Source organism: Microvirga sp. TS319 (genome assembly GCF_041276405.1).
GTDB lineage: Bacteria > Pseudomonadota > Alphaproteobacteria > Rhizobiales > Beijerinckiaceae > Microvirga.
In genome coordinates, this window is sequence record NZ_JBGGGT010000002.1 from 3,381,329 (window position 1) to 3,438,203 (window position 56,875).

Here is a 56,875-nt window from a genome sequence, read left to right on the forward strand (position 1 = left end):
GCCACATAGCCCCATGGCGGGGCCTGGCATGGAATGCCGAGGGGCGACGTGAAGGCATAGAGCTTCACGGCGAAAGGCGCGCCGAAATTCTCGTTGAGCGCCGGCAGGCTTCCTTCGGGGCGCTGGCTGCCCTGGACGTAGAGCGTCTTGTCGTTCTGGCGCGGAACGAGCCGCGACACGAACGCGAGATAGGTCGGCGTCGTGAAGGCGATCTGACGCTGCGGATCGACCGCGACGCTGCCCCAGTTGAAGACGCCGAAGTTGCCCGGATAGATCAGCGAGCCCTGGAGCGAGGGCGGCGTGTAGCGGCCCTCGTAGCGCAGCTTCTTGAACGCGATGCGGCAAGCGAGCTGATCGAACAGCGTCGCGCCCCACATGTCGCTCTCCTTCAGCGGCGGCGGATCGTAGGACAGGGCCGAGACCGGCTGCGTCGGCGCCGTTCTGTCGCCCTGCGCGGCGCCTTGCGGCGCAGGCTTTTCGGTGACGGGAAGCACGGGCTGTCCTGTACGCCGGTCGAGCACGTAGAGCTCGCCCTGCTTCGTCGGTTGCACGAGCGCGGGAACGTTCTGCCCGCCGATCGTCAGGTCGATGAGACTCGGCTGCGAGGGCACGTCGTAATCCCACAGGTCGTGATGCACGGTCTGGAAGACCCAGCGCAGCTGCCCGGTCGCGATGTCGAGCGCCACCACCGACGACGAGAAGCGCTCCACGTTCTCGCTGCGGTTGCCGCCCCATTGGTCGGGCGGCTGGTTGCCGAGCGGCACGTAGATCAGGCCGAGATCCTCGTCGACGCTGGAGATGGACCAGCTGTTCGGAGAGTTCGGCACATAGGTCTCGTCGGGCGCGATCGGCGTGGTGACGTCGGGCTTGCCCGAATCCCAGTTCCACACGAGAGCCCCGGTGTTGACGTCGAAGGCGCGGATGACGCCGGACTGCTCGGCGGTCGACACGTTGTCGAGAACCGTGCCGCCGACGACGATGACGCCCCGCGCCACCACGGGCGGCGACGTGGAATAATAGGCGCCCGGATTCACGTTCGGCATGTTGCGCCAGAGATTGATCTGCCCCGTCCCTCCGCCGAAGCTCGCGCAGACGGCGCCGGTGTCGGGATTGATGGCGATCAGACGGCCGTCGGCGGTCGGCATGAAGAGCTTCGCGTTGCATTCCGGCACCGTCTGTGCGCCTGCGGCCGCGGCGACCGGCAGATCGGGCACGGGCTTCGCCTGCCCGTCCTGCGGGGCCGCAGGCGCGGCCGCCGTCGCGCCGTCGCCGGGATAGTAGGATAGCCCGCGGCAGGTGAGATGCTGAAGCGCAAGCTCCCCGCGCACCTTCGGCTCGTAGCGCCAGATCTGCTGTCCGGTCGTCGCGTCGAGAGCGATGACGTCCTGATGCGGCGTGCACAGGAAAAGCCTGTTGCCGATCTTGAGAGGCGTCGCCTGAAATGTCGTCTCCTCGGGATCGCCCGGACGGCCGCGGATATCGCCCGTGCGATAGGTCCAGGCGACCTTGAGATTGGAGACGTTGGCGGGGGTGATCTGGTTCAGGGGTGAGTAGCGCTGCCCGTATCCGGTGCGCCCATAGGCGTGCCATTCGCCGGCCGGCACGCCGAGCGCATCGGGAGGAACCTGGGCGCGCGCATCGGGAGCGGCGCCTTCGATCGTGCGGTGATCGACGAACCAGGAGGCGACCGCGACCACGAGGGAGAGGCCGAGAATTGCGCTCAGCGGCAATCCCGCGCCGCGAAAGGCCGGCACCCGCGCCGGGATGGCGCGTTCGATCCCGTACGGCTCGGTCCTGAGGGCGCGCCTCACCCACGGCGTCAGCAGGAAGAGGCCGACCAGAAAGACCAGGCCGCCGCGCGCGCCGAGGGGCCACCAGTCGAGTCCGACCTCCCACAAGGCCCAGAGCAGCGTGCCCGCGACGACGATCGCATAGACCCAAAGAGCCGAAGGCCGCGCGATGACGAGGAGATAGGCCGTCACCAGAAAGCCGAGGCCCGCGAGACAATAGTACCAGGAGCCGCCGAGGCTGATCAGCCAGATGCCGCCCGCTCCCAGCGCCAATCCCATCAGCGCGATGACGATGCCTGTTCCGAGAAGAACAGGGCTCCACGACAACTTGTTCATGAGGTCCTCTGACAGGCCGATCGGGCACCCGCTAAAGCATCGGACGCAAAAGTGGGGCCCGGTTTTGCGCGAAAGGATGCTCGAAACCACAAAGGGCAAGGCATCGGACGTGAGATCGAGCACGCGTCCGATGCCTTAACGCCGGCTCCTAGGAATTGTTCACACATGGCCGAGCTTTTCCGGCCAAGTCACCGTCGCCGAGCCGAATTCCGGCCTCTCTCGACACAGCGATGCTCCCTGTGCCAGCCTGCCTGGCCGAAAATCTCCTGGAGGAAGCCATGGCCTATAAGCCCGCCGACAACCGTTACGACGAGATGATCTACAATCGCTGCGGACGAAGCGGCTTGAAGCTGCCGGCGATCTCGCTGGGGCTGTGGCACAATTTCGGAGAGGACAAATCGGCCGCGACCGCGCGGGAGATCTGCCGGACCGCCTTCGACCTGGGCATCACGCATTTCGACCTCGCCAACAATTACGGACCCCCTCCCGGCTCGGCCGAGACGCTGTTCGGAGAAATCCTGCGCAGCGAGTTCCACGGATTGCGCGACGAACTCGTGATCTCCACCAAGGCAGGCTACCGCATGTGGCCGGGCCCTTACGGCGAATGGGGCAGCCGCAAATATCTTCTCTCCAGCCTCGACCAGAGCCTCAGGCGCATGGGGCTCGACTATGTCGACATCTTCTATTCGCACCGCTTCGATCCGGAGACGCCGCTGGAGGAAACCATGATGGCGCTCGACTCCGCCGTGCGGCAGGGAAAGGCGCTCTATGTCGGCCTGTCTTCCTACAACGCGCAGCGCACTCGCGAAGCATTGGCCATTCTCCGCGAGCTCAAGACGCCCTGCATCATCCATCAGCCGAGCTATTCCATGCTCAACCGCTGGATCGAGGAGGACGGCCTTCTCGATGCGCTCGACGATCTCGGCATGGGCTCCATCGTGTTCTCGCCGCTGGCGCAAGGCATGCTGACCACGAAATATCTCGACGGCATTCCCGACAGCAGCAGAGCCGCGGCCGGCAAGTCGCTCAGGACGAGTTTTCTGAACGATGAGAACCTGTCGCGGATCCGCAGCCTCAACGACATCGCCGCGCGGCGCGGGCAAACGCTCGCGCAGATGGCCTTGGCCTGGGTCCTCCGCGGCGGACGCGTCACCTCCGCGCTGATCGGCGCGAGCCGCCCCGAACAGGTGGAGGATTGCGTCGGAGCGCTCAGGAATCCCACATTCACCCCGGATGAGCTTGCGGAGATCGACCGCTACGCCATGGAGGGCGGCCTCAATATCTGGGCGGCATCGTCGGAACGCACCGGCCCGGCGCGCTGAAGGCGTCCCCGTTCCGCAACGACTTGCGCCGCCGGGCGCTGTGCAGTGGATCGGCAGAGCGCCCATTCTTTCCTCATGGAATGAACGGGGACGCGGCATCTCCGCTCCTCGACTGCGTTGACGCCTCCGGCCTGCGCAGTACCATCGGGATGTCGCTGCGAGCTCTCGCACGCGGCCCACGCCCTGGACGCGGGATCAGCCTCTCGCAGCCAGGGCGCCCATTCTTGAACGTGTCATCGTGCCGTCACCTGATGCCGTTAGCGGTTTTCGCGTGGGGGCACACGGGATGGGCTTCACGGATGAACTGAGGCTCATCCCGCCTCCACGGCCCTGCGACGATCAAAGAGAGCGACAGAGGATGAAACCCGACGAACCGACCTCCTGCCCCAAATGGTTCCCGTTCCTTCTGATGGGGATGGGCTTCGTAGGGATCTTTGCACGTCAGGTCCTGATCTAAGCTGCTTAGACTTTTCCGGGAAACAGCGCTTGTTTTTGGCTTCGCCCCATTTGCGGACGGCGGGCCGGAGCCGCTTCGTCGAAACCGGCGCTACAGCGTCGGATGTGACATCGGACCGACATCCGATGCAGTCAGCCTCTGTTTTTGAGCATCTTTTCACGCAAAACCGGTTTCCACTTTGGCGTTCGATGCTCGAGGTTTCTGAGCAGTACCTCAAGTCAACGTCAGCGCTCCACGGCCCCCGTCGGTTATCAAAGGGCCGCGCCCTCCTCTCGTGTCATCCTCGCGCAGGTGGAGGCCCATATCCGCCGACGCCTCAGGAAAGAACACAGCGGCAACCGCTCGCTTCATTCTGTGCCGCCCCATCTGTTGGACGAATGTCCTATGGAATTACCCGAAAGGGGGATTGGAAAATAGTTAACGCAACATTAAGACGAGGCGTGGCGTTAACCATTCCAGCAGGTCGGGCCTATGGGCACTCGCAGCCGTATCGACAATCGCCGACAGGCCCGGCGCTTTCGCACGCAGCATCTCGCCAAGATCGTGCTAGGGCCCGATTCCATGATTTCCTGCCGGATCGAAGATATCTCGACCGGCGGCGCGAGAATTGCCCTCGATCAGAACACGGAACTGCCTGACGACTTCGAGATCTTCATCGCCGCCCACGACCTCCAGGTCCACCGGGCGCGCTTGTGCTGGCGCCACAGCGACTCCCTCGGCGTCCATTTCGTGCGCTCGACGGACCGGGCGGACGGTCGTCTGCAGCACATCGCCCATGCCCCCGGCTCGTTTCAGGACGAGTTCGACAGGGTGCGTGTCGAGGTGGAGCGCGATCCCGCGAGGCCGGCAAAGGTGCTGCACGGCGTCGCCTAGAGCAGCGCATCGTCGGACGCGGGAAACGGCTAGCGCCGCCCGAACAATCGCTCGATGTCGCTGAGCTTCAGCTCCACGTAGGTGGGCCGCCCGTGGTTGCACTGGCCGGAAAGCGGCGTGGCCTCCATCTCGCGGAGCAACGCGTTCATCTCTTCGGGCCGCATGCGCCGTCCCGCCCTAATGGAGCCGTGGCAGGACATGCGCGAGAGCACCCCGTCGAGCCGCTCCTCGAGCGGATTGGCGGCCCCTTGTCCCCATTCCGCGAGCGCATCCGCCACGTCCTGCACGAGCGCCTTGATCCGCCCACCCGCGAGGGCCGATGGCACTTCGCGCACGAGCAAGGCCCCGTGTCCGAATGGCTCGACGGCAAGGCCGAGGCCTTCCAGCATGGGGGCCTCCGCGAGCACCCGATCCGCATCGACCGGATCGAGTTCGACAACCTCGGGGATCAGCAGCAACTGGCGCGCGATGCCCGAGGATGCCCGCTCGCGCTTCAGGCGCTCGTAGACGAGGCGCTCATGCGCGGCATGCTGATCGACGATGACGATGCCGTCCTGCGTCTGCGCGACGATGTAGGTGCCGTGCACCTGCGCGCGCGCGGCGCCGAGGGGAGACGCCTCCGTCTCCGGCTCGATGTCGGTGAGCGTCGCGCGGCTGTCGGCAGAGGGAGCCGCGAGATCGGGTAGGCTCGCCTGCGTCTCCGCGAGCCCGGGAGCGGACGCAAATGCGTGCGGAGCGGGGTCGAGCGGCGCCTGCCAATGGGCGAAGCCGCTCGACGGGCGAATGACGGAAGGCCGGTGATGGCCATAGGCCGGGCGCGACGACAGCACGCCCTGCGGACGCAGGCTCTCCAGCGTGCGCGCGCCGACGGTCGAGGACGCGCGCATGGAAAAGCGCGTGATCGCCTCCTTGATGGCCGCCACCACGAAGCCGCGCACGAAGGCGGGGTCGCGAAAACGCACTTCGGTTTTGGCCGGATGCACATTCACGTCCACCGCGCGCGGATCGAGATCGATCATCATGGCGAGAACCGGATGGCGGTCGGAGGCCATCACGTCGGCATAGGCGCCCCGCACGGCGCCGAGCAGGAGCTTGTCGCGCACGGGCCGCCCGTTCACGACGAAATGAACCGCGGTGGAGGTGCCGCGATGATAGGTCGGAAGGCTCGCGAAACCCGTGAGCCGCACGCCCTCGCGCTCGACGCCGATCGTCATGGCGTTCTCGTTGAAGTCGGAGCCGAGAACGCGGGAAAGGCGGCGCAGGAACCCATGCTCGCCGGGTTCCTCCGGCGGATAGGTGAAGGACGTGATGTGCTCCCCGGACAGGGTGAAGCGCACGGTCGGATGCGCGATGGCGAGGCGCTTGACGATCTCCGCGACGGCCTGCGCCTCGGAGCGGTCGCTCTTCAGGAACTTGAGGCGCGCGGGCGTGGCGGCGAACAGATCCGTCACCTCGACGCGCGTGCCCTTGGGGGCCGGCGCGGGCCGCACGGGATGCTTCACGCCGCCCTCGACCACGATCATGGAACCGGTCTCCGCCTCCTTCGTGCGCGTCGTGATGGATAAGCGGGCCACCGCGCCGATGGACGGCAGAGCCTCGCCCCGGAAGCCCAGCGTGTTGATGGAAAACAGATCGCCGTCCGGCAGCTTGGAGGTGGCATGGCGCTCGACGGCGAGTTCGAGATCCCCCGGCGTCATGCCCTGCCCGTCGTCGACGATGCGGATCAGGCGGCGGCCACCGGCCTCGACGGCGATCTCGATGGAGCCCGCGCCCGCATCGACGGCGTTCTCGACGAGCTCCTTCACGGCGGCCGCAGGACGCTCGACAACCTCGCCCGCGGCGATGCGGTCGACGAGAATGGGATCGAGGCGGCGGACGAGCATGAGGCCCTTCACGTTCGAGGGAATCGGAAAAGACAAAGATAGGGGGCGAGGATTTCCAACGCCAGCAGCCGCGACGTTATTCCCCTGACGATTGAACGGTTCGGACGCGCCATCCTGTGCCGCCACGGCCGCCCCGCCCCTCGACATCGCCTCCCATCGTCATGGCCGCATCCGGTGCGGCCATCCACGTCTTGGAGGTCATGCGGTCAGAAGCGTCGATGCCCGGCAAGGCCGGGCATGAGGCCTTCACCCCTGCGCCAGGTACTGCTTGGCGAGGATCTTGCCCTCCTCCACCGCCGGCTGGTCGAACGGATCGACGCCAAGCGCATAGCCGGTGAGGATCGTCTCCAGCATGGAATGCATCAGCAGTTCGCCCACGGTGCGCTCGTCGAGCTTCTCGATGTGGATGCGCCGTGTCGGGCGGCCGTTCCGGGCGAGCGTATCGGCGGTTGCGCGGCCCTGGGCGGCCACCAGATCGCCGATGCGTTTGCCCCCGAAGCCCGCCTCTCCGGCGCGCTTGGCGAGCTTCTCGTCCATGAGCGGGCCCTTGCCGGCCACGTCCGTGGTCATGATGGTGAAGAGCTTGTCGTTGGGACCGGCGAGATAGAGCTGGAGCTGGCTGTGCTGATCCACCGGACCGATGGCGGCCACCGGCTGCGTGCCGTTGCCGTCCTTGCCGATGCTCTCGGCCCAGAGCTGCACCCACCAGCGGGTGAAGCGCTCCAGGCGATCCGCATAGGCCATGGTGACGGCGATGCCTTTGCCCTCTTGAGCGGCAGCCACGTTGAGCGCGGCGCCGAGGGCCGCCGGCGCATCCTTGGCGGCACTACCGTTGCGGAAGGGTTCATAGGCGTCGGCAGCGCCCTGGCGAATCGCCGCGATGTCGAGGCCGAGGACGGCTGCGGGCAGAAGGCCCACATTGGTGAGCACGGAATAGCGCCCGCCGATGCCCGTATGATGTTCCAGGAAACGCACGCCCTCCGGCTCAAGGAGGTCGCGCAGAGCGTTCCTGCCGCCGTCCTTTCGCGGCTCGGAGAGGCCCAGGATCACATCCTTGGGCATGGCCTTCAGGCCCGCCTTGTCGAGGGCGGACAGGACCGCGATGGTCTGCATCAGGGTCTCGCCCGTGCCGCCCGACTTCGAGATCGCCACGAAGCGCGTCGACGACAAAGGCAGCTTGTGCAGCACGTGGTCGAAGGTGATTGGGTCGAGATTGTCGAGGAAGTGAACCCGCGGACTTTCCGTGAAACGCCCGGCTCCCGGCACCGCGTAGTCCTTCAGCTGAGCGAGGGTCTGCCCACCCAGGCTCGAACCGCCGGTGCCGAGGAACACCACGTCCGTCGCGTCCAGGCGCAGCCGGGCGGCCGCCTCCTTGATGGAGGCGAGATCGTCCGTCGCGCGCGGCATATGGAGCAGGGGCAGGCGGCCCGACGCATCGTCCTCCGACAGCCGCTCCATGGCCTTGCCAACGGTCGCGAGGGCCGCCTCGAGCGCCCCCTGCGAAAGACCGCCCTCCCCGATGGTGGATGCCAGGGCGAGATCAATCGATTGCTGCAGGGCCATGCGGGTACTCTCCGACTCGTTTCATAGGAAAGCGAAACTTTAGGGCCGGACAGGGTGGTCGGCTAGAGGCTTGTCCCCTCGGACGGCAAAAGCGGGCGCTCGCTCGATCCGTCCGGGCTCCATGGAGGGAGAGCCCGACGTATTCATTTGCAGTATAACATTTCGCCTACGCCAAGGTCCACGGCACACTCAGAAAGAGAGCCGATGGCCCGCTAGAGCATCGGACGTGAGTTCGACGTCGCGTCCGACGCTGTAGGACAGGCAGGTCTAAAGCCCCGTCGGGCGTCCCGCGATGACGGTCAGCATCCTGCCGTCGCCGAAGATGCGGTCGGCCGCCTTGCGGATATCGGCCTGCGTGACCGCGGCCACTAATGGGTTGCGACGCCCGATATAGTCGATCCCGAGGTCCTCGAACGCGATCTGCGCGAGGGTATGGGCGATCTTCGTCGAGGTGTCGAAACCGAGAGCATAGGAGCCGATGAGGTAATCCTTCGCCTTCTGCAACTCCTCGTCGGAGGGACCTTCCTCCTTGAGACGCGCCATTTCGCTCCCGATCACATCGAGGCATTCCACCACGCGCTCGTTCTTGGTGGCGGTATAGCCCCAGGTCATGGTGGCGGCGCGATAACTGACGAGCGAGGTGCCGACGCTGTAGGCGAGGCCGCGCTTCTCGCGCACCTCCTGGAAAAGGCGCGACGTGAAGGAACCGCCGCCGAAGATGTGGTTCAGCACGTAGGCGGGGATGAATCCTGGATCGCGCCACGCGATGCCGGGCGTGCCGAACCGGATGACGGATTGCGGCACGTCGATGTCGACGAGGATGCGCGAGCCGACCTTCTGGAGGGATGCCGTCTCGATGACGGAGAGCGGCTTCGCCTCGGGCAGCGCACCGAAGACGTTGTCGAGCAGCGCCGAGAGATTGTCGGCCGAAATGGCGCCGACGACGGCGATCTTCACGCGGCCGCGCGCGATCATGGCGCGATGCATCGCCATGAGGTCGTCCCGCGTAATCGCCGCCACGCTCTCGGGCGTGCCCGAGGTGGGGCGCCCATAAGGATGGCCCGCAAAACCCTCCTCGAAGAAGCGGCGTGTCGCCATGACGCCCGGATCATTCTGCTGGTAGCGCAGGCCCGCGATGGTCTGAGCGCGCACGCGCTCGATGGCGTCCTGGTCGAAGCGCGGTTCGACGAGGGCGAGCCGCAAAAGCTCGAAGGCTTCGTCCGCATGCTTCACGAGCGTCTTCAGCGAGCCGCCGATCGCGTCGTTGCCCGCGTTGAAGGACAGCTCGATCGCACGCGCGGCGAGGCGCTCCTGAAAGGCGTCGGAATCGTACTCGCCCGCGCCCTCGTCGAGCAGGCGCGCCAGCATTTGCGCCACACCCGGCTTGTCGGCCGGATCATGCGCGGAGCCGCCTTCGAAAATGAAGGAGACGGCAATCAGCGGGACCACGTCTGATTCGACGTGCCAGGCCTCGACGCCGGCCGCGGAGGTCAGGGCCTTCACGGTCGTGGGGGACGAGGACAGGGTTTCAATGGAAGCGGTCATCTTTCCCTCGAATCTCAGGCAGGCGGTCAGGATGCCGACTTCTGCAGATAGCCCGTCACGGAGCGGCGGGCGACGAGATAGCGCTCGGCGGCGGAAGCGAGATCCTCCTTGAGCACGGTTTCGATTTCCACGGGCCAGCGGCGCACGTCCTCGATCGTCTCTCCGATGGCGAGAGCCGAACCGTAGATGCGTGCGAGCGATGACTGGCTGTCAGTGGAATAGATCGTCTCGGCCACGAGACGGGTCTTGGCGCGCTCGATGGAATCGGAATCGAGCGCCTCGGCGGGAATGGTCTTCAGCACCGCGTCCACCGCCTCTTCGAGCGCGGACAGGGAGACGCCTTCGGCCGGAACCGCGTAGACGCAGAAGCGCGTGTCCTCCATGGCGGAGGACATGTACCACGCGCCGGCATTCACCGCGACGCCGCGCTCCATCACGAGCTTGCGGTAGAGATAGGATGTGGGGCCGCCGCCGATCACCTCGGCGAGAAGCTCGAGCGCATAGCAGTCGCGATGCGTCGCCGTGCGGCAGGACGGCACGAGGTACAGCCGCTGCAGCGTCGGCTGCTCGACCTTCGGATCGGCCACCGTGATATGGCGCGCCGCCACCGGCTCGGGCTCGCGCGGGCGCACGCGCACCGGGCGCTTGCCCTGCGGGCCGATACGGCCGTAGGTGGCATCCGCGAGACGACGGACCTCGTCGGCCGTGACGTCGCCAGCTACGACCAGAATGGCGTTCTCGGGCGTATAGAAGCGCTTGTAGTAATCAAGCGCATGCTCCCGGTTGAGCGTCTCGATCTCGTGCATCCAGCCGATGATCGGAATGCCGTAAGGGTGGTGCACGAAGAGTGAAGCGGCCATCGCCTCGGACAGCTGCGCGGACGGATCGGTCTCCACGCGCATGCGGCGCTCTTCCAGCACCACGTCGCGCTCGGGGCCGATCACTGATTCCTCGAGCAGCAGATTGGTCATGCGGTCCGATTCGAACTCCATCATGACCTTCAGGTTCTCGCGCGCGACGCGCTGGAAATACGCAGTGTAGTCGAACGACGTGAAGGCGTTCTCCTGGCCGCCGAGGCCGGACACCACTTTCGAGAACTCACCCGCCGGGTGTTTCTCCGTGCCCTTGAACATCAGGTGCTCAAGGAAATGCGCGATGCCCGATTGCCCGATCGGATCATCGGCCGAACCGTTGCGATACCACACCATATGCGTCGCGACGGGCGCGCGATGATCGGGAATCACCACGACATCGAGGCCGTTGTCCAGGGTGAAGGAGGACAGATTCGGGCCGCTGCCTTCCGTGCGCCCGAAGGACGAGGCGTCGGCTCTGAGGATGGGCTTGGAGGCAGTCTTCATAATGGTTCAACCTTGGAAGCATCAAAACGTTTCGTAGGGTGATTCCTACGGGATAGTCTAATCGGGGACGCAAGCAAGCGAGGCAGGACACCTTTCGGTGCGACATGGTTTTGCGCCTGCGGACCTCAAGCAGGCTTGGCTTTGCGAGGTCCCTAGAACGTTTTCAGGCGAAGCGGGTGAAACCCGTTCGCCTGAAAATGAAGGAAAAGATGCGGTGCGGTACTACCTGCGCTGCTGCTGTTGCTGGATGAAAGCCTGCGCGCTGTCGGGGTCCCCCGTTGGCTTCGGATCGGCGGATGCCTTGAGAGGCGCACCGGGCGCGGCCTTCAGGAGATTGGCCGGCGGATCGCTCAGATAACGGCGCTCCAGGCCGTCTCCTTGGAGCTCCGCCTTCTGGTTCGTTCCGAACGCGCGCAACTCGTCCGGCGTCATGCGGCTGTTTTCCTTGCCCCAGCCTCCGGAAGGCTGCGGAAGGGAGTCGCGGCTGTTGGGATTGCGGCCGGCGCGGATCTCTTCGATGGACAGCCGCTTGCCTTCGCTGAGCTTGTAGAGCTCGGATTCCGTGTAGGGCGTCTTGGCTTCCTTCGCGGCCTTGCGGCGGGCCGCCACGTCCGGGTCCTTCGGCCAGTTGGCGTTGGTGGCCTCGGCGCCGTGCGACGCCACCGGAGGCGGGAGATCCATCTTGGGCGGCAGCACCAGAGGCGCGCGCTCATTGTAGATGATAGGATCTTTCTCCTTGGGAATGATGCCGATGCTGCCGAGCAGGCTCTTCACGGCCTCGCCCTCCTGCGCCAAAGCGGAGGATGCGGCCACCAGGAGCGCCAGCGCCCCCGCGAAGCCAAAAATTCTCATTCCCTTCATGGCACACCCACCATTGTGTCTCGTTATGTCTGGAACGCCTGATCGCTCTTTTGGGCGAACATATGGCAGCTTGACAGACAGACGGGGTTACCGGCCCCGTCGCCCTTCCAGAACGAAGGAGTCATAAAGCAATCCAATGACACCCGCAACGATGGCCGCATCGGCCACGTTGAAAACGTACCAGGACCAGTCCCCGACATGGAACTGGATGAAATCGAACACGGCTCCGTACCACAGCCGGTCGATGACGTTGCCGATCGCCCCGCCCACGATCAGCCCGAGGGACGCCGCCAGGAGCTTCGCCCTGGTGCGTCGGATCCAGACGGACAAGCCGATGGCGGCCAGAATCGAGACGATGATCAGGACCCAGCGCCCGAGATCCCCGTCCTGCTGGAAGAGACCGTAGGAGATGCCGCGATTCCAGACCACGATCAGCTTGAGGAACGGGGTCAGCACGATGGGCTCGTTGATCGGCAGATCGAGAACCCGATAGGCGTAGATCTTCGTGGCCTGATCGAGGATCAGGGTGATCAAGGCCAATGAAAATCCCAGGATCGGCGCCACTGAAAGCCCGTTCCGGGCCGTGCGGCCGCCGCCCCTGGAGACGCGGGGTTTGGCCGCCGCGCGGGAGCGCTGCGCCGCCGAGGAGGGAGCGCTCGAAGCCGGCGCCTGGGAGTTTTCGTCGTTGATCATTCGGCAGCCGCCTTCAGCCGGTCCCACTCACGAAGGGCTTCCGCATCCCGTGGCGTCACGTCCGGGTAATCCGGATCGCTGCCCACCTCGGGCGTGACTTTCCAGGAGCGGGCGCATTTGCGGCCTTGGGCGAGTTCCGGCACCACGGCCACGCCCTTTACGTCCTCGAGCCGGAACGCCTCCGCGGGCCCCTCGCCCTGCACCACCTGGATGGCCGAGGTGATGCAGATCTCGGCCATGTCGAGTCCCTGCACGGCCTCGAAGAGGCCCTGGTCGGCGATGATCACGAGGGGAGCCGCCTCCAGGCTCGCGCCGATGCGCTTCTGCGCGCGCTCGATCTCCAGCGCGCCGGTGACGACGCGGCGCACGCGGCGCACCTTCGCCCAGCGCTCTGCCAGCGCGTCGTTGCGCCATTCGGGCTGCACCTGCGGGAACGTCTCCAGATGCACGGATTCCGCATTCGGGAAGCGCGCGAGCCACGCCTCCTCGGCCGTGAAGGCGAGGATCGGCGCGATCCAGGCCACCACGCAGCGGAAGGTCTGGTCGATCACGGTCAGCGCGCTCTTGCGCGCGACGCTCGAGATGGGATCGCAGTAGAGCGTGTCCTTGCGAACGTCGAAGTAGAACGCCGACAGGTCCGTGGTCATGAACGAGTTGAGGAGGGCCACGACGCGCTTGTAGTCGTAGTTCGCGTAGGCCTCGCGCATCTCGCCATCGAGCTCCACGAGACGATGCAGCACGAAGCGCTCCAGCTCCGGCATCGCGCCGAACGCGACCTTGTCCGCTTCGCGGAAATGGGCGAGCGAACCCAGCATCCAGCGGATCGTATTGCGCAGCTTGCGGTACGTTTCCGCCGTCGTCTTGATGATCTCGGGCCCGATGCGCTGGTCGTCCCAGTAATCGACCGAAGCCGTCCACAGGCGCAGGATGTCGGCGCCGTATTCCTTGATAATCGCCTGCGGGGCGACCGTGTTGCCCAGAGATTTGGACATCTTGCGGCCCTGCTCGTCGAGCGTGAAGCCGTGCGTCACCACGATGTCGTAAGGCGCGCGGCCGCGCGTGCCGCAGCTCTCGAGCAGCGACGAGTGAAACCAGCCGCGATGCTGATCCGACCCTTCGAGATACATGACGCGGTCGGGGCCCCCGTCGACCTTGCGACGAACCTGCAGGTCCGGGCGCTTCTCCAGCGCGAAGGCGTGCGTGCAGCCGGAATCGAACCACACGTCGAGAATGTCGTTCACCTTCTCGAATTCGTTCAGATCGTAGCCGCCCGCTTTCAGGAATCGCGAACCGTCATCCGCATACCACGCATCCGCGCCTTCCTTCTCGAAGGCCTCGGCGATGGCCTCGTTCACACGCTCGTCCTTCAGGATCTCGTTGGTGCCCTTCTTTACGAAGACCGCGATCGGAACGCCCCAGGCGCGCTGGCGCGACACCACCCAGTCGGGACGGTTGGCGATCATGCCCGTGATGCGGTTCTCGCCCGATTCCGGCACCCATTGCACGCTCTCGATGCCGTTGAGCGCGCGCTGGCGAAGGGTATCGCCGTGAGCGTCGAGCGGCTTGTCCATCGAGATGAACCATTGCGGCGTATTGCGGAAGATGAGCGGACCCTTGGAGCGCCACGAATGCGGATACTGATGCTTCAGGCGGCCGCGCGCGATCAGCGCGCCGACTTCCACGAGTTTCCTGATCACCGCTTCGTTCGCGCCCGCGTCCTTGCCCTTGTCGTCGTAGATGCGCTCGCCGGCAAAGAACGGCACGTCGGGGAAATAGGACGAGTCGGGCGCTACCGTGTGCGGCACCTCTTTCGTGCCGCAGGCGGCGAACACGTCGCGATGCTTCACATACGTGTTGTAGTCGTCCGCGCCGTGGCCCGGGGCGGTGTGCACGAAGCCCGTGCCCGCATCGTCGGTGACGTAATCGGCTGGCAGCACCGGTACCGCGAAGTCCCAGTAGCCGTTTGCGCCCTCCAGGCCTCGGAACGGATGCGCGCAGCGCTCGATCATCACCGGCAGCACGTCCTTGATGCGCTCGTAGCCGGCGACGCGCGCGGCCTTGAACACGTCGGCCGCGAGCTTGTCGGCCACGATCAGGCGGTCGCCGACCCGCGCCCAGTTGTCCTCGGCGGCTTCCGTCACCGTGTAGAGGCCGTAGGCGATGGTCTCGCCATAGGCGATGGCGCGGTTCGCCGGGATCGTCCAGGGCGTGGTGGTCCAGATCACGACCGATGCGCCCTCGAGATCGGCGTCGAGCGTATTGGTGACCTTGAACTTCACCCAGATCGTGGTCGAGGTCTTCTCGTGATATTCCACCTCGGCCTCGGCGAGAGCGGTCCTCTCGACCGAGGACCACATGACCGGCTTCGAGCCGCGATAGAGCTGGTCGCTCGTCGCGAACTTGATGATCTCGCGGGCGATCTGCGCTTCCGCGTCGTAGGACATGGTGAGGTAGGGATGCGCCCAGTCGCCGCCGACGCCGAGGCGCTTGAACTCCTCGCGCTGGACATCGATCCACTTCTCCGCGAAGGCGCGGCATTCGCGGCGGAACTCGACGATCGGCACCTCGTCCTTGTTCTTGCCCTTGGCCCGGTATTCCTCCTCGATCTTCCACTCGATGGGAAGGCCGTGGCAGTCCCAGCCCGGCACATAGTTGGAGTCGAAGCCGAGCATTCCCTGCGAGCGGACGATCAGGTCCTTCAGGATCTTGTTGAGGGCGTGGCCGATATGGATGTTGCCGTTGGCATAGGGAGGCCCGTCGTGCAGCACGAAGCGCGTCCGGCCCTTCTGGACCTCGCGCAGGCGCTCGTAGAGCTTCATCTCGTTCCAGCGCTCCAGGAGGATCGGCTCGCGCTGGGGCAGCCCTGCCCGCATCGGAAACTCGGTCTGAGGCAGGAAAAGGGTTTCGGAATAGTCGCGAGCGGCGCTCTCAGGTCTGTCGGTCATGACGGTCAATCGATCCAAGCGGCCCCTGATCCCGGGGCTCATTCAGGCTGTATGTGAGGCGAACGGCAAAGATCCCGGACCTTCGCGGATTACGCGAGGGCCGGGCCGATAATTCGCGAGGGCCGGACAAGGGCCGGGGCTTGAGCCTGAAAATCCATGGGCATGGGAGCCTTTTAGCAGCGCCGGGGAGGATAATAAAGCGTGGTGATTTGCGCCTGCGCTCCCTATCTTAGGGGCCAGAGCATCGGACACGGGAAGTGGAATCCACTTTTGGGATCAATCCGCTGCTCTCTCCTAGAAGAGCGCATCGTTGCGAGCGCAAAACCGGGTCCACTTTTCCGCACGATGCGCTAGATCGACACCAAGCCCACCAGGTTAGGATTGACCCATGGCAGACATGACCACCACGCGAGGCAGGCGCTCCGACGCGGGCTTCGACCTGACGCCCCCCTCGTCCGACGAATTGCGCAGGCTCGTGGACGATCTCGACGACGAAGAGCGCCGCGTTCTCCTTGACCACGGCACGGAACGTCCCTTCTGCGGCATCTTCAACGAGGCCAAGGAGAAGGGCACCTATTGCTGCCGCCTCTGCGGGCTGCCGCTCTTCAAGTCAGGCACGAAATTCGAATCCGGAACCGGCTGGCCGAGCTTCTTCAATCCCATCGACCGGAGCCACATCGCCTTCGTGCGCGACACGAGCTACGGCATGGTCCGCACGGAAATCCGCTGCGCCCGCTGCGAAGGCCATCTCGGCCACGTCTTCCCGGACGGCCCGCCCCCGACCGGCGAGCGCTATTGCATGAATTCGGTCTCGCTGCGCTTCGTAGCGGAAGGCGATCCGCTGCCGGACGAACTCGGCCGGGGCGCTCCCGAGGGGGACGTGCTCGCCTAACCGATCATCGACGGGGCCGGGTCGTCCTTCAAGATCCGCCTGGCCGCGTCCGAATCCCGGTCCATCTGCGCGATTAGCGCCTCGATCGTTTCGAAGCGCTCCTCGCCGCGGATCCAACCGACGAACTCCACGTCGAACGTCCGGCCGTAGAGATCACCTTCGAAATCGAAGAGGTGCGTTTCCAGCAGGGGCGCGCCGTTGTCGAAGGTGGGGCGCCGGCCGAAGCTGGCGACTCCGTCGACCGGCCGGCCCTCCACCGACGCCCGCACGGCATAGATGCCGTGGCGCAACCGGCAATCGTCGGGAAGACGCATGTTGGCCGTCGGATAGCCGAGTTCCCTGCCCCGCTTGTCTCCGTGCCGGACCTGGGCGCGGACGAACCAGCGGTAGCCCAGGAGCGCGTTGGCCCGTGCGATGTCGCCCGCCTCCAGGGCTGCGCGGATCGCGCTGGAGGAGACGGGCTCCGTCCCTTCCACGACGGCGGGGGCGATGAAGCAATCAAGGCCCCGGTTCCGGCACAGGTCGTTCATCCGCTCCGGAGTTCCCTCGCGTCCGCGCCCGAAATGGAAATCGTGGCCGATGACGACGCCGGAGAGGCCGAGATCCCGGGCCAGAAGGTCGACGAACTCCTCCGGACCGAGGGCGGCGAGCCTCTGGTCGAAGCGGAGCACGAAAGCCCCGGCCAGGCCGAGGCGCGCGAAGATCTCAAGCTTGACCGGTTCCGGAGTCAGCCGGAACAGCGGCCTGTCCGGCTGGAAGAAGAGGCGTGGATGCGGCTCGAAGGTGACGGCCGCCGCCGGACGGCCGGAGCGCAGGGCCATTTCGAGCAGGTGCCGATGCCCGCGATGCACGCCGTCGAAATTACCGATCGCCGCCACGGCCCCCTTGAGCGTCCCGGGCACGGGGTCCCCGTCGCGGCAGACCGCGAAGGAGGACGGGACCGGTGTGAGAGCTTTATCGGAGGGCATGAAGCGGGTCTCTACCTCAACCGGCTGCAGCGTCAAGGATCCTCTCAGGCTTCCCAGGACAGCACATCCGTGATGGCGGTCGGCATGACGGGCTGACGGTCGGCCCAATCCTGCACATGGTCGGAGACGAGATCGCCCTTGTGAAGGCCGAGCTCCTCCGCGTGGATGCCGCGCGCCACCATCAGGGAATCGATGCCGAACCCGGACGCTCCGGCGATATCCGTCCGGATGGCGTCGCCCACGGCCAGGATGCGCGCCTTCGGAATGGAATGGTGGCCCAATCCCGACGCCACGGCGAGCGCCCGCTCATAGACCGGCGCGTGCGGCTTTCCGGCATAGAACACCGCCCCGCCCATCTCCTCGTAGGCGAGCGCGATCGTGCCGGCGCAGGGCAGGATCATATGGCCGCGCTCCACGATGAGATCGGGATTGGCGCAGACCATGAGAAGATCGCGGCGGCGCATGGCTTCGAGGCGCTCGCGGTAGTTCTCGACGGTCTCGCGCTCGTCGTCGTCGAAACCGGTGCAGACCACGTACTCCGCCTCAGAGATGGAGCCGAAACGCACGTTGAGACCGTCGTAGATCGGCATGTCCCGGGGCGGGCCAATGTGATGCACGATCTTGTCGATCCGCTCTTCGATGGCAAGCCGCGTCAGGTCGCCCGAGGTGACGATGGCGTCATAGGCCGTGCGCGGAACCTTGAAGCCGTCGAGCTGCGTGCCGACCGAATAGCCCGGGCGCGGAGCGTTGGAGACGAGAACGACGCGTCCGCCCTTGGCGCGGAAGCGCGTGAGCGCATCGCCCGCGGCCTCATAGGCCTTTACGCCATTGTGCAGCACGCCCCAGACGTCACACAGGATGAGGTCGTAATTCTCGGCGAGAGATTTCAGGCCCTCGACGAGAGCGGGACGGGAAGAGACGGTCATGGGATCTCGCTGGTAAGGAAACCGGGCGGGTAGGCCCTTGCGGCTCTCAAGTCAACCGGTTCGGCTCATCCGGCACGCTGCAGGCGGGACTGGGGTCCCTCCGGGGAAGCCTGGCGGGCGGCAGCCGCGGCCAGCACCTCGGCCCTGACCGCCCGCGGCGGGGAAAACGCGAAGCCCTGCGCCAGCGGCACGCCGAGATCGGCCAGAACCGGCACCATCTCCTCGTCCTCCACGTGCTCGGCCACCAGCTTGATGCCCTCGCGGCGCAAGGCCGAAGCGAAATCGCGCACGCCGAGTTCCGGCCCCAGGCGATGGCTCTCGTCGCGCCCGGCGGCCGCCAGCAGCTCCGCCGGCAGCTTCAGGAAGCGTACGCCCAGATCGGCGAGATCCCGGGCGTCGAAGCGGAGATCGGTCGCCGTGTCGAGGGAAAGAGGAACGCCCTTGGACCGCAGGGCGGCCAGAGCCTCCCGCCGGTCGGCATCGAGATCGCGCCAGCATTCCTGCGGGAATTCGAGGACGACCCGGCCCAGGACCTCGTGCGCGGTGTCCAGGATCCCCATCAGAGACCAGAGGAAGCCCGGCTCCCGCACGGCATGGGGCGTCAGGTTCATGCAGATGATCGCCTCGCTGCCCTTGGCGAGGAGGTGGTGGGCCACCGCCATCGCGCGGCTCAGGACCCTGCGGTCGAATTCGGGCGCGCGGCCCATGCGCTCGAGGACGCCGAGAAACTCCGACGGCCCGAGAAGCGTCCCGTCCGCAAGGCGCAGGCGCGCCAGGGCCTCGTAGAAGCGGATCCTGCGCTGGGGAAGCCCCACGATGGGCTGCAGGTGCAGCTCGATTCCATCCGCCTCGAAGGCCTGCATGATCTGCCGCATCCGGCGGATCTCTTCCTCCGGCTTGCGGGGCATGGGCTGCGGAACCGGCTGCGGAACCGGCCGATCCGCCGCGGCGGCATGAGGAGCGGTCTGGGGCAGCAGGACGGGAGCCACCCTCTCCGGACGGCCCTCTTCCCAGCTCTCCTGCCGGCCCTCCTGTCGGTCGCCCTCGAATGTCGGAGCGGCCTTCAGGTGGCCCTTCAGCTCGGCGACGTCCCGATGCTGGGTCGCGACGTTCTTTGCCAGCTCGCGCACCACGCCCCCGAGCAGGCCCACGGTCCCGGTCACTTCCGCCATGGTCGTGCGCAGGGCGGGTGTCGCCCCAGGGGCGGATTTCACGAGTCCTTCGAGCTTGGCGAGCCGGGCGCTCACATAAGCAAGGTCGTCCCGCGCAAGCCGGGCGGCGGCGAAAGCCTCGTCGGCCCTTTTCCAGGCCAGGACGAAGCCCGCGGAAGCCGCGATGCCGAGGAACGTCACCAGCGGCAGGATCGCAGCCGCTGGCAGGAACCCGACGGCCGCTCCCGCCATGGCAAGACTTGCGAGCCCGAGAGCGAACGATTTCGCTCGCTGCTCCTTATCGATATGGACCTTCTCGGTCACCATGGGTGCCCCCGCTCCCCTGGTTCGGCGAAAATCGGCGAATCAGCAATGCCGCGATGGTGGACGAAAAGAGTCCCAGGCCACAAGCGCTGCATTCCAACAATAGACAACAACTTTGCCACGCTTCCGCTTCCGGGCGCGTGGCGCGAGAAGGAGACCCCGATGGAAGAACCCCGCAAGGACCTTCTGATGCAGGTCGACGGCATGACCTGTCAGGGCTGCGTCAACGCGGTCACCAAGGCGATCCAGCGCCTCGATCCCGGCGCCCAGGTCGATGTGGACCTGGACCACGGCCGCGTTCATGTCGTCACCCATGCGCAAAGCATCGACGTCGCCCGCGCTCTCGATGCCGCGGGCTACGAAGCCCATGGCATGACAGGCTGACGCGGGGCTTGCCCTTGCGGAGCGCTCTGCCCGCAGTTCCTTGGCGGCTATCGAAAACGGCTCTTAGGCTTCGCCGCGACAGTCGTTCTTGAGGGCGACGATGACCGCTCAGGCGTCGCGAGCCGCCAACGACATGTCATCCCCGAATGATCGTGATCCGGCCATGACGTTTTGTGGAGCATGGTTTCTTGATCAAGCCTTGCTCCCCGCCTTCACCATTCGATAGAACAATGTTTCAAAATCGAATGGTGGCCTCCATGCCCGTCGGCATCAAAAGGCGAATGTTCTCGAATTCCGACCTCGGACTTCTGGCTCTCGCACTCTATTGTCTCTTCGCCGCGGGCTTTTTCCTGATCGGCACGGGCGCAATCTGGCTTCGTTCATGGGGACCGGCGAAGTTTCAGACCTTTGCCGTTCCCGCCGGATCCATGACCCCTGCCCTCAATCCGGGGGACTATGTCCTGGGAGCCATGCATGCTTGGCAAACACCCAGACTGAAGCGGGGCGATCTCGTCTTCTTCCGCTTTCACATCGAGGCCGCCCATCCCGTCATCTGGATCAAGCGCGTTGTCGGCCTGCCGGGCGATCGGGTGCAGATGGCCTGGGGTCGCCTCTCCATCAATGGCACAATGGTCCCGCGCGAGCAGGTGAACGACGATGTGATCGACGATGCCGACGGTCGGCGCATCGAGGTGCGTCAATATGAAGAAACTCTTCCTGAGGGGAACAGCTATCGGATCATCGAGCGTGCCGGGGGCGGGACTTCTTACGGCACAACGAAAGCCGTTGACGTGCCTGAGGGCGAGGTCTTTGTGATGGGGGACAACCGGAACAATTCATCGGACAGCCGCGCCTTCGGCACCGTTCCGATAACCAATGTGATCGGGCACCCGATCCTGATTTACTGGTCGCAGGATCCGGGCCGGATCGGCTCCGTGCCGCGCTAGCGCATCATGCGGAGAAGTGGCCCCGGTTTTCGCTGACGCGGCCCTCCGGGTCCGCACAATCGATGCGCTCATCTAAGAAGGGATCATCGGAGGGATTCCCAAAAGGAGCAAATCCACTTTTCACGTCCGAGGTTCTAACCGCATCTACCCTTGCCCCTCTTGCCCGCACGGGTTAGGACGCAAGCACGTTTTTCCTCGATAACGGCTGTTGTTTGCACCCATGTCCAAGGCCGACAAGATCAAGGCCCGCGCGCCGCGCGGCTTTGCCGACCGCACCCCCGCCGATTTGTCCGCCACCGAGCGCATGCTCGCGGCGATCCGCGATTCTTATGAGCTTTACGGCTTCGAGGGCGTCGAGACGCCCTTCGTCGAGTACACGGACGCGCTGGGCAAGTTCCTCCCCGACCAGGACCGCCCGAACGAGGGCGTGTTCTCGTTCCAGGACGACGACGAGCAGTGGCTGTCGCTGCGCTACGACCTGACGGCGCCGCTCGCCCGCTACGTGGCCGAGAACTTCGACGCGCTCCCCAAGCCCTACCGCAGCTACCGCGTGGGCTGGGTCTTCCGTAACGAGAAGCCCGGGCCGGGCCGCTTCCGCCAGTTCATGCAGTTCGACGCGGATACGGTGGGCTCGGCCTCCGTCGCGGCGGATGCCGAGATCTGCATGATGGCCGCCGATACGCTGGAAAGGCTCGGGCTGAAGCGCGGCGATTACCTGATCAAGGTCAACAACCGCAAGGTTCTCGACGGCGTCCTCGAGGCCATCGGTCTCGGCGGCGAGACACAAGCCGGCCAGCGCCTCACCGTGCTGCGCGCCATCGACAAGCTCGACCGCCTCGGGCCCGAGGGCGTGAGCCAGCTTCTGGGCGCGGGCCGCAAGGACGAGAGCGGCGACTTCACCAAGGGGGCCCAGCTGTCCCCCGACGCCATCGAGCGCGTTCTCGCCTTCACGTCGGCCAAGGGCGAGAGCAACGCCGCGACGGTCGAGAACCTGCGCCAGGTCGTGGGCTCTTCGGCCAGAGGCCTCGAAGGCGCCGACGAGCTTGCCGAGATCGCAGCCCTCGTGGCCGCCTCCGGCTACGAGGACCGCGTGATCATCGATCCCTCCGTCGTGCGCGGCCTCGAATACTACACCGGCCCCGTCTACGAGGCGGAGCTGACCTTCCAGGTGCAGGACGAGGACGGGCGCCCGGTTCGGTTCGGCTCCGTCGGCGGCGGCGGGCGCTACGACGGCCTCGTCGGCCGTTTCCGCTCCGAGCCGGTTCCGGCGACGGGCTTCTCCATCGGCGTCTCGCGCCTGCTCTCGGCGCTCCAGATGATCAGGAGCCCCATCGTTTCCGGCGCCGACAGGCCCGGCCCGGTGGTGGTGCTCGTCATGGACAAGGATCAGATCGCCGCCTACCAGCGCATGGTCTCCGCCCTGCGCCGGGCGGGCATCCGCTCCGAGCTCTATCTCGGCTCGTCTGGCATGAAGGCGCAGATGAAATACGCCGACCGCCGCCAGAGCCCCTGCGTCATCATCCAGGGCTCCAACGAGCGCGACCGCGGCGAGGTGGAGATCAAGGACCTGATCGAGGGCGCCAAGGCGGCCCAGGCCATCGCCTCCAATGCGGAGTGGAAATCGGCCCGCCCCGCTCAGTTCTCCGTGGCGGAAGACAAGTTGGTGGACGCCGTCCGCGAGGTTCTGGGCCGGCATTTCGGGTAAGGCCCGGCCTGCCGGGAACTCCCACGCTTTCCTTGGGGTTGTCTTCTGAAGCTTGACTATCAGGAGACACCTATGGCGAAGGCCAAGAGCAAAGAGAAGAAGAGCGGCGACAAGAAGAGCACCGGCACGAAGCTGGCCAAGAAGGCCCGGAAGTCGGGCCTGATGGATCTGATCAACTCGGATCTCGGCCGTGAGATCCTGGCGGATGCGTTGATCGCGGCCGCAGGCGCGGCCGCCGCCGCCCTCACGAAAACCCGTACCGCCAAGAAGGCCGGCGCCGCCGCGGCCAGTGCGGGCTCTCACGGCGCGGACCTGACCCAGACCGCCGCCGGCGCCGTAGCCGGGGTCGTCACGGAGGCCGCCCGCCAGTTCCTGCCGGCCCGCATCACCGGCGCAGCGGAGGAAGACGACGCGCACGCCAAGACCGAGGGCGATGGCAGGAAGGTGAAATACGTCCACCGTTCCAGCGATCACAGCAAGCGCAAGACGTCGAAGGCCAAGGGCGATACGCCCCACAAGGAGTGATCGCCCGCTCACACGGTTCCGAACGACGCTCTCCCTCGTCATTCCCGGGCTTGCCCGGGGATCCATGTCTCTGAGGCGCCGAGCTTCTCAAGGCGTGGATGGCCGGATCAGGTCCGGCCATGACGAGAAAGGCCATGACGTCATGGCCATGACGGCCCACCCGATCTCCTCCGTTCACCCTTCCCACTGAAAACGGTCGCGTTCCCGGCCAAGCGTTGCTAGAGCATCGGTCTCAAAAGTGGATCTGCACTTTTGGGATTGCACCCGATGCTCCCTTCTTGGAAGGAGCGCATCGTTCCTGCGAAAAACCGGGTCCACTTTTTCGCACGATGCGCTAGAGAGCATGCCGGACAGAAGGATTAGGCGAAGCCAGTGACGGAGACCGATGCCATTGTCGCGCTGATCGCGCTTTTCGAGCGCGAGGGCTATGCGCGGGTCGAACCGCCGGTTCTGCAGCCTGCAGACGTGTTCATCGATCTTTCGGGCGAGGACATCCGGCGGCGCATGTTCGTGACGCAGGATGCCTCTGGCGCGGAGCTGTGTCTCAGGCCCGAATACACCATTCCGGTCTGCCTCCAGCATCTTTCCCATCGGGGAGCCCAGCCCTCGGGCTACGCCTATGGCGGCCCCGTCTTCCGAATGCGGCCGGGCGAAAGCGGCGAGTTCCTCCAGGCGGGCCTCGAATCCATCGGCCGGGCCGATGCCGCCGCGGCCGATGCGGAGATCCTCGGGCTCGCCCTGGAAGGCCTGGCCCTGTTCGGAGCCCCGGCCCCGGCCGTGAAGATCGGCGACATGGGGCTGCTCCATGCTCTCATCGACGCCCTCGGCGTCGCACCCGCCGCGAAGCGCCGCGTGATCCGGGCCATCGTGTCCGGCCAGGGCCTCGCGAGCCTCTCCGAGACCGAGGGGCCGGGCAGCCAGGAACACGCGGGCCTTCTCGCCGCCATCGAGGGCCAGGCCCCGCAGGCCGCGAAGGCCTTCGTGGAGGACATTCTCTCGATCGCGGGCATTGCCAGCGTCGGCGGCCGCAGCGCGGGGGAGATCGCCGAGCGCTTCCTGGCCCGCGCGGCAAACCGCTCCGGCCTGTCGGAGGAGGCCCGGCAGGTTCTGGAGCGCTATCTCACGATCGAAGGCGATCCGGACCAGGCGGCGGATGCGGTGCGGATGCTCGCCGGGGACGCGGGGCTCGATCTCGGCCCGGCCATCGGCCTCCTCGAGGAGCGCACCGGGTTCATGGCCGCGCGGGGCCTCGATGTCGGCTCCTTCTCGTTCGCCGCCACTTTCGCGCGCAACATCGACTATTATACCGGCTTCATCTTCGAGGTGCAGGACCCTCGCCGCAGCGACGGCAAGCCCGTCGTCGGCGGCGGGCGCTACGACCGCCTGCTGGAGCATCTCGGAGCCGACAGCCCGATCCCGGCGGTGGGCTGCTCCTTCTGGCTCGACCGTATCGCGCAGAGGCCCTGATGACCGTTTCCCCCCTCATTCTGGCGGTGCCTTCCAAGGGCCGCCTGCAGGAGAACGCGGCGGCGTTCTTCGCCCGTTCCGGCCTGGTCTTCTCCCAGTCGCGGGGCGCGCGCGACTATCGCGGCACGCTCAGGGGCGTGCCCGACGTGGAGGTGGCGTTCCTGTCCGCTTCCGAGATCGTGACGCAGCTCGCCTCGGGAGCGGTCCATCTCGGCATCACGGGCGAGGACCTGATCCGCGAGCAGATCGCGGATGCGGATGACGCCGTCGAGCTGCTCACCCCCCTCGGCTTCGGCCACGCCAATGTGGTGGTGGCCGTGCCGCAAGCCTGGATCGACGTGCGCGGCATGGCCGATCTCGACGAGGTCGCGGCCGATCTTCGCGCCCGCCACGGCCGCAAGATGCGGGTGGCCACGAAATACGTGAATCTCACCCGCCGCTTCTTCGCCGAGAAGGGCGTCGCCGATTACCGGATCGTCGAGAGCCTCGGTGCGACCGAAGGGGCACCGGGCGCAGGCTCGGCGGAGCTGATCGTGGACATCACCACGACGGGCGCCACCCTTGCGGCGAATGCCCTGAAGATCCTGGACGACGGCGTGATGCTGCGCTCGGAGGCCAATCTCGCCGCCTCCACCCGCGCGCCCTGGTCCGACCGGGCGCGCGCCGCCGCCACCGCCGTGCTCACGCGCATCGCGGCCGAGGAGGAGGCGCGCAACAGCCGCGAGATCCGCGCCGCGCTCGATCCGGCCAAGGCTCCTGCCCTCGCGGCCCTCGCGCGGGACTTCGACGCCACCCTGCCCTATGGCAATGCGCTTGGCCGGGAGATCGTGCTCCATTGCCGCGCCGCCGCGATGTTCGACATCGTGGGGGCCCTGCAGGGCATCGGGGCGCAGGACATCACCGTGCGTCCCTTCGACTACCTGTTCCGCCCCACCAATGCGCTGACGGAGCGGCTCCTGAAGCGGATCGGCTGACGGTCGCGACCTGGCGGTTCTTCACCGAGGCTTCAGCTTGTCCGTGATATCAGGGCCATAGGACAATATCGCTCGGGACGTTGCCTCCAGGGGCAAGTCCCCTTATGGTTCCGGCGAATTTTTTTACGATGAAGAGGTTCCGATGAACGCCCTTCGGCTTGCAGCACTTCTGGCGGCCTTCGCCACCGTTTCCGCAGCCCAGGTTTCCGTGGCCGAGGCGCAGACGGCGGCAACGCTCGGCCGGCCCGCGGGTCCGACCCGTCAGGTGGATACCAAGGTTCCGCAGCCGGGCGCCAGCGGCAAGATCTTCCCCCTCGGCTCCTCCTGGGTGGCCGTGAGCCTGAACGGCAAGCCGTTCGGCGGCGAACGTCCGAGCTTCCGGCTCGACGACCAGATGCGTGCCACCGGCTTCGGGGGCTGCAACACCTATTCCACCACGGCCTATCCGCTTCGCGACCAGGGCCTGGCCGTCGCGCCCTTCGCCGTGACGAAGAAGAGCTGCGACAAGGCCGCCATGGCCACCGAGCACGCCTTCCTCATGGCGCTGCGCACCTCCGGCAAGTGGGACATCCAGGGCCGCAACCTGATCATCAAGAGCCAGACCGGCGATCTCGTTCTCGAGCGCTCGCTTTAAGATTAAGCTCCCGATCCGAACGAAAAGGCCGGCGCATGCGCCGGCCTTTTTCATGTGCGGTTCCTAGCGCATCGTGCGAAAAAGTGGCCCCGGTTTTTCGCACGATGCGCTCTTTCCAAGAAGGGAACATCGGAGCGATCCCAAAAGTGCAAATCCACTTTTGGGTTCGGTGCTCTGGAGCTGGCGGGAAAGAGCCGACGGGAACGACCTCCTCCTGCCGAGGCCGTCCCCGGACTCGTTTTGCGGACGACGGGCTCAGCCTGTCCTTATCGCGCCTACTCGGCCGGCTGCGGCTGCATCATGTCGACAGGCGTGGACAGGCCATCCTCCGCCCGCCTCAGGTCGAGGCGCCGGTCGTGGAACGCCGCGAGCGTCGAGCGGTGGCCGATGGAGACCAGGGTCGTGTGCGGCAGCTTCTCCTTGAGGATCTGATAGATCTCGGCCTCGGTCGCCTCGTCGAGCGCCGCCGTGGCCTCGTCCAGGAACAGCCAGTCGGGCTTGGCGAGAAGCGCGCGGGCGACCGCCAGGCGCTGCTGCTCGCCCAGCGAGAGGGTCTGGCCCCAGGCACGCTCCTCGTCGAGCTTGTCGGCAATCTGTGGAAGCTTGGCCGCCCGAAGGGCCTCGGCGATCGTGGCATCGCTATAGGCATCCCTCTGGGAGGGATAGGACACCGCCTCGCGCAGGGTGCCCATGGGAAGATACGGCCGCTGCGGCAGCAGCATCATGCTCTGACCCTGGGGCAGGACCACACGCCCGTCTCCGAACGGCCAGATTCCCGAAATGGCCCGGAAGAGGGTCGACTTGCCCGTTCCCGACGGACCGGTCAGGAGCACGCTGTTGCCCTGACGGAGCGTGAGATGATCCACCTGAACCAGCATCTGTCCGTTCGGGAGGCCGACCATGAGATCGGACAGCTCCATGTCGCGCCCGGCGCCCTGCTGGAGCCTGACATGCCTCTCGTGCCTCTGCGCATCGCGGACATGATGGACGGACGCATCGAAGCTCGTGAGACGGTCGACGACCGACTTGTATTCGGCAAGGGTCGAGTAGGCATCGACGAAGAACGACAGCGATGACTGAACCTGCCCGAACGCACTGGCCGTCTGGGTCATCCCGCCCAGGGCGATCTTGCCGCCGAAATAATACGGTGCGACGAGAACATAGGGAATGACGTTGCTCACCTGGGAATAGCCGGCGGTCAGGGCCGTGAGCTTCTTCGTCCGGCTGACGATCTGGAGGAAGTTTCCGATGACGTTCCCGAACCGGCCGCGCAGTTGATCGGCCTCGGACGGCTCGCCGCGGAGCAGTGCAATCTGCTCACCGTATTCACGGATGCGCGCCAGGGAGAAGCGGAAATCTGCCTCGTAACGCTGCTGCTCGAAATTCAGCCTGATCAAGGGTCGACCGACCACATGGGTCAGCCACGTCCCTATCACCGCATACAACAGGGCTCCCCAGAGGAGAAAGCCCGGAATCCGTATTTCGGTGAAGGGCAGCGTGAAGTCGGCGGAAAGGCTCCAGAGGACGAATGCGAACGAGAAGAGCGTGGAAACGGACGAGAGAATTCCCAGGAACAGAATGAATGTCGTCTGAGTGAAGTTCTGGACGTCCTCCTGGATGCGCTGGTCCGGGTTGTCGGTCCTGTTTCGACCCTCGAGCTGCATCCGGTAATGGCTGTGCTCGCCAAGCCAGGCTCCGATGTAGTGCTGGGTCATCCAGCTTCGCCACCGGATCGTGAGGTACGAGCGGATTGCGTATTGATAGATCGCCACGGTCACGTAGATGACGGCCCAGAAGCTGAACACCATGAAGAGCTGACGCCAGAACTCGGCCTCATTCTTGTCCTGGATGGCATTGAACCAGTCCCGGCTGAAGTAGGACAGCCGCACGTTGATCGCGACCTTCGCGAATTCCGCCCCGATGACGACGGCCAGGAACGTAAGGGCGACCCAGCGCACCTGGACGCGAAGACGGCCAAGCAGCCAAACATCCAGGGTGGTGGGGTCCTTGGACGTGAAGAACGGATACGTCAGAAGCCAGATCTGCCGGATCGACGCAATCAGCCTGTTCATTCGGGCAATCTCCTCGGCCGGAACAGCCGTCCGACATGATTACTTGGGTACATGATGACTTGGGTAGAGCGAAAGCGAGCTGCCAATCAAGGACGTTCGTGGCGCAAACAAGGCACTATTCCTATCAGGCTTTTGCCACAACGACGCAGCTCCCACAGCTCGGCAGGCCACATATGTGTTTCGTTATGACAGCTATTTTCGTTATTAAATACGAAACGATTGACACAACGAACGCAATGTCGCATGGATCGAGATAACCTGAAGATGATCTCGAAGGCGACCCTATGAACGCCCCTCTCGCATATCTTGGCGATCAGCCGTCCCAGCGCCTGATCCCGGCGGAGCCCATCGTGCGCCTGGAGAAGATCTCGAAGACCTTCCCGGGGCGCGACGGCCAGCCCGTCACCGCCTTGCGCGAGATCGACCTTGCCGTGCCGCAGGGATCGATCCTCGGCGTGATCGGCCGCTCTGGCGCCGGCAAGTCTACTCTCATACGCCTGGTGAACGGGTTGGAGAAGCCCACCTCCGGTAAAGTCATCGTGGACGGCGCGAATATCGCGGCGCTTCCGGAATCCGCCCTGCGCCATGCCCGCCGCTCCATCGGCATGATCTTCCAGCACTTCAACCTGCTTTCCTCCCGCACCGCGGCCGACAACATCGCGCTGCCCCTCGAGGTGGCGGGCTACGACAAGGCGGAGATCAGGAACCGGGTCGAGGAGCTGCTCTCCCTCGTCGGGCTGACCGACAAGCGCAACCGCTATCCGTCCGAATTGTCGGGCGGCCAGAAGCAGCGCGTCGGCATCGCCCGCGCGCTTGCCACGAAGCCCAAGGTGCTCCTCTCGGACGAGGCGACCTCCGCGCTCGACCCGGAGACCACCCGGTCGATCCTCGACCTGCTCACGCGCATCAACGAGGAGCTGGGCCTCACCATCCTTCTCATCACCCACGAGATGGCGGTGATCCGCAGCATCGCCCGTGAGGTCGCGGTGATCGAGGGCGGGCGCATCGTCGAACAGGGCGACGTGTTCGAGGTGTTCACCCGTCCGCAGAACGAAGTGACGCGCTCGTTCCTGGGCGACGAGGCCGGCCGGGTGCTGCCGCCCTACGTGCAGAATCGCCTGCGGACGGAGGCCTCGCCCCACAGCCAGGCGGTCATCCGCATCGGTTTCCGCGGCCCTCATGCGACGGACCCCGTCCTGGCGCGGCTCGCGCGGGAACAGGGCATTGAGGCCAATATCCTGTCCGGCGCGGTGGACGAGATCGCGGGCCGGCCCTTCGGCACCCTCGTGGTCGGCGTCCCCGAGTCCTCGGCGCAGACGACGCTCGAATTCCTGAAACAGCACGGTCTCGACACGGAGGTCCTCGGCCATGTCGCCTGAGATGATCCGCCTCATCGCCAATTCCACCGGCGAAACGCTCTACATGGTCGCCGTCGCAGCGCTGATCGCCACGCTTATCGGCCTCCCGCTCGGCGTGTTTCTCGCCACCAGCGGCAAGGGCGAACTCTTCGCGGCTCCCTGGGTGAACCGCGTGCTCGGCGTGATCGTCAACGCCACGCGCTCGACGCCGTTCATCATTCTCGTCGTCGCGATCATTCCCTTCACCCGCCTGATCGCGGGCACCTCCATCGGCACCAATGCGGCGATCGTGCCGCTGACGATCGCGGCGGCTCCCTTCATCGCACGCCTCATCGAGGGCGCCATCCGCGAGGTGGATCAGGGCCTCGTGGAGGCGGCGCGCGCCTTCGGGGCGAGCCCGCTGCAGATCGTCCTGAAGGTCCTCATCCCCGAGGCCCTGCCCGGCATCGTGCTCGGGCTCACGCTCGCCATCGTGTCGCTTCTGGGCTTCTCCGCCATGGTCGGCGCCGTGGGCGGCGGCGGCCTCGGCGATCTCGGCATCCGCTACGGCTACCAGCGCTTCATGCCGGAAATGATGCTCGCCGTGGTCGTGGTGCTGATCGTGCTCGTGCAGGCCGTGCAGAGCATCGGCGACCGCCTCGCCCGGCATCTCAACAAGCGCATCCGCCACGGCTGATCTTCCGTCTCTGTCAGGACCTCGAATAAGGAGTACCCGCATGTCCCTGAAGAAACTGGGCCTCGCTGCCCTTCTCTCGCTCGCCGTCCTGCCAGCCGCCGCGCAGACGCAAACGATCCGCATCGGCGTCACGCCGGGCCCGCACGCGCAGATCCTCGAAGCCGTGAAGCCGATCGCGGCCAAGAAGGGCATCGATATCAAGATCGTCGAGTTCTCCGACTACGTGGTGCCGAACGCGGCGCTCGCGGCCGGCGACATCGAGGCGAACTCGTTCCAGAACCAGCCCTATCTCGACAACCAGGTGGCGGATCGCGGCTTCAAGATCGAGAGCGTCGGCCCGACCGTGAACTTCCCGATCGGCATCTACTCGAAGAAGCACAAGAGCCTCGATACCCTGCCGAACGGCGCGACGATCTCGATCCCGAACGATCCGACCAATGGCGGCCGCGCGCTGCTGCTGCTGCAGGACAAGGGCCTGATCAAGCTGAAGGACAATGTCGGATTCAAGCCCACTCCGATGGACGTCACGGACAACCCGAAGAAGATCAAGTTCGTCGAAATCGAAGCCGCACAAGGACCGCGCGTGCTCGATGACGTGGATGCGGGCATCATCAACACCAACTATGCCACTGCCGGCGGCCTCGATCCGGTCAAGGGCCCCATCGCCCGCGAGAATCCGAAGGGCCCTTATGTGAACCTCATCGCCGTGCGCTCCGAGGACAAGGGCAAGCCCTGGGTGAAGGCGCTTCTCGACTCCTATTACTCGCCGGAAGTGAAGGCCTTCGTGGACGAGCAGTTCAAGGGCTCGGTTCTCACGAGCTGGTAAGACACGTCTCGGCTTTCTGAGAATGCCGGGCCTCGCGCCCGGCATTTTTGCTGTTCTCCCGGGATGCATGTCCCACCCCCATCCAAGTCACTCAAGATCTCGACCAAGGAGTACCCGTATGTCCCTGAAGCGCCTAAGCCTCATCGCCCTTCTCTCGCTTGCCGTCCTGCCTGCGGCCGCGCAGACGCAGACAATCCGCATCGGCGTCACGCCGGGCCCGCACGCGCAGATCCTCGAGGCGGTGAAGCCGATCGCGGCCAAGAAAGGCCTCGACATCAAGATCGTGGAATTCTCCGACTACGTGGTGCCGAACGAGGCCCTCGCCTCGGGCGAGCTGGAGGCCAATTCCTTCCAGCACCAGCCCTATCTGGACAACCAGAAGGAAAACCGCGGCTACAAGATCGAGACGGCCGCCCAAACCGTGAATTTTCCGATCGGCATCTACTCCAAGAAGCACAAGGCCTTCGACGCCATACCGGATGGAGCACGCGTCGCGATCCCGAACGATCCGACCAATGGCGGCCGTGCGCTGCTGCTGCTGCAGGACAAAGGCCTGATCAAGCTGAAGGACAATGTTGGATTCAAGCCGACGATCCTCGACATCACGGCCAACGCCAAGAACCTGAAGTTCACGGAAATCGACGCGGCTCAGGCTCCGCGCGTGCTCGACGACGTCGATGCGGCGGTCATCAACACCAACTATGCCACGCAGGCGGGCCTCGACCCGGTCAAGGACGCGCTGACCCGCGAGAATCCGAAGGGCCCTTATGTGAACATCATCGCCGTGCGCGCCGAGGACAAGGACAAGCCGTGGGTGAAGGCCCTCGTCGAATCCTATCACTCCCCCGAGGTGAAGGCCTTCGTACAAGAGACCTTCAAGGGCGCCGTTCTCACGAGCTGGTAAGCAGCGCACTCCAGAACGACACGACAAGGCCGGGCACCGCCCGGCCTTTTTGCTGGCCGCCTATGGTCTTGAGTATCTTTGCACGCAAAACCGGTTCCCACTTCCCGCGTTCGATGCTCTCCTTGCTTGAGCGTCGTTGCACGCAAAACCGGTTCCCACTTCCCGCGTTCGATGCTCTCCTTGCTTGAGTATCTTTGCACGCAAAACCGGTTCCCACTTCCCGCGTTCGATGCTCTCCTTCCTTGAGCATCTTTGCACGCAAAACCGGTTCCCACTTTTGCGTTCGATGCTCTGGGCGGTTTGAATAGGCGCACGGCTGCGACACCTTGACAATAGAGCCGGCTAAGCTCCCTGATGAACCCGTCTCATTCAAGGACGATCGAGCCGGACGGATCACGCCCGGCCATTCAGGAGGAAATCTATGCGCCTTTCACTTGCCGGTTCACTTGCCGGTCTGGCCCTCGCCACCTCGGTCTGCGCCGCGCCCTTAGCGGCCCAGGCTCAGGAGCAGCTCACGATCTATTGCTCGATCCTCGAAGAGCAGTGCCGCGTCGGCGTTGCCGCCTTCGAGAAGGCATCCGGGATCAAGGTGACGATGGTGCGCAAGAGCACCGGCGAGACATTGGCCCAGATTCGGGCCGAGGCGTCCAATCCGCGAGCCGACGTGTGGTGGGGCGGGCCGGGCGATTCCCACATTCAGGCGGCCGAGGAAGGCCTCACCGTCGCCTACAAATCGCCCGTGCTGCCGGAGCTTTACGATTGGGCGCAGCGTTTCGCCGAGCAATCCGAGCATCGCGCGACCGCCACCTATCTCGGTGCGCTCGGCATCGGCTACAACACGGAAGTTCTCAAGAGCCGCAATCTGCCCGAGCCGAAATGCTGGGCCGATCTGCTCGATCCCAAGTTCCGGGATGAGGTCCAGATCTCGGACCCGAATTCCTCGGGCACCGCTTACGTCTTCCTGGCCTCGCTCGTTCAGCTGATGGGCGAGGACAAGGCCTTCGACTACATGAAGAGCCTGCACAGGAACGTCAATCAGTACACGAAATCGGGCGCGGCCCCCGTCAAGGCCGTCGCTCTGGGCGAGACCGCCATCGGCATCGCCTTCATGCACGACATGGTGACCATGATCGTCGATGGCGCTCCGGTGAAGACGGTCGCTCCCTGCGAGGGAACGGGCTACGAGACAGGCTCGGTCTCCATCGTCAAAGGCAAGAACCAGGACGCCGCGAAGAAATTCGTGGATTGGGCCCTCTCGTCCGAAGCGCAGAAGCTCGTGGGCGCGGACCAGAAGATCTACTCGATTCCGTCCAACAAGAACGCGCCCATCTCGGAGAAGGCGCCCAAGCTCTCCGAAATGAAGCTGATCAACTACGACACGGTCAAATACGGATCCGTGGCCGAGCGCACGCGTCTGCTCAAGAAGTGGGACGCGGAGGTGAAGTCCGCCCCGAAATAGAGAGATCCATAGAGAGTCATCCATGATAAGGCCGGGAGCGATCCCGGCCTTCTTCTTGAGGCTCGAGCCCCGCCTATTTCTGACGTGGTTCCTGGAGGCGCTCGCCGGCCTCCGTCCAATGCCCTGCCCGCTTCGCCACAACGCCGTTCAGCAGCGTCCAGGCGGCGTTTCGCACCTCGCCCTGCACGTCGAGATCCCGGTCCAGCTCCTCGTGGCTGGTGGCGTAGGGCTTCCAATACCCGATATAGCGGTCGAGCTCGGCGAGGCTGCCCGCGGGCGTCAGCTCCATGGCGCGCAGCCAGTCCGACAGGCTTCGACGAACGCCCTCCGCCCCCTCCGCGTCGCCGTGCACGACGACGGAGAACAGACGACCCGACAGGTGCTTGGGATAATCCCATCCCTTCAGCTCCAGCCCCTTGGCTTCCGTTACTGTCTTGCCATGGGTCGAGGTCGGATCCGGGTTGCCGCCATCGGCGCAGACGAGACGGTCCATCATCAGCTTCAGCGGCGAGGAAACCTGATACCAGTTCACGGGCGTGACGATCATGATCCCGTGTGCCTCCACCCATTTCGGGTAGATGTCGTTCATCCAGTCCTGCGTCTGCCCGAGAGAATAGTTAGGATAGCAGGAGCACGGCCAGTGGCAGAGCGCAGCCGCCGTCGAGAAGCAGGTCTTGCAGGGATGGATGTGACGGCCGTACTCGGATGCGAGCCTGCTGAGGTCCAGCACCTCGACCGCGACGTTCGGCGCGCTCGCGATGACCTGCCTGGCGATCTCGACGAGCCGGTAGGTCTTCGACATCTCGCCCGGGCAGGTATGCTCGCTGCGCGCGGCGGAGGAGACGAGGAGGAAACGCGCGGGCCCCGCGGGATCCTCGTGCCGCTTCCGGGCGAGATCGATGGCCTCCTTCGCGGCGATCCAGTCGACGGCGAGGTCGTAATCGGGATCGGCGAAGCCCGGCCCCGCCTTGCGGGTTCTCGGGCTCTTGCGATGATGGCTGTAGGCGTCCCATGCCGCATCAGCGATGCGCTGCAGCTCCTGCGCCAGGGCGTCGAAGGCGGGATCCTGGAACGGCAGCAGGAAACGCCGCCTGAACTCGGTCTCGTCGAGCGTCGGATCGGGTGTGCCGGTTCTCGCTTCGGGGATGGACAAGGCGCACTCCCATTCTTAGATCTCAACGGCGCTACGCTGCGGAACGCCGGCCTCGTTGCACCGGTTCCCTCGGTCCGGCCCAGTTCCGGTTTGCCTGTCGAACAAGAAACTCCAGCGCATCGTGCGGAAAAGTGGATCCGGTTTTCCGCACGATGCGCTCCTCTAGGAGTGGAGCATCGGATTGGATCCCAAAAGTGGATTCCACTTTTGGGTCCGATGCTCTAGCTCTGTCTCTCCCCCTTTTCCCGTAGGAGCCGTCGATGCCGACCACCCCACCCCTCTGCCTGAACGATGGAAACACGATGCCCCAGCTCGGCTATGGCGTCTGGCGGGTTTCGAACCAGGAAGCCGTCGCCTGCGTGGCCGATGCCCTCAAGGCGGGCTACCGCTCCATCGACACGGCGGCGATCTATGAGAACGAGGAAGGCGTCGGTCAGGCGATCGCCGCGTCCGACGTGCCGCGCAGCGACCTGTTCATCACGACGAAACTGTGGAACGACAAGCGCAACTATGATGCGGCGCTGATGGCCTTCGACGAGAGCCTGAAGCGGCTGAAACTCGACGTCATCGATCTCTATCTCATCCACTGGCCGGGCGTCGACGGGGACGGTTTCCTCGATGCGTGGCGCGCCCTGATCCGCCTGAAGCAGGAAGGACGCGTCAAATCGATCGGCGTCTCGAACTTCCAGGCCAAGCATCTGCAGCGGCTGATCGACGAGACCGGCATCGTTCCCGTCCTGAACCAGATCGAGCTGCATCCGCGCTTCCAGCAGAAGGAGCTGCGCGCCTTCCACGCGAAGCACGGCATCGCGACGGAATGCTGGGGTCCCCTCGGCCAGGGCAGCCTCGTCACGGACGAGAAGCTCGCGGCCATCGGACGCAAATACGGCAAGTCGCCCGCGCAGGTGATCCTGCGCTGGCACCTCGACAACGGCTTCGTCGTGATTCCGAAATCGGTGACGCCCTCGCGCATCCGCGAGAACATCGACGTCTTCGACTTCACGCTCGATGCCGACGACATGCGCGTCATCGACACGATGGACGACGGGAACGGCCGCGTCGGCCCGGACCCCGCAATCTTCGGCTAGCGTATCGTGCGGACCCAGCGGGCTGCGCGAGCGAAAAGTGGATCCGGTTTTCCGCAAGAACGATGCGCTCTTTCCAAGAAGGGAGCATCGGATGGGATCCCAAAAGTGCAAATCCACTTTTCACGTCCGATGCTCTAACCGGCCGCGAAGGAGCCTACAGGCGGCCCTTCGCCGGGTCGCCTGCGGACTCGAACTGATGGTAGATCGCCTCCGCGATCGGCAGGAGCTGCGCGCGCTCGGCTTTGGCCGAGACCACATAGGACAGCCCGCCGTCGATCCACGAGAAGGCCGAAACGCCATCCTGCCGTTCGAAGCGGAATGCGGTTTCCCTCTCCTGTGCGCTGGAACGCGCGTAAAGCGTCAGGCGGTTGCCGCCCTCGTTCTCGTACATGAAGAGGGCGGCCGCTTCGCCGCCGGAGGGCAGAAGCCTTCCGCCGATGAGGCGATAGCCCTGTGCATTCAGGTCCGGAGCCTTCAGGGGCTTTCCGACCCGGCGGGAGAGCCATTGCACGAGATGCGCCTCCTGGTCGCCCGGCACCTCCACGGGATGAAGCCGCTCGCCCACATAGAGGCGATAGGCGGCGATCGCATTGTCGGCGACGGCCGCCTGCCCGGAGGATTGCGGCGTGACGGGCCCGCGCCACCACGTTGCCCCGGTGGCGCCCAGAACCCCGCCCAGAACCAGCCACACGAGGGCCGCGGCCATTCCGGTGAAGGTGTGATGCGGGCGGCGCCGTTGCGCGGCAACGAGATGGGCGACCCGCAGCCGCGCCGGGATCGGCTCCTGCGCCTTGAAGGCAAGCCGCGCGCGCAGCGCCTCGCGCTGCTCGGCCTCGCGCTGCACCCGTTCGGTCTGCGAGGGCTGGGATGTGAGCCACGCTTTGACGATCTCGATCCGCGCGGGATCGAGCCTTCCATCGACGAAGGCCTGCAGGTCGTCCTCACCGATGGGTCGCTCGCCCGTCACTTCACTCTCCTCAAAACGGCGCTGCGTCCGTTTTCCATGAATTCCCGCAGGCGTCCGCGCGCCCGGCTCAGGCGCGACATCACCGTGCCCATGGGGATCTCCAGAACCTGCGCCACCTGCTCGTAGGACAGATCCTCGACCCCGACCAGGAGCAGCACCGAGCGCTGCTCCTCCGGCAAGGCATCGAGGCCCGTCAGGATGTCGCGCAGACCCGCATGCGCATCCGGTGGATCCGCGACCGCGGGCGACGTCTCCAGGACCTCGACCCCGACCTGGACGCCGCGCACCTTTCGGCTGCGCACATCGTTCAGGAAGAGGTTGCGCTGAATCGCGAAGAGCCACGCCTTCAGGTCGCCGTCCCGGCGGCGCCGGCTCCAGTGGCGGATCGCCCGCTCCAGCGTGTCCTGGACGAGATCGTCCGCAGCCTCGTCGTCGCGCAGAAGCGCCCAGGCATAGCGGCGCAAGCCCGGAATCTGCGGTTCGAGAAGGGAGGCGATCTCGTCCACGATCAAACCTTCACATGTCAGGCATCATCAAAGATGAGCCCTTGCCGCGTGGCAAGATCGAGAGCTGTTTCCACAGACGTGGAATCAACACTCTTCTTTTGCTCGGCCGCATTGTCTTGACGGCGAACCGGATCCACTTCGCCGGAAAATGCTCTGGCGCATCGTGCGAAAAGTGGAATTCGCTTCCCGCGTCCGATGCGCTATTTAAGACGTGGAGCATCGGATTGGATCCCAAAAGTGGAATCCACTTTTGGGCTCGATGCTCTAGGGCTGAGCGACATGCCAGATGTTGTTGACCCCATCGCCCGTTGCGTCGCCGGGCTTGGAATCCTTCGTCCAGAGGTAGAGCGGCTTGCCCTTGTAGGCCCATTGCTTGGCGCCGTCGTCACGGGTGACCACGCTCCAGTCGCCCGAGGCGGCTGCACCGGAAGCGGCCGTGAGCGGCGGCCAGTTCTGTGCGCATTGTCCGTTGCAGTTCGACTTGCCGGCGGCATCGCGGTCGAATGTGTAGAGCGTCATGCCCTTGGCATCGACGAGGGCTTTGCCCTTGCTCGTATCGGCGACCTTCGCGGGCGCGGCGGTTTGAGCGACCGCGCCGGTGGCGACGAGAAGGCCGGCAAGAAGGGCCGGCGAGAAAAACAGCTTCATGGGTATCCTCCTGGAGGTCGTGATGACCACGCTCCTTAAGACACCCCGCGACGGGCTTTATTCCATCGAAGGCGGAATTTTCGTCACCGCCCCGTCGGGTTGAAGCCGCCGCTCTCGGCGATCGGCTCGCGCAATTCGATCCGATGCCGTCCGTTGTCGCGGATCTCCGCCGTGCGGTAACGGCCGTCGAGATCGTCCTCGGGATCCTGGAGCACCTCGACGCCAGCCTTGCGCAGGCGCGCGATCTCCTTGTCGACATCGGGCACGATCAGGCTGATCGCGGGCGTGCGCGTCCAGTCGGCTTCGGGAAGAACGTGATCGACCTCGGCGATCTCGAGAAGGAACCCGCTCCGCTCCAGAACCGCCGTGCGCCCCTGGACGAAACTGGTCGTGGAGATCAGCCGGAATCCCAGCTTGTCCCGATACCACCGAACGCTCTCGTCGAAATCCGGCGTGCGGATGGAGGTGGATCGCGCCGCCGTGCCGGAGGCAGGCTGCGCGCCGACCGGGACGAGGCCCGGGAAGATGAGTGCCTGGGCCGGCAGAAGGACAAGGCTCGCCAGGAGGCTGCGCCGCAGCCTGGAAACGGAAGGGAGGCGTGCTTTCACAGGTCATTCCTCGTCGGCCGCCGGAACTTAGCGCATCGTGCGAAAAAGTGGTCCCGGTTTTTCGCAAGAACGATGCGCTCTTTCCAAGAAGGGAGCATCGGATTCAATCCCAAAAGTGGATTCCACTTTTGGGTCCGATGCTCTCGCCGTCTTCTCTCATGAACGCCCAACGGTGCAGATCGTTCTTGTGCCTAATCCTTCTTGGGCTCCATCAGCTTCAGCAGCAGGTTGGCCAATTGCTCCGCCTCTGTCTCGGTGAGCTTCTCGCCGATGACGCGGTTGATGGCGGGACCGTAGATCCCCCACATACGCCGCTGAAGCGCCCGCCCCTCTTCCGTGATCTCGACCCATTGCCGCCGCTTGTCGCCAGGATAGGGAATGCGGCGGACGAGCCTGTCCGCCTCCATCCGGTCGAGAAGGCGCGAGAGATTGTACTGCTCGAAGAGCACCGCGTCCTCGATCTCGCGCGGGGACGAGCGGCCGTCGGGCCGGCGCTTCAGGTGCAGGAGCACATCGTACCAGGACAGGCAGGGAAAGCCGGCCGTTTTCAGATCGTCCTCGATCCGGCCCACCGCTTCCCTCTGGGCCCGGATCAGACGGACCCAGGCGTCGGTCACGACATCCGACGGTTCCTTCATGTCTTGCACCACGGCAAAGCCTCTTCTGTTTCTATGCAATTGCATCATATTTGACATTTCCATGCAACTGCATATGAATATCCATGCACCTGCATGGAGTTTCCGATGCCGAACGACGCCTCCCCGTCCAGCACCGTCTTCGCCACCCACGCTCCGAGCCCCTCTATCCACCTGCCGCTTCTCACCTGCCCGGCTTCGCTGAAGCCTGCAGCCTGATCCGCTCTCACCCCAAGGAGACCCAATCATGAAGCTCTACTACGCTCCCGGCGCCTGCTCGCTTGCCCCGCACATCGTCGCCCGCGAGGCAGATCTCCCCGTTACCCTCGTGAAGGTGGATCTGTCCAAGCACCTCACGGAGACCGGCGAAGACTTCCGCGCGATCAATCCCAAAGGCTATGTTCCGGCCATCGTTCTGCAGGATGGCTCGCTGCTCACGGAAGCAGCGGCGCTCCTCCAGTATCTCGGCGACCAGCAGCCCAGCGCCGGGCTCGCACCTGCCAACGGCACCATGGAACGCTACCACCTGATCGAGTGGCTGACCTTCGTCAGCACGGAGCTTCACAAAGGCTTCGGTCCGCTCTGGAACCCCGCCACTCCGGATCAAGTGAAGGCTGCCACGAAGGAACGGCTCGCCACGCGCTTCGCCTATCTCGACGAGGTTCTGGCCAAGCAGCCGTTCCTGACGGGAGAGACTTTCACGATCGCGGATGCCTATCTCTTCACGGTCGTGAACTGGACGAATTTCCACGCCGTCGATATCTCGTCGTTCAAGCACCTGAGCGACTTCATGGCCCGCGTGGCAGCACGTCCCAAGGTTCGGGAAGCGCTCGCCGCCGAAGGCCTGCTGAAGCAGGCGGCGTAAGGTCTGATCCGCGCTGTCACGAAAAGGCCTCGGGGCGATCCGGGGCCTTCTTGTTTTGGGCAATGATGCAGGGCCGACGTCACATGACGAAGACATCATCCGCCTTGAGCAGCGTGCCCGCCTTCACCTGGGCGAACTTGATCGCCCCGTATTTCGTCTCCGAGCCGTCCGCGTCATAGGACAGGTCGCCCGTCTTCTCGTTGTAGATGATCCGGTCGTTCTTATCGTGCGCTTTCGCTCCGGCCCAGAACGCACCCTTCGACAAAATCCCCTTCTGGAGCTTGCCGAACACGGCCATCGACAGCCTGGTCGTGTCGTCGGCGTGCTTGAAATCCGCGATCCGGTCCACGTTCGTGGCACCGAGCTTCGTGGTGAAAGCGAGCTTGTCCTGCCCCGCTCCGCCGGTCAGCTTGTCGCAGACGAGCTTGCCGTTGAGCAGATAATTGCCAGCCCTACCCTTCAGCACATCTGCCTTCTTGCCGCCGGTTCGGGTGAGGGAGGAGACGATCATGGGAGGGTTGGAAGGGTCGTAAACAAACTCCGCAGTCTCTCGCGTGTCCTCTCCCGGAGGAACACTGGCTATTGGATCCTCAATCTCCCGAATTTCGCCTTCACCGTAGACAGGCAGCATAGGATTGATGGAATCGATCACGCGTACAGTCATAGCAGCCTCGAAAATCATGAATCATGATTATGATATTTCGTTTCACAAACAAGTCCGATCGACTGCCGGGCCAACAAAAAAGCCCCGGAGTTTCCTCCGGGGCTTCCTTATTTCTACGAAGACGTAGGACTTAGAAGTCCATGCCGCCCATGCCGCCCATGCCGCCGCCGGGCATGGCCGGAGCAGCGCTCTCGCGCTTGGGAGCTTCGGCCACCATGGCTTCGGTGGTGACCAGGAGGCCCGCCACGGAAGCGGCATCCTGCAGAGCCGTGCGCACGACCTTCGCCGGATCGACGATCCCGGCCTGGAGCATGTCCACGAACTCTTCCGTCTGAGCGTTGAAGCCGAAGGTGTCGGTCTTGTTCTCGACGATCTTGCCGACCACGATCGAGCCTTCGACGCCGGCGTTCTCAGCGATCTGGCGGATCGGAGCCTCAAGGGCGCGCAGCACGATGTTGATGCCGGCCTTCATGTCGGCGTTGTCGCTGGAGAGCTTGGCGACCGCAGCCTTGGCGCGCAGCAGAGCGACGCCGCCGCCGGGAACGATGCCCTCTTCCACCGCAGCGCGGGTGGCGTTGAGCGCGTCGTCGACGCGGTCCTTCTTCTCCTTCACCTCGACTTCGGTCGCGCCGCCGACGCGGATCACCGCGACGCCGCCTGCGAGCTTCGCCAGACGCTCCTGGAGCTTCTCACGGTCGTAGTCCGAGGTGGTCTCCTCGATCTGCGCCTTGATCTGGCCGACGCGGGCTTCGATGTCTTCCTTCTTGCCGGCGCCGTCGATGATCGTGGTGTTCTCCTTCTCGATGCGAACGCGCTTGGCGCGGCCGAGCATCGGGAGCGAGACGTTCTCGAGCTTGATGCCGAGGTCTTCGGAGATCGTCTGACCGGCGGTCAGGACGGCGATGTCCTCGAGCATGGCCTTGCGGCGGTCGCCGAAGCCCGGAGCCTTGACGGCGGCGATCTTCAGGCCGCCACGCAGCTTGTTGACCACGAGGGTGGCGAGAGCTTCACCTTCGACGTCCTCGGCGATGATCAGCAGCGGCTTGCCGGTCTGAACGACAGCTTCGAGGATCGGCAGCATGGCCTGGAGCGAGGAGAGCTTCTTCTCGTGGATGAGGATGTAGGGGTCCTCGAGCTCGGCCACCATCTTCTCGGCATTGGTGATGAAGTACGGCGAGAGATAGCCGCGGTCGAACTGCATGCCTTCCACGACATCGAGCTCGGTCTCGGCGGTCTTGGCTTCCTCGACCGTGATCACGCCCTCGTTGCCGACCTTCTGCATGGCATGGGCGATCATCTCGCCGATGTCCTTGTCGCCGTTGGCCGAAATCGTGCCGACCTGGGCAACCTCGTCGGAGGACTTCACCTTCTTGGCGCGGGCCTGGATGTCCTTAATGGCCTCGGCGGTGGCGAGATCGATGCCGCGCTTGAGGTCCATCGGGTTCATGCCGGCGGCCACGGCCTTGGCGCCCTCGCGGACGATCGACTGAGCGAGAACGGTCGCCGTCGTGGTGCCGTCGCCGGCGATGTCGTTGGTCTTCGAGGCCACTTCGCGCACCATCTGGGCGCCCATGTTCTCGAACCGGTCGGCGAGCTCGATTTCCTTCGCGACCGACACGCCGTCCTTGGTGATGCGCGGAGCGCCGAAGGACTTCTCGATCACGACGTTGCGGCCCTTCGGGCCGAGGGTCACCTTCACCGCATCGGCGAGGATGTCGACGCCGCGCAGCATCTTATCGCGGGCTTCGGAAGAAAACTTAACGTCTTTGGCAGCCATGGGCTTAGCCTCCAGTTAAATTGGAAATCGTGTGACGGGTTCGCCCGGCTGATTAGCCGACGATGCCCATGATGTCGGATTCCTTCATGATCAGGAGATCCTGACCATCGATCCGCACTTCGGTGCCGGACCACTTGCCGAACAGAACGCGATCGCCTGCCTTCACGTCGAGAGCGGCGACCTTGCCGTTCTCATCGCGGGCGCCGGGGCCGACGGCGACGACTTCGCCCTCTTGCGGCTTTTCCTTGGCGGTGTCCGGGATGATGATGCCGCCAGCCGTCTTCTCTTCGGCCTCGATGCGGCGGACGACGACTCGGTCGTGCAGCGGACGGAACTTCATGGAACTTCCCCTTTGACTGTTGACGCAGCCCCGATGGCTGCGCCCTGGTCTATCCTGTTAGCACTGTCCGGAGACGAGTGCTAACACTGTTGGCGAGATAAGGAGGTCTGAGAAAGGAGTCAAGGCGGACTAATAATCTTGATAAATTTGTCCGTTATACAATAACATATATCAATGACGAACCAACCTCTCTATCAGCCCCTCTGGACGGACCACGCCTTGCAACTGGCCCACCGTCGAGGCCGCTTGGCACATCTGCTCTCCCCTGCTTCCCTGATAGAGGCGCAACGCCTTCTCGATTGTGGAGCCCTCGCAGCTGAGGCTGTTGAAGATCGAGAGGCAATCGGGGTTCTGATAGGCGACGAACTCGTCCGGATGGTCGGCTTCGCGTGGGTTACCATTGACGACGATTACGGGTCGGAGCCCGTAGTGGCTCATCCCCACAAGATGGCAGTCATCGCGCCACTTTCCGCTGTAACCAACCGGTTCGAGGACGGCGACGTCCCTTTCAACATCAAGGATTTCATTGAAGAAGCCATCGCGACTGTCGAAGGCATCGAGGCCCGAAATCACAAGACCATAGAATAGGGCCGCTACCGGCGACTGGTGAGGAGGGCCGCGGCCACGATGAGAAGCCCTCCCCCGAGGGTCGCCCAGGTGGGAATCTCGCCGAAGACCCCGTAGCCGATCAGAACCGCCCAGATGAGGGCGGTATATTCGAGCGGCGCGAGCCGGGCCGCCTCCGCCTTGGCATAGGCCGTCGCCATGAGGACATGGCCGATGACCCCGAGCACTCCCATCAGCATGAACCAGGCCAGATGCGCCAGGTTCAAAGGCTGCCAGGCCCAGAGGCCGAAGGGCAGCGCCAGAATGGCCGGACCGGCATTCTGGAAATAGACGATGTGCAGGAACTTGTCGCGCTGGGCCCGCTGGCGCAGCAGAACAAGGCTCAGGGCGTAGGTGATCGCCGACGCCAGGGCGGCGGCGACGCCCAGCCAGGATCGGGCCGCCGAGGCCTCAGCCGTCTGCCCGAGGACGACCACGAGCGTGCCGCCGAACCCGATCGCGATCGCCGCAATGATCCTCGGATCCACCCGCTCCTTCAGAAGGAGCACCCCGAAGAACGCGATGAACATGGGCGCCAGGAACGACAGGACGAGGGTCTCGGCCAGAGGCAGCTTGCCCAGTGCATAGAAGAAACAGGCGGCCGTGATGACGGCGATCACGGAGCGCAACAGGTTCGCCTGCACCGTCTCCCGGCTCGGCCAGCCCGGGCGCATCACCGCGACCACGCCCGTGGCGATGATGGTTCCGCAGGCGAAGCGCAGAAAGGTGACCTGGAGAGTCGGATAGGAAGCGGACATCCCTTTGATGACCGCATCCATGATGGAAAGCACCGCGATGCCCGCGGCAGCCCGAACGGCCGGACCGTATTGCATGTAATCACGACGATGTGAGGCGCGGCCTCCGGGATGGCGGCTTTCGCGGAAGAGTGAAGCTCTTAGCGCATCGCGCGAAAAAGTGGACTCGGTTTTTCGCAGCAAACGATGCGCTCCTTTAGGAGGGAGCATCGACCCAAAAGTGCAAATCCACTTTTGGGTCGATGCTCGCGCGCGATTCACATGCCGCTTCACTCGTCCCTTCTCGCTGTCGACAGAAAGGCCGGATCAGTACTTCCGCACAGATGCAATCAAGTCGATGGAAACAAAAGCCGCGCTTGCCGTTTATTAAGCGCAACAACGACAAACAGGATGCTTCGATGCGCGCTTGGATCCCTTGCTCCGCAATGCTTCTTCTCGCCTTCATGCCATCTTCCGGATCGGCCCAGTCGGTCTACGGAGGCGGGACTTACTACGGCAATACCTACATTTCACCGGAATACAACTATCCGTATGCCCGCACGCAGGACGGCTATCGCGAGAGTTACCCGCTCGTCACGCGTCCGGCGACGGGCGGTGCGTATCCCTACACCACGGGCTCCGTGCGCGCCGGCACTCAGGTCGCGACCCTGCCGCAGACCTATTCGGATCCCGGATACGACAACAGCATCGACTATGCCATCTCGCCGGAATTCCAGCGGCAGATCGTATCCTATCGCGGCAGCGAGACGCCCGGCACGATCGTGGTCGATACGAACGACAAGTTCCTCTACCTGGTGCAGCCCGGCGGACGGGCGATCCGCTACGGGATCGGCGTCGGACGCCCCGGCTTCGAATGGGCTGGCCGCAAGACCGTCTCGATGAAACGCGAATGGCCCGATTGGCGTCCGCCGGCGGACATGCTCAGGCGGCGTCCTGATCTGCCGCGCTACATGAAGGGCGGGATCGACAATCCGCTCGGTGCGCGGGCGCTCTATCTCGGCTCTTCGCTCTACCGCATTCACGGCACGAACGAGCCGCACACCATCGGCCAGGCCGTCTCCTCCGGCTGCATCCGCATGCTCAACGAGGACGTGGTGGATCTCTACAGCCGCGTGAAGGTCGGCACGTCCGTCATCGTGATCTAAACGGCGCCCCCCTGAACGATCGTCATGGCCGGGTTCGTCCCGGCCATTCACGTTTCAAGGCTCTGCTGCGCGAAGACGGGGATCTCCGGGCTTGGCCCGGGGATGACGAGAGCAGAGCGTTTAAGGCTCCGCGATCAGGTCCAGTCGCCGTCGTCTCCGGAATCACCGCCGAAATCGGAGAAGTCGTCGTGGTTCTGCGACGGATTCTCGTAAAGGGAATCCGTGATGCCGGCGAAATCCTGGTTCCCGCCTTGATCGTTGCCGCTCTGGTCGTTGCCGAGATCTGCGAGCGAGGATTGCCCGCCCGCCGCGTTCTCCTCGCCGCGGAAGGCATGCGACAGCGCGTTGGCGATCATCATGCCGCCTGCGACGCCCGCGGCCGTGGAAAGCGCGCCCTGCAGAAATCCACCTCCGCGCGGCTGCGCCATGCCGCCCCAAGGCCCCTGCGAGGGCCCCTGCGGTGGCCCCTGCGTTTGAGGCGGCATGCCGTAGGGCTGCTGCGGCATCGGCTGGGGAGAGCCCCAGGGCGAGGCGCGGCGCATCGGCGGCGAGTTGTAGGCCGGCTCCGGCGGGCGGGCGCCGCCCCCGAAGATTCCCGACAGAATGCCGCCCTGCTGCGGCTGCCGGCTGAGGTGATCGAGCTCGGCGCGCAACTGGTCGTTCTCGGCCTGGAGCCTCGCCAGAGCCTGCTCCTGCACGAAGATCGCCTGCGCCATGGCGTATGGTGCATAAGGCTGCTGGCGCAGCCTGTCGGCGATGAACCGCTCCGCCTCCGGATCGCGCGGCTGATTCGCCACCTGTTCGAGCCGTCGGAAGATATCGGCAATGATCTCGCGCTCCTGATCGTTCATGGCAAACCTCCTTCGCGCATGGATCATGAGATTTTCATGTAAGGGCGGCCCCGGGTTTTGTTAGGGGCGGGCCAAGCCGAGCTTGCACATATTCCGCAGAGCCTCGGGTGCGATGCCGTCCAGCTCCGCCACGTCGCGCCATTCTGCGCCATGCACCTCGGACGGATCGGGGCGCAGGCCGCCCTCTTTTGCCCGCAGGACGTAGCGGACGTCATGGTGCCAGTGCTCCGGCTCCCCCTTTTGCGGGTGAGCGGGAATGAGATGGCTGTCGATGTCGATCGGCAGGCCCGAGGCGCCGTGCCAGGGATCGAGCGCCAGCTCCGGCACGCCGGTCTCCTCGGCGGCTTCGCGCAGGGCTGCTTCCTCCAGGCTTTCGGGCGCCTCGTAATGACCGCCCGGCTGCAGCCATCGGCCCAGGGAACGGTGATGGATCAGCAGCACCCTCCGGCCCGCCGGGTCGAGGATGAACGCCGACGCGGTGACATGGCCGGGGAATGTGGACCGGCTGTGAATGGCATCGCCGCTCGCAATCTGCCGGCGCAGCACGGCATGCCGCTCGGCCGCGCTGCCGAAGGTGCGGACATGGCGGTCGAGAAGCGCCCCGATCCGGGCGCAGAACGCGGATGGATCGAATGCGCCGCTCATTGGCCTTCCATCGCCTTCGCGAAGGCGTCCTTGAAATCGGGATGCCACCGGGACAGGGCGGGACGGTTCTCGATGAGGTCCTCGGCAGCCCAGCGAATCCGCACCTCGTCCATCGCGCGGGTCGTCTCGTTGTCCGGGCAGAGCACGTAGAAATCGCCCCGCTCCAGGGCCGGAAGCAGGAAATCGACGACTTGCTCGGGGCTCCAGGCTCCGGCGGGCTTCTCCGTGACGCCCCTCGCCCGGGTCAGACCGGTGAAGACGAAGCCGGGAATGAGCAGATGCGCCGTCACCTTGCAACCCGGCCGGTTGCGCAGATCATGGGCCAGCGCCTCCGTCACCACCTTCACGCCGGCCTTGGAGACATTGTAGGCCGTGTCCCCGGGTGGGGTGGTGATGCCCTGTTTCGAGCCCGTATTGATGATGGCGCAGGGGGTGTCCTGGCCGGCCATGGCGGGGGCGAAGACCTGCACGCCGTTGATGACGCCCCAGAGATTGGCCTGGAGGATGGCCTGCCAGCGCTGCGGGTCGCCGAAGAGCTGTCCGCCGCCTTCCGTGCCCGCATTGTTCATCAGCACGACGACTTCGCCGAAGGCGGCCATCGCCTTGTCCCTCAGCCTCTCCACATCTTCACGACGGCCGACATCGGTCGGAACCGCGAGCACGTTCGAAGAGCCGCCGATCCCGGCCACCTCTTCGGCGGCGCGCTCCAGCGCCTCACCGGGCAGGTCCGCGAGGCAAACCTTCATGCCAAGCTCGGCAAAACGCCTGGCAGAGGCGAGGCCGATGCCGCTCGCCGCTCCGGTGACGACGGCGACGCGGTTCGGGGCGATCGCGGGATGCTGGGCCATCGTTCCGATTCCTTCTCGCATGACGGCCGGGGCCTCGGCGACAATGCCGAGGCCTCACGACGATGAAGCGAGATAGAACACGCCGCAATTCGCGCAACCACCCATGAGGCGATGAGACGACGGCTCAACAGAAAACCCCGCCGGAGCGGGGCCGTCCGGCTCATCAGAGCCTCTCTTTTCTTTGGCTCGGGCGCATTCTCGGCGGCGAGCCGGATCCACGTCCCGGATCCACTTCGCCAAAAAAGCTCTAATCGCCATCCGCGGATTTCAGCGGACGGACATTCGTCTCGACCTCTTCCTCGTCGCCGAGGCCGGCATTCTCCTCCTGGGAGTCGAGGCGGGTTTTTTTCCGAAGCGCAATGTACTTCTTCTGGATCTTGATACGGCTCTCGCGGGCGATTTCGAGGGCGCCCTGCACGAGGGACCGCTCGGCCTTTTCGTTCTGCAGCTCTTCCGTGAGACGGCGGTTGGCTGCCTCGAGGGTGTTGCGCTCCTGCTCGAAGCGCTTGGTGAGCTGATCGATGCGCTCGCTGAGGCTCGCGAGCTTGTTGTCCGAGCTCTCGATCTGGAAGTCCTTGGCGGCAATGGCCTTGTTGAGCATTTCGACGCGCTCCTGAAGCTCGATGCGCGAGCGCTGAAGCTCGTTGACCATGGCCACCTGACGCTCGACCTCCTGCTGGGTCGCCTCCAGGCGGCGGTCGAGGGTATTCTTCTCGATGGTGGTCTCTTTGAAATTGCGCTCGACGCCGCGAAGCGCCTCGTTCTTGTCGCGCAGCTGGTCGCGGGTATGGGCCAGGATCTTGTCCGTGGCCGCAAGGCGCGAGGTGAGCCCCTCGATCTTCATGTCGAGCGCCGAAAGATCGGTCTGATGCGAGGAGCGTTCGGAATCGAGCTGGGTTTCGAGGCGCTGGCGCAGCACCTGCTCGGCCATGAGCTTGGTTTCGAGCTCGGAAGCGCGCTGGCGGGTGGACTCGAGCTGGGTCTCCAGCTCGCCATAGCGGTTCGTGAGGCTCGAAAGACGGTAGTTCTGCTCTTCGGCCACCTTCTGCAGGCGCTTCACCTCGTGATCGAGAAGGCCGTTGCGCTCGCGGATCTCGATGAGCTCGCGCTCGGCGCGGGCGACGGCCTGGTCGGCCTCCTGCGCCTCCAGTCGCAGGGCCTGGTTCTCTTCCGTGATGTTGCGGGCGCGCTCGGTCTCGATGGCGAGCTGGTTCTCGAGATCGACGACCATCGCCTCCTTGTCCTTCACCCCGAGGCGCAGGTCCTCGATATGGGATTCCTGCTCGCGGGTTCTGGTCTCGGCCTTGCGCAGTTGCGACACCGTGGCAGCGAGATCGTCCATGGCGCGAGCATGGAGCGTGTTGAGATCGTGCAGTTCGCGGCGGAGCGACGCGGTGGTGTCGGTCTCCTGCCTGAGCACGGCCTCCGTCTCCAAGAGGCGGGACTGGAGCTGCGGATAGCTGCGGATGAGATCGCTCACCGGCTCGCTCAGGAGCGCGAAATCCTCCTTGAGGCTGCGGATCTCCTCGAGCCGGTCGATCATGTTGGCGAAGCGGACGCGGATCAGCTCGTTCTTCTGCCCCACGGAATCGAGAGCCCCATTGGGGCGGACGGCGATCGGCTCGGCCCTCTCCTGCGGCGCAACGGCCGCCGTGGAGCCTGCCGATGTCGTAACGTCATGCTGGGCGGGCAGACCATCGACGGCTTCGTCCTGCGGCTTCCTGCTGCCGAACCGGTTCCTGAAAGACGTCCAACCCGAAGACATGGTGCCGCCCCTTCACGCCTCACCGTCACACTACGGCACCTTTTAACCCAGAGTCACCCCGATTGGAAACGAAATTTCGTTTCACAAGACTGCGGCGGATTCACTCGGCCGCAACGGCCAAGGGCCGCGACAGACGGTTCTGAAAGCCTGCCTTTTCCAGGGTTTCCGGCATAGGCCCGCCGGTCGCCCAGTCGAGAAGCTCGACCGTATGGACGATCGGGATCTCGGTTCCCTGGCCGATCTGGGTCATGCAGCCGATATTGCCGGTGGCGATCAGGTCGGGTTTCGTGCGCTCGATATTGGCGACCTTCCGGGCCCTGAGCTGGCCGGCGATCTCGGGCTGGAGCAGGTTGTAGGTGCCGGCCGAGCCGCAGCAGATATGGCCTTCCGGCACATCCTTCACGGTAAAGCCCGCCTTCTTCAGGAGAGTCTTGGGCTCCGTGCGGATGGACTGGCCGTGCTGCATGGAGCAGGCGGAGTGATAGGCGACGACAAGGTCGGTTTCCCGCACCGGCTCCGCGAGTTCGAGCGACATGGCGAATTCGGTGATGTCCTTGGCGATCGCCGAGACCCGGGCCGCCTTTTCGGCATAGGCCGGATCGTTCCGGAACATGAAGCCGTAATCCTTGATCGTAGTGCCGCAGCCGGAGGCCGTGATGATGATGGCGTCGAGCCCCTCTCCGTCCATTTCGGCGATCCAGGCGTCGATATTGCGCTTGGCGAATTCATGACCCTGCGCTTCGCGCCCCATGTGATGGACGAGCGCGCCGCAGCAGCCCTCCCCCTTCGGCTGAACCACGTCCACGCCGTGCCGGTTGAGCAGCCGGATGGCGGCCTGGTTGAAGCCGGGCTTGAGCACGGGCTGGGCGCAGCCGGCGAGGATCGCGACGCGCCCGCGCCGCTCGCCTTCGGCCTTGAACGTGCCGGGCCGATCCAGGGGGGAACGGGCCGGCACCCTGGCCGGAGCCAGTTCGATCATCGCTCGCAGACGAGTTCCGAAGAAGGGCAACGCGCCGATCAGCCCCTTGAAGGGCTTCGCCAGGAGCGCCGCCCCGAGGGCGGCCCGGAAACGGCTCGGATAGGGCAGAATGCGCGCGAGCAATCCGCGCAGGAACCGGTCGTGCCCGGGCCGGGTATAGGTGGCTTCGATATAGGAACGCGCATGATCGACGAGATGCATGTAATGCACCCCGGACGGGCAGGTCGTCATGCACGACAGGCACGAGAGGCAGCGGTCGATATGCTTGACGACTTCCGCCGAGGCGGGCTTGCCGCTCTCCAGCATGTCCTTGATGAGATAGATGCGCCCGCGCGGCGAATCGAGTTCGTCGCCGAGAAGCAGGTAGGTCGGACAGGTCGCCGTGCAGAAGCCGCAATGGACGCAGGTGCGGAGAATTTTCTCCGACGAGGCCGTCGCGGGGTCCTTGAGCTGCTCGGGCGTGAAATTCGTTTGCATCGCTTTATCTCAAATCGCCGATTGCCACCGGTTGATGGCCTCGACCGGGTAGATCAGCATGATGATATTCAGGGCGAGATTGTCCCGGATCCAGTATCCGACGAACAGCTCCATCAGGACGGCTGCGGCGACCGTCAGCCAGACCGGAAAGGTTCGGGCCAGGAAGAATCCGAGGGCCATGAAGGATATGTCCGACAGCGAATTGATGACGCTGTCGCCGTAATAGTCGAGAGCGATATTCGTCGCACGGTAGCGGTCGATCACCATGTTGGTGTTCTCGACGATCTCCCACGCCGCCTCCAGCCCGAGCGCGAGGAGAAACGCCACCCCGAGCGGCAGCCGCTTTCCGCGCAGGCGACCGATGAGCCACGTTCCGAAATAGAACAGGAAGCCGTGGATGACATGCGAGGGCGTGTACCAATCCGTGAGGTGCTGAGAGTTGCCGGAATCGCGCACGACCCCGTGCCAGAGCTCCACGTATCCGCATTTGCAGATCGGCGTGCGGCCCATCGCGAGGAGGATCGCGGCGGTCACCGCGACGAGCCCGACGGCCAGAGCGGCAACGGCGGCGGGCCTCGAGGGACTCTTCGGAGCGGCGACAGCCATCTCAGACGCCTGCATACATCCGCCCCGGATTGAGAATCCCCGCCGGATCGAAGGAGGCCTTGATGCCTTTCGTGAGCGTCATCACAGTCTCGTTCTGCGGCTCGAACACATCGACGGCCGAGCGCGTCTCGGCCGGGGCGCGCACGAGAGTCGCATGGCCGCCGAGAGCGCGCGTCGCCTCCCGCAGGACAAAAGCGCCCGCATCGTCGTTGACGGGCGTCGAGATCCAGATGAGGCCGCCGCCCCAATCGTAGAACCATTGCGCATCCATCGACTGCGCGATGCGCTTCGTGAATTCAGGCCCCTTCGCGGGCGCCGTCGAGACACGCCAGATCGCGCGGTCCGCGCCATCGGTCAGCACGGTGGCGTCGCGCAGGGACTGCCAGACGGCCTCGGCCCCCCGGCCCTCCAGGATGTCCGTGGAGCCGCCGAAGCGCTTGAGCAGACGGCGCAGCTCGCCGAGGCGGTAATCGACCGAGACGGAAAAGCCCTCGAGCCGGATCAGCGTGCCCGCCCCCTGCCTGTCGCGGGCCGGGATATGCGCCGCGCCCGTCACGTCGAAGGGCGATCCGAGCGCCGCCGAGAGCGCCTCCACGGCCTGCGCGTCCTTGAGGCCGCGCAGCACCAGCGTCGCCATGCGCTCCTGTTTGGGGAGCACCTTGAAGGTCACCTCCGTGAGAAAGCCCAGCGTGCCCCAGGAGCCGGCCATGAGCTTGACGAGATCGAGGCCGGTGACGTTCTTCATCACGCGGCCGCCCGATTTCACCACCTCGCCGCGCCCGTTGACGAAGCGCACGCCGATGAGGCTGTCGCGGGCCGCTCCCGCCATGATGCGGCGCGGGCCCGAGATGTTCATGGCTGCGACCGCGCCGATGGTGGGCTCCGCCTTCGTGCCGAGCAGAGGACGGTAATCCATCGGCTCGAAGGGCAGCTCCTGTCCCTTTTCGGCCAGCATTCGCGTCACCTCGGAGACGGGCGTGCCGCTCTTCGCGGAGATGACCATTTCGGCGGGCTCATAGAGCGTGATGCCGGTCATCGCACCCGACGAGATCGAAGAATCCGTCTGATTGGGACGGCCCATCTCGGCTTTCGTGCTCTGGCCGGAGAGGCTGAGCAGAATGCCCTTTTCGGAAGCGCCTCGGATGATCGCGGAGGCGTCCTGCTCGTCACGGGGGAGATGGGTGGTCACGCAGCGAGCCTTCCTTCCAGAGGAAACACTTTGGCGGGATTGAGCAGCCAGCGCGGATCGAACACGCCGCGCACGCGCATCTGCTGGGCGAGATCGATCTCGTTGAACTGGCAGGTCATGAGGTCGCGCTTCTCGATGCCGACGCCGTGCTCGCCGGTGAGGCAGCCGCCGACTTCGACGCAGAGCCTGAGAATGTCCTCGCCCGCCTTCTCGGCCTTTTCCATCTCGCCCGGCACATTCGTGTTGAACATGACGAGCGGATGCAGATTGCCGTCGCCCGCGTGGAACACGTTGGCGACGCCGAGGCCGTAGGATTTGGCGATTTCGTCGATGCGCCGGAGCACATAGGGCAGCTGGCCCGTGGGGATCGTGCCGTCCATGCAGATGTAATCGGCCACGCGGCCCGTCGCCCCGAAGGCCGACTTGCGGCCCTTCCAGATCGCGGCGCTTTCGGCCTCCGATTGCGAGACCTTGATGGTCTTCGGCCTGAAGGGTTCCGCGATCGCGACGATGCGCCGGAGCATGTCGTCGATCTCCTGATCGGAGCCCTCGACCTCCACGATGAGCATGGCCTCCACGTCGAGCGGATAGCCCGCGTGAGCGAAGGCCTCGCAGATCTGGATGGCGGGTTTGTCCATGTATTCCAGCGCCACCGGAATGATGCCGGCGCCGATGATCGCGGCCACGCAGGCGCCAGCATCCTCCACCGACCCGAAGCCGAACAGCGCAGGACGCGCGCCCTCCGCGGCGCGAAGGATGCGCACGACGGCCTCGGTGACGACGCCGAGCTGCCCCTCCGAGCCGCAGATCAGGCCGAGCAGATCGTAGCCGGGGCTGTCGAGATGCTCGCCGCCGATCTCCACCACCGTGCCATCGAGCATCACCATGGTGACGCCGAGCAGGTTGTTGGTGGTCACACCGTATTTGAGGCAATGCGCCCCGCCGGAATTCATGGCGATGTTGCCGGCAATCGTGCAGGCCAGCTGACTCGACGGGTCGGGAGCGTAGAAGAATCCCTCGTAGGCGACGGCCTGGCTGATGCCGAGATTGGTGATGCCGGATTGCACCCTTGCCGTCCGGCCCTCGAAATCGACGTCGATCACGCGGTTCATCTTGGCGACACCGAGCACGATGGCGTCAGGTTGAGGGATCGCGCCGCCGCACAGCGAGGTTCCCGCCCCGCGCGGCACCACCTTCACGCCATGCTCGTGGCAGAAGCGCATGACGGCGGACACCTCCTCCGTCGAGGACGGCAGCACCACGGCGAGCGGCATCTGGCGATAGGCGGTCAGGCCGTCGGTCTCGAAGGCCCGGCGCTCGTCCTCCGACACGATGAGGGCCTCCGACGCGACAAGGCGCCCCAATCCCTCGATGATCTCCTTGCGACGAGCCAGAATCGCTTCGTCCGGCTTGGGAAATGCGATGGTCATGACACCCTCCTTGGCGTTGTCAGGCTGCTGTCACGGCATAGCTGCCCTTCTCCACAAGGTAGCTGGCCTTGAGGGATTTTTCCAATAATGTAGAGCTCCTCTAAGGTGGGACATCGGTCCAGAAAAGGAGTTTTTGATGCGTTCCTTGGTTCTCTCAGCCGCCATCCTGCTCGCCGGCCTCGCTCAGGCCCAGGCGCAGGACGCCGCCGCCGGCGAAAAGGTTTTCGCCCAGTGCCGCGCCTGTCACCAGATCGGGCCGAACGCCAAGAACGCCGTCGGTCCCGAGCTGAACGGCGTCATCGGTCGGCACTCCGGATCGGTCGAAGGTTATAACTATTCGCCGGCCAACAAGAACTCGGGCCTGACCTGGGACGAGGCGACGTTCCGCGAATACATCCAGAATCCCAGGGCGAAGGTCCCCGGCACCAAGATGATCTATGCGGGTCTCAAGGACGAGCAGAAGATCAACGATCTCGTCGCCTATCTGAAGCAGTTCGACGCGCAGGGGCAAAAGGTCACGCAATGAGCGTCCTGCCCTCCAGCCGGTCCGGGAAACCCCGGGTCGGCCTTTTCGTGACCTGCCTCGTCGACCTGATGCGCCCCTCCGTGGGCTTTGCCGCCGTGAAGCTCCTGGAGGACGCGGGCTGCACCGTCGAAGTGCCCGCTCAGACCTGCTGCGGCCAACCCGCCTACAACTCGGGCGATCGGGGCACCACCCGGGACCTGGCCATGCGGATCATCGAGACCTTTCAGGCTTTCGACTACGTGGTCGCTCCCTCGGGATCCTGCGCCGGGATGATCCGGAAACATTATCCCGAACTGTTCGAGGAAGACCCGAACTGGCGTACGAAGGCCAACGCGCTGGCGGCCAAGACCCATGAGCTGACGAGCTTTCTCGTGGACGTCCTCGGCGTCACGCAGGTCGACGCGTCCCATCATGGCGCCGTGACCTATCACGATTCCTGCTCCGGCCTTCGGGAACTCGGTGTGAAGACCCAGCCGCGCATGCTCCTATCCAGCGTCAGGGGGCTGACCCTCGTCGAGATGGAAGACAGCGACGTGTGCTGCGGCTTCGGAGGCACCTTCGCGGTCAAATACAGCGACATCTCCGGCGCCATCGTCGACGCCAAGGCCAGGAACGTGGAAGAGACCCATGCGCCGACCCTGCTCGCAGGGGATCTCGGCTGCCTCATGAACATGGCGGGCAAGCTCAGCCGGGACGGCAAGCCGGTCCAGGTGCGGCACGTGGCCGAAGTCCTCGCCGGCATGACGGACGAACCGGCCATCGGCCTCGCCAAGGATGCGGCGCTCAAGTAATATCAGCCATGAACGTTCAAACCACGTCCCCCCAGTTCAAGCAGAACGCAGCCCGGGCGCTGCACGATGCCCAGCTCCAGAAAGCGCTGGGCAACGTGAAGCAGGGCTTCATCGACAAGCGCCAGGCCGCCGCCGACAAACTCCCCGAATTCGAGGCCCTGCGCGATTCCGCCCGCGACATCAAGAACCACACGCTCGCGCATCTCGACCTTTATCTCGAGGCCTACGAGACGAAGGTGAAGTCGTCCGGCGGCCATGTGCATTTCGCCCGCAACGCGGACGAAGCGCGCGACATCATCTTGAGAATCTGCCGCGACGCGGGCGCGAAGACGGTCACCAAGGGCAAGTCGATGATCTCCGAGGAAATCGGGATCAATCACTACCTGGAAGCCAACGGCATCAGGCCCGTCGAGACCGATTTGGGCGAGTACATCATCCAGCTGCGCAACGAGCTGCCGAGCCACATCATCGCTCCTGCCGTGCACCTCAACGCCACCCAGGTGGAGCAGGATTTCCGCCGCGTCCACACTCATCTCGACGCCGAGCGCGACCTCTCCGAGCCCGTGCAGCTGCTGACCGAAGCGCGCGCCGTGCTGCGCGAGCGCTTCCTTTCGGCGGATGTCGGGATCACGGGAGCGAACTTCCTGGTGGCGGAGACCGGCACGTCGATCATCGTCACCAACGAAGGAAACGGCGATCTCACGCAGATCCTGCCGAAGACGCATGTCGTTCTCGCGTCCATCGAGAAACTGGTGCCGACGCTGGAAGACGCGAGCCAGCTGCTGCGCGTTCTCGCACGCTCGGCCACGGGCCAGGAGATGTCTGTCTACACCACGTTCTCGACGGGCCCTCGCCGCCCCGGCGATGCGGACGGCCCCGAGAACTATCACGTGGTGCTCATCGACAACGGGCGCTCTTCCATGCTCGGCACGAGCTTCGAGGAGATGCTGCGCTGCATCCGCTGCGGCGCCTGCATGAACCATTGCCCGGTCTATCATGCGGTCGGCGGGCATGCCTATGGCTGGGTTTATCCCGGTCCCATGGGCGCGGTCCTCACCCCGTCGCTCATCGGGGTCGACAAGGCGGGCCACCTGCCCAACGCCTCCACCTTCTGCGGACGCTGCGAGAGCGTGTGCCCCGTGCGCATTCCGCTGCCCAAGCTCATGCGCCACTGGCGCGAGCGGGAATTCGAG

General features: G+C 64.9%; 52 protein-coding genes (2 of these 52 cut by a window edge). 22 read left to right on the forward strand and 30 right to left on the reverse strand.

Annotated features, from left to right (window positions below; genetic code table 11):
* On the reverse strand, nt 1-2,126 hold the 5' portion of the coding sequence (locus tag AB8841_RS25430) for a glucose/quinate/shikimate family membrane-bound PQQ-dependent dehydrogenase (RefSeq protein WP_370438541.1). The gene continues 358 nt to the left of window position 1, outside the view; the window shows 2,126 of its 2,484 coding nt (coding positions 1-2,126); it begins with the start codon at nt 2,124-2,126; the stop codon falls past the left edge of the window.
* A gap of 278 nt (nt 2,127-2,404) precedes the next feature.
* Between AB8841_RS25430 and mgrA the strand changes: the two genes are divergently transcribed.
* Complete coding sequence (mgrA, locus tag AB8841_RS25435) at nt 2,405-3,448, forward strand: L-glyceraldehyde 3-phosphate reductase (protein ID WP_370438542.1); 1,044 nt, start codon at nt 2,405-2,407, stop codon at nt 3,446-3,448.
* A gap of 928 nt (nt 3,449-4,376) precedes the next feature.
* Nucleotides 4,377-4,778 carry a PilZ domain-containing protein gene (locus AB8841_RS25440; protein ID WP_370438543.1) on the forward strand — a complete coding sequence of 134 codons (402 nt, stop codon included), beginning with the start codon at nt 4,377-4,379 and terminating at the stop codon, nt 4,776-4,778.
* Between the two features lie 29 nt (nt 4,779-4,807).
* On the opposite strand, the gene mutL is transcribed toward AB8841_RS25440, so the two are convergent.
* The 7 genes from mutL to ileS all read right to left on the reverse strand — a co-directional run bounded on the left by mutL (nt 4,808) and on the right by ileS (nt 15,626).
* Entirely contained in the window at nt 4,808-6,661 is a 1,854-nt protein-coding gene (mutL, locus tag AB8841_RS25445; RefSeq protein ID WP_370438544.1) for a DNA mismatch repair endonuclease MutL, read from the reverse strand.
* Nucleotides 6,662-6,907: 246 nt separating this feature from the next.
* Nucleotides 6,908-8,224: a glucose-6-phosphate isomerase gene (locus AB8841_RS25450; RefSeq protein ID WP_370438545.1), complete on the reverse strand. Its 1,317-nt coding sequence runs from the start codon at nt 8,222-8,224 to the stop codon at nt 6,908-6,910.
* Nucleotides 8,225-8,491: 267 nt separating this feature from the next.
* Nucleotides 8,492-9,769 (reverse strand): M16 family metallopeptidase, encoded by a 1,278-nt coding sequence (locus tag AB8841_RS25455; RefSeq protein WP_370438546.1) that lies wholly within the window; start codon nt 9,767-9,769, stop codon nt 8,492-8,494.
* 26 nt (nt 9,770-9,795) lie between these two features.
* Nucleotides 9,796-11,127: a M16 family metallopeptidase gene (locus AB8841_RS25460; RefSeq protein ID WP_370438547.1), complete on the reverse strand. Its 1,332-nt coding sequence runs from the start codon at nt 11,125-11,127 to the stop codon at nt 9,796-9,798.
* 222 nt (nt 11,128-11,349) lie between these two features.
* Nucleotides 11,350-11,979, reverse strand: a complete 630-nt coding sequence (locus AB8841_RS25465) for a hypothetical protein (RefSeq protein ID WP_370438548.1) — start codon at nt 11,977-11,979, stop codon at nt 11,350-11,352.
* Between the two features lie 96 nt (nt 11,980-12,075).
* Nucleotides 12,076-12,552 (reverse strand): signal peptidase II, encoded by a 477-nt coding sequence (gene lspA, locus AB8841_RS25470; protein WP_370439366.1) that lies wholly within the window; start codon nt 12,550-12,552, stop codon nt 12,076-12,078.
* A 125-nt stretch (nt 12,553-12,677) separates the two neighbouring features.
* Nucleotides 12,678-15,626 (reverse strand): isoleucine--tRNA ligase, encoded by a 2,949-nt coding sequence (gene ileS / locus AB8841_RS25475; RefSeq protein WP_370438549.1) that lies wholly within the window; start codon nt 15,624-15,626, stop codon nt 12,678-12,680.
* Between the two features lie 388 nt (nt 15,627-16,014).
* Between ileS and msrB the strand changes: the two genes are divergently transcribed.
* Nucleotides 16,015-16,518, forward strand: a complete 504-nt coding sequence (gene msrB / locus AB8841_RS25480) for a peptide-methionine (R)-S-oxide reductase MsrB (protein WP_370438550.1) — start codon at nt 16,015-16,017, stop codon at nt 16,516-16,518.
* On the opposite strand, the gene AB8841_RS25485 is transcribed toward msrB, so the two are convergent.
* The 3 genes from AB8841_RS25485 to AB8841_RS25495 form a co-directional block, all read right to left on the reverse strand.
* Nucleotides 16,515-17,486 carry a bifunctional riboflavin kinase/FAD synthetase gene (locus AB8841_RS25485; protein ID WP_370438551.1) on the reverse strand — a complete coding sequence of 324 codons (972 nt, stop codon included), beginning with the start codon at nt 17,484-17,486 and terminating at the stop codon, nt 16,515-16,517. The two genes, msrB and AB8841_RS25485, sit on opposite strands and share 4 nt — an antisense overlap.
* Before the next feature lie 44 nt (nt 17,487-17,530).
* Complete coding sequence (locus AB8841_RS25490; protein ID WP_370438552.1) at nt 17,531-18,412, reverse strand: TIGR01459 family HAD-type hydrolase; 882 nt, start codon at nt 18,410-18,412, stop codon at nt 17,531-17,533.
* 65 nt (nt 18,413-18,477) lie between these two features.
* Nucleotides 18,478-19,890 carry an EAL domain-containing protein gene (locus tag AB8841_RS25495; protein WP_370438553.1) on the reverse strand — a complete coding sequence of 471 codons (1,413 nt, stop codon included), beginning with the start codon at nt 19,888-19,890 and terminating at the stop codon, nt 18,478-18,480.
* Between the two features lie 159 nt (nt 19,891-20,049).
* On the opposite strand from AB8841_RS25495, the gene AB8841_RS25500 reads away from it, so the two are divergent.
* From AB8841_RS25500 to AB8841_RS25530, 7 genes are all read left to right on the forward strand, one after another.
* Nucleotides 20,050-20,271 carry a heavy-metal-associated domain-containing protein gene (locus AB8841_RS25500; protein WP_370438554.1) on the forward strand — a complete coding sequence of 74 codons (222 nt, stop codon included), beginning with the start codon at nt 20,050-20,052 and terminating at the stop codon, nt 20,269-20,271.
* A gap of 257 nt (nt 20,272-20,528) precedes the next feature.
* A complete protein-coding gene (lepB, locus tag AB8841_RS25505) occupies nt 20,529-21,218 on the forward strand; it encodes a signal peptidase I (protein ID WP_370438555.1) in 690 nt (229 codons plus the stop codon).
* A gap of 220 nt (nt 21,219-21,438) precedes the next feature.
* Entirely contained in the window at nt 21,439-22,923 is a 1,485-nt protein-coding gene (gene hisS / locus AB8841_RS25510; RefSeq protein WP_370438556.1) for a histidine--tRNA ligase, read from the forward strand.
* A gap of 72 nt (nt 22,924-22,995) precedes the next feature.
* Entirely contained in the window at nt 22,996-23,448 is a 453-nt protein-coding gene (locus tag AB8841_RS25515; protein ID WP_370438557.1) for a hypothetical protein, read from the forward strand.
* Nucleotides 23,449-23,820: 372 nt separating this feature from the next.
* The gene (locus AB8841_RS25520; RefSeq protein WP_370438558.1) at nt 23,821-24,915 is read left to right on the forward strand and encodes an ATP phosphoribosyltransferase regulatory subunit; all 1,095 of its coding nucleotides are present in this window, start codon (nt 23,821-23,823) and stop codon (nt 24,913-24,915) included.
* Entirely contained in the window at nt 24,915-25,889 is a 975-nt protein-coding gene (gene hisG / locus AB8841_RS25525; protein ID WP_370438559.1) for an ATP phosphoribosyltransferase, read from the forward strand. The genes AB8841_RS25520 and hisG overlap by 1 nt, the downstream gene beginning before the upstream one ends.
* A 142-nt stretch (nt 25,890-26,031) precedes the next feature.
* Complete coding sequence (locus AB8841_RS25530; RefSeq protein WP_370438560.1) at nt 26,032-26,523, forward strand: META domain-containing protein; 492 nt, start codon at nt 26,032-26,034, stop codon at nt 26,521-26,523.
* A 275-nt stretch (nt 26,524-26,798) separates the two neighbouring features.
* On the opposite strand, the gene AB8841_RS25535 is transcribed toward AB8841_RS25530, so the two are convergent.
* Nucleotides 26,799-28,595, reverse strand: a complete 1,797-nt coding sequence (locus AB8841_RS25535; RefSeq protein ID WP_370438561.1) for an ABC transporter ATP-binding protein/permease — start codon at nt 28,593-28,595, stop codon at nt 26,799-26,801.
* 284 nt (nt 28,596-28,879) lie between these two features.
* On the opposite strand from AB8841_RS25535, the gene AB8841_RS25540 reads away from it, so the two are divergent.
* The 5 genes from AB8841_RS25540 (at nt 28,880) to AB8841_RS25560 (ending at nt 33,818) form a co-directional block, all read left to right on the forward strand.
* Nucleotides 28,880-29,974, forward strand: coding sequence for a methionine ABC transporter ATP-binding protein (locus AB8841_RS25540; protein ID WP_370438562.1), 1,095 nt, complete (start codon nt 28,880-28,882; stop codon nt 29,972-29,974).
* Nucleotides 29,964-30,629: a methionine ABC transporter permease gene (locus tag AB8841_RS25545; RefSeq protein WP_370438563.1), complete on the forward strand. Its 666-nt coding sequence runs from the start codon at nt 29,964-29,966 to the stop codon at nt 30,627-30,629. Before AB8841_RS25540 ends, AB8841_RS25545 begins: the two co-directional genes overlap by 11 nt.
* A 40-nt stretch (nt 30,630-30,669) precedes the next feature.
* Entirely contained in the window at nt 30,670-31,455 is a 786-nt protein-coding gene (locus AB8841_RS25550) for a MetQ/NlpA family ABC transporter substrate-binding protein (RefSeq protein WP_370438564.1), read from the forward strand.
* A gap of 118 nt (nt 31,456-31,573) precedes the next feature.
* A complete protein-coding gene (locus AB8841_RS25555; RefSeq protein WP_370438565.1) occupies nt 31,574-32,359 on the forward strand; it encodes a MetQ/NlpA family ABC transporter substrate-binding protein in 786 nt (261 codons plus the stop codon).
* A gap of 421 nt (nt 32,360-32,780) precedes the next feature.
* Nucleotides 32,781-33,818, forward strand: a complete 1,038-nt coding sequence (locus tag AB8841_RS25560) for an ABC transporter substrate-binding protein (RefSeq protein ID WP_370438566.1) — start codon at nt 32,781-32,783, stop codon at nt 33,816-33,818.
* 73 nt (nt 33,819-33,891) lie between these two features.
* On the opposite strand, the gene AB8841_RS25565 is transcribed toward AB8841_RS25560, so the two are convergent.
* Entirely contained in the window at nt 33,892-34,971 is a 1,080-nt protein-coding gene (locus AB8841_RS25565) for a flavodoxin family protein (protein ID WP_370438567.1), read from the reverse strand.
* 260 nt (nt 34,972-35,231) lie between these two features.
* Here AB8841_RS25565 and AB8841_RS25570 point away from each other — a divergent pair, with 260 nt between their 5' ends.
* Complete coding sequence (locus AB8841_RS25570; RefSeq protein ID WP_370438568.1) at nt 35,232-36,059, forward strand: aldo/keto reductase; 828 nt, start codon at nt 35,232-35,234, stop codon at nt 36,057-36,059.
* A gap of 154 nt (nt 36,060-36,213) precedes the next feature.
* Here AB8841_RS25570 and AB8841_RS25575 read toward each other — a convergent pair whose 3' ends face one another.
* The 5 genes from AB8841_RS25575 to AB8841_RS25595 form a co-directional block, all read right to left on the reverse strand.
* Entirely contained in the window at nt 36,214-37,026 is an 813-nt protein-coding gene (locus tag AB8841_RS25575; protein WP_370438569.1) for an anti-sigma factor, read from the reverse strand.
* On the reverse strand, nt 37,023-37,532 hold the full coding sequence (locus AB8841_RS25580) for a sigma-70 family RNA polymerase sigma factor (RefSeq protein ID WP_370438570.1): 510 nt from the start codon (nt 37,530-37,532) through the stop codon (nt 37,023-37,025). Before AB8841_RS25580 ends, AB8841_RS25575 begins: the two co-directional genes overlap by 4 nt.
* A gap of 264 nt (nt 37,533-37,796) precedes the next feature.
* Complete coding sequence (locus AB8841_RS25585; RefSeq protein WP_370438571.1) at nt 37,797-38,180, reverse strand: hypothetical protein; 384 nt, start codon at nt 38,178-38,180, stop codon at nt 37,797-37,799.
* An 83-nt stretch (nt 38,181-38,263) separates the two neighbouring features.
* Nucleotides 38,264-38,788: a VOC family protein gene (locus tag AB8841_RS25590; protein WP_370438572.1), complete on the reverse strand. Its 525-nt coding sequence runs from the start codon at nt 38,786-38,788 to the stop codon at nt 38,264-38,266.
* 191 nt (nt 38,789-38,979) lie between these two features.
* A complete protein-coding gene (locus AB8841_RS25595) occupies nt 38,980-39,426 on the reverse strand; it encodes a MarR family winged helix-turn-helix transcriptional regulator (RefSeq protein WP_370438573.1) in 447 nt (148 codons plus the stop codon).
* 244 nt (nt 39,427-39,670) lie between these two features.
* Between AB8841_RS25595 and gstA the strand changes: the two genes are divergently transcribed.
* A complete protein-coding gene (gene gstA, locus AB8841_RS25600; RefSeq protein ID WP_370438574.1) occupies nt 39,671-40,288 on the forward strand; it encodes a glutathione transferase GstA in 618 nt (205 codons plus the stop codon).
* 79 nt (nt 40,289-40,367) lie between these two features.
* Here gstA and AB8841_RS25605 read toward each other — a convergent pair whose 3' ends face one another.
* The 3 genes from AB8841_RS25605 to groES all read right to left on the reverse strand — a co-directional run bounded on the left by AB8841_RS25605 (nt 40,368) and on the right by groES (nt 43,069).
* Nucleotides 40,368-40,799 carry a hypothetical protein gene (locus tag AB8841_RS25605; RefSeq protein WP_370438575.1) on the reverse strand — a complete coding sequence of 144 codons (432 nt, stop codon included), beginning with the start codon at nt 40,797-40,799 and terminating at the stop codon, nt 40,368-40,370.
* A gap of 283 nt (nt 40,800-41,082) precedes the next feature.
* Nucleotides 41,083-42,729, reverse strand: coding sequence for a chaperonin GroEL (gene groL / locus AB8841_RS25610; RefSeq protein ID WP_370438576.1), 1,647 nt, complete (start codon nt 42,727-42,729; stop codon nt 41,083-41,085).
* Between the two features lie 52 nt (nt 42,730-42,781).
* Nucleotides 42,782-43,069, reverse strand: a complete 288-nt coding sequence (groES, locus tag AB8841_RS25615) for a co-chaperone GroES (protein ID WP_114945189.1) — start codon at nt 43,067-43,069, stop codon at nt 42,782-42,784.
* 246 nt (nt 43,070-43,315) lie between these two features.
* Here groES and AB8841_RS25620 point away from each other — a divergent pair, with 246 nt between their 5' ends.
* Nucleotides 43,316-43,657 (forward strand): DUF3806 domain-containing protein, encoded by a 342-nt coding sequence (locus AB8841_RS25620; RefSeq protein WP_370438577.1) that lies wholly within the window; start codon nt 43,316-43,318, stop codon nt 43,655-43,657.
* Between the two features lie 5 nt (nt 43,658-43,662).
* On the opposite strand, the gene AB8841_RS25625 is transcribed toward AB8841_RS25620, so the two are convergent.
* Complete coding sequence (locus AB8841_RS25625) at nt 43,663-44,508, reverse strand: DMT family transporter (RefSeq protein WP_370438578.1); 846 nt, start codon at nt 44,506-44,508, stop codon at nt 43,663-43,665.
* A 320-nt stretch (nt 44,509-44,828) separates the two neighbouring features.
* Between AB8841_RS25625 and AB8841_RS25630 the strand changes: the two genes are divergently transcribed.
* Complete coding sequence (locus tag AB8841_RS25630) at nt 44,829-45,575, forward strand: L,D-transpeptidase (protein WP_370438579.1); 747 nt, start codon at nt 44,829-44,831, stop codon at nt 45,573-45,575.
* Between the two features lie 134 nt (nt 45,576-45,709).
* Here AB8841_RS25630 and AB8841_RS25635 read toward each other — a convergent pair whose 3' ends face one another.
* The 8 genes from AB8841_RS25635 to AB8841_RS25670 all read right to left on the reverse strand — a co-directional run bounded on the left by AB8841_RS25635 (nt 45,710) and on the right by AB8841_RS25670 (nt 54,365).
* The gene (locus AB8841_RS25635; RefSeq protein WP_370438580.1) at nt 45,710-46,426 is read right to left on the reverse strand and encodes a DUF2076 domain-containing protein; all 717 of its coding nucleotides are present in this window, start codon (nt 46,424-46,426) and stop codon (nt 45,710-45,712) included.
* A gap of 60 nt (nt 46,427-46,486) precedes the next feature.
* Complete coding sequence (locus AB8841_RS25640; protein ID WP_370438581.1) at nt 46,487-47,071, reverse strand: NUDIX hydrolase; 585 nt, start codon at nt 47,069-47,071, stop codon at nt 46,487-46,489.
* Entirely contained in the window at nt 47,068-47,919 is an 852-nt protein-coding gene (locus AB8841_RS25645; protein WP_370438582.1) for an SDR family NAD(P)-dependent oxidoreductase, read from the reverse strand. The genes AB8841_RS25640 and AB8841_RS25645 overlap by 4 nt, the downstream gene beginning before the upstream one ends.
* A 247-nt stretch (nt 47,920-48,166) precedes the next feature.
* Entirely contained in the window at nt 48,167-49,684 is a 1,518-nt protein-coding gene (locus tag AB8841_RS25650; RefSeq protein WP_370438583.1) for a chromosome partitioning protein ParA, read from the reverse strand.
* Nucleotides 49,685-49,784: 100 nt separating this feature from the next.
* Entirely contained in the window at nt 49,785-51,140 is a 1,356-nt protein-coding gene (gene glcF, locus AB8841_RS25655; RefSeq protein WP_370438584.1) for a glycolate oxidase subunit GlcF, read from the reverse strand.
* Between the two features lie 9 nt (nt 51,141-51,149).
* The gene (locus AB8841_RS25660; RefSeq protein WP_370438585.1) at nt 51,150-51,746 is read right to left on the reverse strand and encodes a DUF2585 domain-containing protein; all 597 of its coding nucleotides are present in this window, start codon (nt 51,744-51,746) and stop codon (nt 51,150-51,152) included.
* A gap of 1 nt (nt 51,747) precedes the next feature.
* The gene (locus tag AB8841_RS25665) at nt 51,748-52,935 is read right to left on the reverse strand and encodes an FAD-binding protein (RefSeq protein ID WP_370438586.1); all 1,188 of its coding nucleotides are present in this window, start codon (nt 52,933-52,935) and stop codon (nt 51,748-51,750) included.
* Nucleotides 52,932-54,365 (reverse strand): FAD-linked oxidase C-terminal domain-containing protein, encoded by a 1,434-nt coding sequence (locus AB8841_RS25670; RefSeq protein ID WP_370438587.1) that lies wholly within the window; start codon nt 54,363-54,365, stop codon nt 52,932-52,934. The genes AB8841_RS25665 and AB8841_RS25670 overlap by 4 nt, the downstream gene beginning before the upstream one ends.
* A gap of 136 nt (nt 54,366-54,501) precedes the next feature.
* On the opposite strand from AB8841_RS25670, the gene AB8841_RS25675 reads away from it, so the two are divergent.
* The 3 genes in view from AB8841_RS25675 to AB8841_RS25685 are tightly spaced (at most 8 nt apart) and all read left to right on the forward strand, a layout consistent with a single transcriptional unit that may run on beyond the window.
* Nucleotides 54,502-54,891 (forward strand): cytochrome c family protein, encoded by a 390-nt coding sequence (locus AB8841_RS25675; protein WP_370438588.1) that lies wholly within the window; start codon nt 54,502-54,504, stop codon nt 54,889-54,891.
* Nucleotides 54,888-55,682 carry a (Fe-S)-binding protein gene (locus AB8841_RS25680; protein ID WP_370438589.1) on the forward strand — a complete coding sequence of 265 codons (795 nt, stop codon included), beginning with the start codon at nt 54,888-54,890 and terminating at the stop codon, nt 55,680-55,682. Before AB8841_RS25675 ends, AB8841_RS25680 begins: the two co-directional genes overlap by 4 nt.
* Nucleotides 55,683-55,690: 8 nt before the next feature.
* Nucleotides 55,691-56,875 carry the 5' portion of a LutB/LldF family L-lactate oxidation iron-sulfur protein gene (locus AB8841_RS25685; protein WP_370438590.1) on the forward strand. Its footprint extends 249 nt past the window's final position, so the window shows 1,185 of its 1,434 coding nt (coding positions 1-1,185); it begins with the start codon at nt 55,691-55,693; the stop codon falls past the right edge of the window.

Bases quoted from the DNA above. Each gene is read 5' to 3' on its own strand.
- AB8841_RS25650 (WP_370438583.1), bottom strand. From the start codon at position 49,684: ATGTCTTCGGGTTGGACGTCTTTCAGGAACCGGTTCGGCAGCAGGAAG.
- AB8841_RS25680 (WP_370438589.1), top strand. From the start codon at position 54,888: ATGAGCGTCCTGCCCTCCAGCCGGTCCGGGAAACCCCGGGTCGGCCTT.
- AB8841_RS25555 (WP_370438565.1), top strand. From the start codon at position 31,574: ATGTCCCTGAAGCGCCTAAGCCTCATCGCCCTTCTCTCGCTTGCCGTC.
- AB8841_RS25535 (WP_370438561.1), bottom strand. From the start codon at position 28,595: ATGAACAGGCTGATTGCGTCGATCCGGCAGATCTGGCTTCTGACGTAT.
- AB8841_RS25485 (WP_370438551.1), bottom strand. From the start codon at position 17,486: ATGCCCTCCGATAAAGCTCTCACACCGGTCCCGTCCTCCTTCGCGGTC.
- glcF (WP_370438584.1), bottom strand. From the start codon at position 51,140: ATGCAAACGAATTTCACGCCCGAGCAGCTCAAGGACCCCGCGACGGCC.
- AB8841_RS25640 (WP_370438581.1), bottom strand. From the start codon at position 47,071: ATGAGCGGCGCATTCGATCCATCCGCGTTCTGCGCCCGGATCGGGGCG.
- AB8841_RS25585 (WP_370438571.1), bottom strand. From the start codon at position 38,180: ATGAAGCTGTTTTTCTCGCCGGCCCTTCTTGCCGGCCTTCTCGTCGCC.
- AB8841_RS25595 (WP_370438573.1), bottom strand. From the start codon at position 39,426: ATGAAGGAACCGTCGGATGTCGTGACCGACGCCTGGGTCCGTCTGATC.
- AB8841_RS25630 (WP_370438579.1), top strand. From the start codon at position 44,829: ATGCGCGCTTGGATCCCTTGCTCCGCAATGCTTCTTCTCGCCTTCATG.
- AB8841_RS25560 (WP_370438566.1), top strand. From the start codon at position 32,781: ATGCGCCTTTCACTTGCCGGTTCACTTGCCGGTCTGGCCCTCGCCACC.
- hisS (WP_370438556.1), top strand. From the start codon at position 21,439: ATGTCCAAGGCCGACAAGATCAAGGCCCGCGCGCCGCGCGGCTTTGCC.
- lepB (WP_370438555.1), top strand. From the start codon at position 20,529: ATGCCCGTCGGCATCAAAAGGCGAATGTTCTCGAATTCCGACCTCGGA.
- AB8841_RS25530 (WP_370438560.1), top strand. From the start codon at position 26,032: ATGAACGCCCTTCGGCTTGCAGCACTTCTGGCGGCCTTCGCCACCGTT.
- AB8841_RS25450 (WP_370438545.1), bottom strand. From the start codon at position 8,224: ATGGCCCTGCAGCAATCGATTGATCTCGCCCTGGCATCCACCATCGGG.
- AB8841_RS25460 (WP_370438547.1), bottom strand. From the start codon at position 11,127: ATGAAGACTGCCTCCAAGCCCATCCTCAGAGCCGACGCCTCGTCCTTC.
- AB8841_RS25570 (WP_370438568.1), top strand. From the start codon at position 35,232: ATGCCGACCACCCCACCCCTCTGCCTGAACGATGGAAACACGATGCCC.
- AB8841_RS25605 (WP_370438575.1), bottom strand. From the start codon at position 40,799: ATGATCGTCTCCTCCCTCACCCGAACCGGCGGCAAGAAGGCAGATGTG.
- AB8841_RS25545 (WP_370438563.1), top strand. From the start codon at position 29,964: ATGTCGCCTGAGATGATCCGCCTCATCGCCAATTCCACCGGCGAAACG.
- mutL (WP_370438544.1), bottom strand. From the start codon at position 6,661: ATGCTCGTCCGCCGCCTCGATCCCATTCTCGTCGACCGCATCGCCGCG.
- groL (WP_370438576.1), bottom strand. From the start codon at position 42,729: ATGGCTGCCAAAGACGTTAAGTTTTCTTCCGAAGCCCGCGATAAGATG.
- AB8841_RS25440 (WP_370438543.1), top strand. From the start codon at position 4,377: ATGGGCACTCGCAGCCGTATCGACAATCGCCGACAGGCCCGGCGCTTT.
- mgrA (WP_370438542.1), top strand. From the start codon at position 2,405: ATGGCCTATAAGCCCGCCGACAACCGTTACGACGAGATGATCTACAAT.
- AB8841_RS25495 (WP_370438553.1), bottom strand. From the start codon at position 19,890: ATGGTGACCGAGAAGGTCCATATCGATAAGGAGCAGCGAGCGAAATCG.
- AB8841_RS25490 (WP_370438552.1), bottom strand. From the start codon at position 18,412: ATGACCGTCTCTTCCCGTCCCGCTCTCGTCGAGGGCCTGAAATCTCTC.
- AB8841_RS25540 (WP_370438562.1), top strand. From the start codon at position 28,880: ATGAACGCCCCTCTCGCATATCTTGGCGATCAGCCGTCCCAGCGCCTG.
- AB8841_RS25515 (WP_370438557.1), top strand. From the start codon at position 22,996: ATGGCGAAGGCCAAGAGCAAAGAGAAGAAGAGCGGCGACAAGAAGAGC.
- AB8841_RS25625 (WP_370438578.1), bottom strand. From the start codon at position 44,508: ATGCAATACGGTCCGGCCGTTCGGGCTGCCGCGGGCATCGCGGTGCTT.
- gstA (WP_370438574.1), top strand. From the start codon at position 39,671: ATGAAGCTCTACTACGCTCCCGGCGCCTGCTCGCTTGCCCCGCACATC.
- ileS (WP_370438549.1), bottom strand. From the start codon at position 15,626: ATGACCGACAGACCTGAGAGCGCCGCTCGCGACTATTCCGAAACCCTT.
- AB8841_RS25465 (WP_370438548.1), bottom strand. From the start codon at position 11,979: ATGAGAATTTTTGGCTTCGCGGGGGCGCTGGCGCTCCTGGTGGCCGCA.
- msrB (WP_370438550.1), top strand. From the start codon at position 16,015: ATGGCAGACATGACCACCACGCGAGGCAGGCGCTCCGACGCGGGCTTC.
- AB8841_RS25645 (WP_370438582.1), bottom strand. From the start codon at position 47,919: ATGGCCCAGCATCCCGCGATCGCCCCGAACCGCGTCGCCGTCGTCACC.
- AB8841_RS25550 (WP_370438564.1), top strand. From the start codon at position 30,670: ATGTCCCTGAAGAAACTGGGCCTCGCTGCCCTTCTCTCGCTCGCCGTC.
- AB8841_RS25660 (WP_370438585.1), bottom strand. From the start codon at position 51,746: ATGGCTGTCGCCGCTCCGAAGAGTCCCTCGAGGCCCGCCGCCGTTGCC.
- hisG (WP_370438559.1), top strand. From the start codon at position 24,915: ATGACCGTTTCCCCCCTCATTCTGGCGGTGCCTTCCAAGGGCCGCCTG.
- groES (WP_114945189.1), bottom strand. From the start codon at position 43,069: ATGAAGTTCCGTCCGCTGCACGACCGAGTCGTCGTCCGCCGCATCGAG.
- AB8841_RS25675 (WP_370438588.1), top strand. From the start codon at position 54,502: ATGCGTTCCTTGGTTCTCTCAGCCGCCATCCTGCTCGCCGGCCTCGCT.
- AB8841_RS25670 (WP_370438587.1), bottom strand. From the start codon at position 54,365: ATGACCATCGCATTTCCCAAGCCGGACGAAGCGATTCTGGCTCGTCGC.
- AB8841_RS25455 (WP_370438546.1), bottom strand. From the start codon at position 9,769: ATGACCGCTTCCATTGAAACCCTGTCCTCGTCCCCCACGACCGTGAAG.
- AB8841_RS25500 (WP_370438554.1), top strand. From the start codon at position 20,050: ATGGAAGAACCCCGCAAGGACCTTCTGATGCAGGTCGACGGCATGACC.
- AB8841_RS25635 (WP_370438580.1), bottom strand. From the start codon at position 46,426: ATGAACGATCAGGAGCGCGAGATCATTGCCGATATCTTCCGACGGCTC.